This window comes from Streptomyces hiroshimensis, from assembly GCF_014650335.1.
GTDB lineage: Bacteria > Actinomycetota > Actinomycetes > Streptomycetales > Streptomycetaceae > Streptomyces > Streptomyces hiroshimensis.
On the sequence record NZ_BMUT01000011.1, the window covers coordinates 285486 to 332845 of the forward strand.

The window sequence follows — 47360 nt, forward strand, 5'->3', positions numbered from 1 at the left end:
GAGAGCACGGTTATAGATGAGGTCTATAGCAGCCATGGATTTCACATCTTGGACACTATAGGTGCAGGTCATGCACAGTGGATGACGTCGGCCCCCACCGGCATCCACGCAAGGGAGTGACCATGCATGACCTCACCGAGGGCGTCGCGCGTTTCCAGCGGGACGTCTACCCCGCCAAGGCGGAGCTCTTCGCCCGCCTGGCCGCGACCCACCGGCCGACGACGCTGTTCATCGGCTGTTCCGACGCCCGGGTGGTGCCGGAGCTGATCACCCAGAGCGAGCCGGGCGAGCTGTTCGTCATCCGCACCGCGGGCAACCTCGTTCCCGCTTACGCACCCCGCACGGACGGCATCGCGGCCAGCATCGAGTACGCGGTCGCCGCCCTGGGCGTCACCGACATCGTCGTCTGCGGACACTCCGCCTGCGGCGCGATGACCGCCCTGGCCGAAGGCCACGACCTGGGCACCCTGCCGACGACCGCCGACTGGCTGCGCCACGCGGACGCCGCACGGGCCCGCACCACGGTCGCCGGGGTGGACGCTCTCGTGCGCAGCAACGTCCGCGCCCAGCTGGCGAACCTGGTCACCCACCCGTCGGTGGCCCGTGCCCTCGCACAGGGCACCGTCACGCTGCACGGCTGGTGTTACGACATCGGCAGCGGCACCGTCGAGGAACTCGACGTCGCGGGCCGCCTCGGCGCAGTGGCCTGATCCCTCGTCCACCTGTCTCCGCCACGCATGACCCGTCATGCGCGGCTTGTCACCCACGTGTCGTCACCCACGTGTCGTCACCCACCCACGTGTCACCCACGGAAGGAACCCCTCCCATGATCCACGCCCAGTTCGACCCCGCCGCCCGTCAGGCCCTGGCCGCCCAGGCCGTCGAGGCGAAGGTGCGCAAGGACCTCTCCTGGCAGCAGATCGCCGACGCCGCCGGCCTGTCCGTCGCCTTCGTCACCGCCGCCGTGCTCGGCCAGCACCCGCTGCCCGAGGCCTCGGCGAAGGCCGTCGCCGAGCTGCTCGGCCTGGACGCCGACGCCGCGATGCTGCTGCAGACCATACCGACCCGCGGCTCCATCCCCGGCGGCATCCCGACCGACCCGACCGTCTACCGCTTCTACGAGATGCTCCAGGTCTACGGCACCACGCTCAAGGCCCTGGTCCACGAGCAGTTCGGCGACGGCATCATCAGCGCGATCAACTTCAAGCTGGACGTGAAGAAGGTCGCCGACCCCGAGGGCGGCGAGCGCGCCGTCATCACCCTCGACGGCAAGTACCTGCCGACGAAGCCCTTCTGATCGGACCCCTTCTGACGGGCCCACTCCCCGCAATCCCCGCGCCCGGCTCCCCGCCGGGCGCGGGCTCCGCACCCCTTCCAGGAGCCACGACACCCATGGACTTCATCCGGCGCACCATCGACATCGCCCGCAAGAACGTCGAGGAGGGCGGCCGCCCGTTCGCGACCGTCATCGTCAAGGACGGCGAGATCCTCGCCGAGAGCCCCAACCTCGTCGCCCAGACCTCCGACCCGACCGCGCATGCCGAGATCCTCGCCATCCGCGAGGCCTGCACCAGGCTCGGCACCGAGCACCTGACCGGGACCACGATCTACGTGCTCGCCCACCCCTGCCCGATGTGCCTGGGCTCGCTCTACTACTGCAGCCCCGACGAGGTCGTCTTCCTCACTCAGCGCGATGACTACGAGCCCCACTACGTCGACGACCGCAAGTACTTCGAGCTGAACACCTTCTACGCGGAGTTCGCCAAGGACTGGAGCGAGCGGCGGCTGCCGATGCGCCACGAGGCCCGCGACGAGGCCACCGCCGTCTACCGGTTCTGGCAGGAGCGCAACGGCGGCGAACGCCGCGTGGCCGGAGCCCCCACCGCCTGACGGCGGCGGCCGGGACGGCCCGTCAGCGCGCCGCCTTCTCCTCCGCGGCGCGCACCGGCCCGGCGGGCTTCTCCACCGTCACCCGCTCCTCCGCCGCCGCAGGCTCCCGGCGGCGCCCGTTCAGCACCACCGTCGCCAGCACGCCGGCCAGCAGACCCCAGAAGGTCGAGCCGATGCCGGCCAGGGTGATCCCCGACGCGGTGGCCAGGAAGGTGACGACGGCCGCCTCGCGCATGCGCGCGTCCGCGAGGGCGGCCGTCAGGGAGCCGCCGATCGTGCCGAGGAGGCCGAGCCCGGCGATGCCCATGACGAGGGAGCCCGGCATGGCGGTCAGCAGCCAGCCCACGACACCGCCGAAGAGGCCCACCGTGATGTAGAACAGACCCGCCCACACGGAGGCCAGGTAGCGCCTGCGGGGGTCGCGGTGGGCGGCCTCGCCGGTGCAGATCGCCGCGGTGATCGCGGCCAGGTTCAGGCCGAAGCAGCCGAACGGGGCCAGCACGGCGTTGACGATCCCGGTCCAGGTGAGCAGCGGCGAGACCGGCGTACGGTAGCCCGCGCCGCGCAGCACCGCCACGCCCGGCAGGTTCTGCGAGGCCATGGTCACCACGAACAGCGGCAGGCCGACGCCGATCAGCACCTGCCAGGAGAACTCCGGGCGTACGAAGACCGGTTCGGCGAGCGCCACGTGCAGCCCCTGCAGGTGCCACGAGCCGCGGAACAGGCTCACCACGACCCCGACGGCCAGCGCGCCGATGACCGCGTACCGCGGCAGCCACCGCTTGCAGGCCAGGTAGACCGCGAACATCGGGAACACCACGGCGAAGTCCTGCTGCATCTTCGTGAACAGCCCGGTGCCGAACTGCACGAGCACGCCCGCCAGGAGCGCCGACGCCAGCGGCACCGGGATCCTGTCCATGACGCGCTCGAACCAGCCGGTCGCACCGCTGACGATCACCAGGGCCGCCGAGAGGAGGAACGCACCGACGGCCTCGGCCATCGACACCCCGTGCAGGCCGGTCGCCAGCAGGGCCGCACCGGGCGTGGACCATGCCGTGACGACCGGCGCCCGGTAGCGCAGCGACAGCCCGGCGCAGGTGACCCCCATGCCGATGCCCAGGGCGAACATCCAGGACGTCAGCTGCGCCGGGGTGGCCCCGGCCGCCTTCGCCGCCGTGACGACGATGGCCACGGAGCTGGTGATGCCGATGAGCACGGCGAGGAAGCCCGCCGTGACCGCGTCGGCGGGAGCTGCGGAACGTATGCGCTGCGTGAGCCGGATGATTCGGTGGGAGGGCACGCGTGCGAGTCCACTACACATGTTGATCTTCGTCAACCGACTTGTCGGCGCAGGCCGGTGGGGTGCTCGGTGCCCCGTCTACCGGGCCGCCGGCAGGACCACCTCGAAGCGGCAGCCGCCGGGGACGTTGCACACCGCCGCGCGGCCCGCGTGCGCCTCCACGATGCCGCGGACGATGGCCAGGCCCAGCCCCGCGCCGCCCGGGGGCGTACGGGCCTCGGTGCCGCGCCAGCCCGTGTCGAAGACCCGCGGGAGGTCCTCCTCGGGGATGCCGCCGCAGCCGTCCGTCACGGACAGCACGACCGTGTCCGCCTCCCGGCGCGCGGCGACCGCGACCGTGCCGTCGGCGGGCGTGCGGCGGATGGCGTTGACGAGGAGGTTGCCCAGGACGCGCGTCATCTCCTTGCCGTCGACCTCGACCGGCACGGCCTCGACGCCGTCCCCCGTCAGCCGGACGCCGTGCTCGCGGGCCAGCGGCCCCACCCCGGCCAGGGCGTCGTCCACCAGGTCGTCCACCGACATCCGGCTCGGGTGCAGCGGCAGCGCGCCCGCGTGGATGCGGGAGAGCTCGAAGAGGTCGCCGACCATGGTGTCGAGGCGCTCGACCTCCGTGCGCATCCGGCGGAGGTAGCGCGGGGGATCCTCCGCCACGCCGTCCTCCAGGGCCTCGGACATCGCCCGCAGCCCGGCCAGCGGGGTCCGCAGGTCGTGCGAGATCCAGGCCACCAGCTCGCGCCGCGAGGCCTCCAGCGCCTGCTCCCGCTCCCGCGAGCGGGCGAGCTTCCCGCTCGTCGCGGCCAGCTCGCGCCCCAGCGCGGCGAGTTCGGCCGTGGCGCCGCCGCCCGGGGCCGCGAAGCTGCCCTCGTCCCCGAAGGAGCGGGCGGCGCGCGTCAGGGCGTTGCTGTGCGCCACCACCCAGCGCCCCAGCAGCAGGGCGGTGGCGAGGGAGACCACGGCGGCCATCGCGCAGACCGTCGTGACGACCGTCAGGTCGTGCGAGGAGAGGAACATCGCCCGGGCCACGGCGAGCGTCCCGGCCAGCATCGCGAGGACCGAGACGACGGCCACCACCGTGAGGGAGACCGCCACCGAGCGGTGGCGCAGGGCCCGCAGGGCGAGCGCGCCCAGCAGCCCGGCGGCGGCCGCGCCGAGGAACGCGTACAGGGCGATCAGGAGGACGTCACGCACGGTCCGCCCCTTCGCCGCGCACGCCCGGTCCCTGCGGAGGCTGCGCGGGCCCCTGCGGAAGCTGCGCGCCGTCCGCCTCGAAGCGGTAGCCGACGCCCCACACCGTCCGGATCAGCTGCGGCCGGGCCGGGTCGTCCTCGACCTTGCCGCGCAGCCGGCGCACGTGCACGGTCACCGTCGACAGGTCGCCGAACTCCCAGCCCCACACCTCGTGCATCAGCTCCTCCCGCGAACAGGCCCGCCCCGGGTGGCGCAGCAGGAAGGACAGCAGGTCGAACTCGCGCAGGGTGAGGGCGAGCTCGGCGCCGTCCTTGGTGGCGCGCCGGGCGGCCGGATCGAGTACGAGGCCGGCCGCGCGCAGCAGGGGCGCCGGGCGGGGGTCCGAGGAGCGGGCGTGCGCGCGGCGCAGGACGGACGCGACGCGCAGCACCAGCTCGCGGGGGCTGAACGGCTTGGTGACGTAGTCGTCCGCGCCCACCTCCAGACCGAGGATCCGGTCCTCCTCGTCGCCGCGCGCGGTGAGCATGATCACCGGGACGGGGCCGTCCGCGCGGAGGCGGCGGCAGACCTCCAGGCCGTCCATGCCCGGGAGCATCAGGTCGAGGACGACGAGGTCGGGCCGGACCGCCGCGGCCAGTTCCAGTGCGCGGGGGCCGTCCGCGGCCCGGTCGACGGTGAAGCCGGCGCGGTCGAGGTAGCCGGCGACGACCTCGGCGACGGTCGGGTCGTCGTCCACGACCAGGATGCGGGAAGGCGGGGTGTGCTGCATACGGCAAGCCTCGCACCGCCCGGTGCGGAGCGCTTCGCGGGTCCGTGCCCGCCGGTGCCGGCGCCCTCGCCCATCGCGCTTATCACACTTCGAGCGCGGTGTCTGGTGCCTTCGGCCCGGTTGTCCGATGGTGAAGGCAACTACGGCTGGTCCACCGGCATTTGACGCTGCCCGGCATGCGCCGCAGGCAGGAAGGGGGGTCATGAACTGTCCCGAATGTGGCGCGTCGACCATCAACGGTCCTGACGGGAAGTCCTCGTGTTCACAGTGTTCATGGCAGTCTGGGTGACATGGAAGAGCAGGCATGGCGCTCACACGCCGCACCCGGCGAGCCCTACTACACCACCAACACCTGTAGCGGCTGCGGATCCGTCGTCCTGGGGGTACACGGCAGGTGGACGTGTGCCTCGTGCGGGACCTGCAGCCCGTACCAGGAACCTCCCGAGGGCTGGGCCTCGGAGATCGTTCCGGAAGGGAAGGGCGGCAACGGCAACGGCGCCGGCGGCCAGGCCTGCGACGATCCCCAGGGCAGACGGTAAGGCCTGTCCCCGGGGCAGACGGTAAGGCCGTCCCCGGGCCGGACGGCAGGGCGATTCCCGGGGCGGACGGTGAGGCGCGAAGAAGCGGGCCCGGCGGCTTCAGGCCGCCGGGCTTGCCGGTTCTCCGATGCGTGCGGCCGCCGTGCGCCAGGCGCCGGTCACCGCCTCGTGGGCGCGCGCCGTGGCCGCAGCCCGGTCGCCGGCCAGCCGGAGCGGGGCGCCGATGTGGACGTGCAGGGGCGGCCGGCGCACGGGCGCGGTGAGCAGTCCGGCCAGCTGCCGGGTCCGGCTGCCGGAGCAGATGCGGCGCGCTCCCGCCTGGCCGAGGGGCACGACGGGCGCCCCGGTGGCGAGGGCGAGGTGGGCGAGCCCGCCGCGGAAGGGGCGGGGCGCCGCCTCGCCGGAGTCCCTGCGCCGGGGTATGGCGCCTTCGCCGTAGATGAGCACGACGCGGCCGCCGGCCAGCGCGGCCTCGGCCCCGTCGAGGGCCGCGGCCGCCCGCGGGTCGCCGCGGTGGACGGGGACGTACCCCTCCCGGGTGAGCAGCCGCCCGAGCAGCGGGATCCGCCACAGGCCGGCGGCCGCCAGGGCGACGGGGGACACCCCCAGCCGGTGGAGGGCGGCGAGCACGACCGCCGGGTCGGCCAGCGAGGTGTGGTTCGCCGCGACGATGCTGCCGGGCGCGGGCCCGGCTCCGGCGGCGTCGTCGGTCGTCACCGTCAGCCGCCCGGCCGCGGGCAGCACGGCGGAGGCTATGCGGCCGAGCACGGGGTCAGCCGTTCTGCTGGTGCGGCTTGGCCTCGCTCGGCCGGACGATCACGAAGCCCTCTCCCTCCAGCTTGAGCTGGACGGCCTCGCCCGAGCCCCCGCGCAGCATCGAGCCGAGGCTCTGGGAGCGGTGCAGCGAGGTGCGCAGGGAGGCGGACCAGCCGACGACGGCGTCGGTGTCCACGTAGACCGGGGACTGTGCGGAGACGGGGATGACGATGGGGTTGCCCTCGCATATGACGCCGAGCTTCCCGTGGCCGCTGAAGACGGAGTTGAAGAGCCCGCCGCCCGTCATGCCCGCGCCCTTCACGGTCTGGATCTCGTAGGAGAGGGTCGGGTCGAAGCACAGGACGTTGCGGCCGTTGACCGTGAGGCTCTCGCCGGGGGCGATGTCGACGATGAAGCAGTTGGCGGCCTCGTGTGCGAACCACACCTCGCCGCGGCCCCGCACGGCCATCAGCGCCAGGCCCTCGCCGGTCACGGCGCGCTTGAGGAACTTGCCCACGCCCTGGCCGAGCTTCTCGAACTGCAGGTCGCCGCGGAAGGCGACCATGGATCCCTGGCGCGCGTAGCACTCCCCCTCGACGGCGTAGACGATGGACTTGGCGTTGTGGACGGCCATGCCCGGCGCGGCGGCGGGCTTGGCCATGTTCTGCTGGGCGAAGAGGTCACTGTGCATGACGTGCATGATCACCCATATGGCGGATGGGCGGCAACGGCGCGAGCCGGGGCGGCCGCGGCGCGCCGGGCGGCGTGCGGCGTGCGAAGGCAGGGCCGCCCCCGGGAGGGCGGCCCTGCAGGGTGACCGGCCGCGCCGCGTCAGTTCCGGTGGGGGCAGGCGCCGGCCCGGACGGGCCGGCACGGATCGGCGCCCTCCGCGCTGCTGCCGGTGCCGGTGCCGGTGCCGGTGCCGGTCGTGGTCGTCGTCGCCGTGACGGTGACGGTCGTGGTGGTCGTGGTGGCGACGGCGGCTCCGGCGAGGGCGAGCGAGGCCAGGAGCAGAGCGCCGGTGCTGCGGAGGCGGGCGAGGGGGGAGGAGCGGGTGTCCATGGGAGTGTCCCTTCGGGAGGGTGGAGGCGGTGGAGGGCGGGGGCCGGAGAGGGCGCGGGGTCAGAACCGGGAGGCGAAGCCCTGGAAGACCTTGGTCCTGTCCTTCAGCGCCGGCCCGGCGCCGGTCCACTCGTAGCGCTGCCGGGCGATGCTGTCGTTGTGGTAGCCGGTGTTGCCCTCGACGGTCGTGACGCGCGTGCCGGAGACGTCGACCACGACACCGACGTGGCCCGCGTGGTTCCGACCGGCCCACATGAGGACGTCACCGGGCTGCGGCAGCCGCCCGGCCGCGTAGGGATGCCACCGGTGGCCGGTGCCGGTGCGCCAGGCCCGGCTGCTGCCCGGGTCCGCGGGGACACCGCGGCCGTCCCACATCCTGGCGGTGAAGAAACCGCACCACTGGCGGTGGTTCGGGTTCCGGGCGAAGTCGTTGTACTCGTTCATGTTGGCGTTGCTGTTGCCCCGGCCGAGGTAGTTGGTGTCCTGGTCCGGGTGGCCCGGCCGGGACAGGTAGACGGGCCCGCCGCGCTTGAGGCGGAAGCGCTTGGGGGTGGTCAGGGCGGCGAGGGCGCGGTCGACGATCTTCTGGCGTTCGGTCGCCTCGGCGTCGGCGTCGGCGTCGGCCTCGGGGTCGGCCTCGGCCTCGGGGTCGGGGTCGGCGTCCGTGGGCGCCGGTGTGGCCCACGCGGCCGGGGCCATGGTGACGGCGGTGGGTGCGCCGTCGGCGAGGGCGGCCGTGGCGCCGGTGAGGGCGAGGGCCGGGAGTACGACGACGGTGGGGAGGACGAGGCGGCGGTTGCGGAGGCGACGGCTGTTCATGAGGGCTCCTTGTCTCGGCTGAGGCCGTGTCACCGGGGGGTGGATTCATCCCTGTTGTCCCGGTACTTCGAGTCTCGGAGCGGGGCAGCGTTGCGGAATAGGGGTTTCCTGTTGCCTCGGCGGACAAGGCGGCGGGGCAACCGCCTCCCACCGGCCGTGATGCGCATGTGAGTGAAGTGCGTCCGGTGATCAGGCGATCAGGCGATCAGGCGATCAGGCGACAGGCGATCAAGGGCAGCCCGGCGCGTAGGGAACGTCCGGCAGCAGGCGCTGCCAGAGCGGCCGGTCCGTGGCGCTGCCCAGCGCCCTGCAGGTACGGGCGAGGACGGTCGGTACGTCCAGGTCCCACCAGCGCACGGTCCCGTCCTCCGCCACGGACACCACCGGTCCGCCGTCACCGAGGAAGGCCGCGGCCCGGACGCGGTCGGTGTGGCCGGTCAGGGTCAGCAGCAGGCGGCCGTCGTGCGGGTCCCAGATCCGTACGGTGTTGTCGCGGCCGGTGGTCACCAGCCGGGTGCCGGCGGGGTTGAAGGCCGCCGACGTGACCGGGCCGGTGTGTCCGGCCAGGGTCCGCAGGCTCTTGCCGGCGGCGGGGTTCCAGAGCTTGACGGTGTGGTCGCGGCTCGCCGTGGCGAGGATGCCGTCCCGGCTGAAGGCCAGGCCGAAGACGGTGTCCTCGTGTTCCGTCAGGCTGCGCAGCACACGGCCGTCGGAGTAGCGCCAGATGCGGACGGTGTTGTCGAGGCTGCCGGTGGCGAGGGTGTCCCGGCCGAGGAAGAGCACGCGGTAGACGCCGTCGTCGTGGCCGGGCAGCGTGCGCTCCTCCAGGGCCGCGTCCCCTGCGAGCCGCCACAGTTTCGCGTTGTGGTCCTCGGAGGCGGTGGCGAGCGCTCCGGCGTCGCCGGGGCGGAAGGCGAGCGAGGTGAGTGCCCGGCCGTGCGCCCGCCAGCGGTGGAGCGGGCGGCGGAGGTCCGCGGTGCCCCACACGGTGGCGGTGCCGTGCTCGTCGCCCGCGGCGACCAGCGACCCGTCGTGGCTGAACGCCACTGCGCGCACCGGGTCGCGCCCGGCCTGCACCGTACGCAGGCTGCGGTCGGCGGTGCGCAGCAGACGCAGCGTGCCGTCCCGCCCTGCGAGGGCGAGCAGGGAACGGTCGGGGCTGAGGGTCCCGTCCTGCCAGGCCGAGCCCGGCAGCGGGGTGGTGACGGCGGCCTGAGGGGTCCACAGGCGCACCGAGCCGTCCTCCCCGGACGTCGCCAGGGTGCGGCCGTCGGGGGAGTAGGCGATGGCGTAGACGGGGCCGATGTGGCTGGCGAGCTGCGCGATGCGGCGGTGCTCGGCGAGGTCCCAGATGGCGGCGGTGTCGTCCTGGCTGGCTGCGGCCAGTCGGCTGCCGTCGGGGGAGAAGGCCACGCTGAAGACGGAGTCGGAAGGCCCTTCGAGGGCGGCCTCGCGCGTGCCGCTGCGGGTGTCCCACAGGCCGATGCGGTTGAGCCACTCGCCGGTGGCCAGGCGGCGCCCGTCCGGGGAGAAGGCGAGGGCCCGTACGCGGCCGAAGTCCCTGCTGCCGACGACCCTCGACCGCCCGCTGCCCACGTCGAGCAGCCACACCCGCCCGTCGAAGCCCGCGGCCGCGACCTGTGCGCCGTCCCCGCTGACGGCGGCCGCGTACAGCCATCCCAGGCCGACGTCCCGGACCTCTGTGCGGGCCCGCCCGCCGCCCAGGTGCGTCAGGCGCACCGTGCCGTCCTCGCCCGCCGTCACCAGCAGGTCCCCGCGGTCCGACAGGGCCGCTCCCCGGACGGTCCCGCGGTGCCTGCTCTCCGGGGGCAGCGCCACGGTGCGGCCGCCCGTGCCCTCCCGCAGGGTCACGACACCCGCCTCGTCCCCCCAGGCGGCCAGGTTCCGCTGCCGGGCCGAGGCCAGCGCGCGCACCGCCGCCCCGCACCTCGCCACCGCGACCTGCCGGCGCGTGCGCACGTCCCACTCCCGGACCGTGGCGTCCGCACCCGCCGACAGCAGCCGCTTCCCGCCCGGCAGCCACGCCACGGCGTGGGCGCGCTTGCGGTGGCCGGGCAGCCGCCCGGCGTACGGCTGCGCCTGCGTGCTCAGTACGGCGCTGGCCGCGGCCGGGGTGTGGGCGTCCCGCCAGGCTCCGGTCGCCAGCAGCATCGCCACCTCGGGCCGGGGCGCGCCGCCCGAGACGGCGCGGAAGGCCAGCTCCTCCGAGCGGGCCACGTGCCGCTCGGCCTCCGCCCGCAGACCCTGGTGCACCGCCGTCACCCCGCCGGCCAGGGCCAGGGCGAGGAGGACGGCCAAGGACACCAGCAGCCGGTACAGGCGCCGGGCCCGGCGCCGCTCCGCCTCCTGTTCGGCGGCGGCCAGCGCGCCCGCCGCCGCCAGGAACGCCCGCTCGACGCCGCCCACCGCGGCCAGGGGGTGGCAGGCCGTCTCCCGCGCGGCCGCCAGCCTGCTGCCGCGCGGCAGCAGGGCGGGGTCGCGCCCCTCGGCCTCCCACTGCCCGGCCGCGGCGCTCAGCTGCTGCCAGCCGTGCAGGGCCGCCGCGTCGGCCTCGATCCACCCGTGCAGCCGCGGCCAGGCTCGCAGCACGGCCTCGTGGGCCAGCGTGACCCGGTCGGCGTCGACGGTCAGCAGCCGCGCGCGGGTGAAGGCCTCCACCACCTCCGGCGCCGCCCCGGCCTGCTCCCCGAGGTCCTGCGACAGGCGCTCGCGCGACACCCTCAGGCGCGCCGACCGCCCGTCCTGGTCCACCCGGACCAGCTGCAGCAGGACCGCCCGGGCGGCCTCCCGGCAGCCGGGGGACAGACGCCCGTACGCCCGCTCCGCCGTCGCCGCGACCGCCCCCGCGATCCCGCCGGCCTGCTGATAGCCCGCCACGGTCAGGAGCCTGCCGCTGCGCCGCTGCCAGGTCGCCAGCAGCGCGTGGGAGAGCAGCGGCAGCGCACCGGGCTCGTATCCGCCGCCCTCCCGCTCGCCGCCGCCGTCGCCGACGTCGTCCCCGGCCCCCAGGTCACGCAGGATCAGCTCGGCCAGGCCCGGCTCCAGTTCCAGGCCCACCGCGTGGGCGGGCCGCACCACGGCGTCGCGGAGCTCCTGGGCCCGCAGGGGCTCCAGGGGGAGCTGGCCCGCCCGCAGCGCCGCCGCCAGCTCGGGGAACGCCAGACACCTGCCGTAGAAGTCGGCCCGCATGCCCAGCACGACCAGCGCCGCGGAGCCCTCCTGGCCGTCCGCAGGGGCGGGCCCCGTCGCCAGGGCGTGCACCGCGCGGACGAACTCCGCCCGCTGCCGGGCGTCCGGGCACAGCGTGAAGACCTCCTCGAACTGGTCGACGACGAGCACCACCCGGGCCGGCTCCCCGCCCTCCGCCGCCGCACTCCCGGCGCGCCGCGGACGGCGGTTCAGCGCGGCGTGCACGGCACGGGCCAGCGCCCCCGCCCCGCCGCGGCCGAGCGCCCTGCGCAGGTGGTCCGGTTCCGCCGCGACGGCGTCCGCCACCCGGACCAGCAACTCCTCCACGGGGTGTTCCCCGGGGCGCATCGTGACCACCGGCCAGCGGCTCGACCCGGACACCGGCAGGACGCCCCGGCGCAGCTCGGGCACCAGCCCGGCGTGCAGCAGCGACGTCTTGCCGGTGCCCGAGGCGGCGACCACGGCGACCGGCCCGGAGCCGTCCAGACGCTCGGTCAGCTGGCGGACGAGTGCGGCCGTCGCCCGGCTGCGGCCGAAGAACCAGCCCGCGTCCGAGGTGTCGAACGCCGCCAGGCCGCGGTACGGGCACACCTCCAGCAGCCCGTTGCGCCCGGCACGCCGCCCCTCGGCCGGCTCCGGCACCAGCCCGGACAGCACCCCGCCCGCGCCGAGCGCCTCTTCGCACCGCCGTGCCACCTCGGGGGTCATCGGCTTCTCGCCGGTCTCGACCCGGCTCAGATAGCCCTTGGTGTAGTGGACGGCCCGGGAGAGCCCGGCCAGCGACATGCCCCGCTCCTGCCGCAGCCGCCGCAGCTCCTCTCCCGGCGACGCGGCCACGGACGGCGAGCGGCCGCCCCGGTCACGGTCGTCTCCGCGTGACTGCACGCTCCCCACACCCTTCCGTCCGAGCTTGCCGGCAGGTCGTATCCGCCAGGCCTGCATAGCCGCTCCGGGGAAGGCGACTCACCCACGACGGCGACAAAACAGCCCAACGAGTGACCAATCGCCCCAGATTCGGGGAGTGTGTGCGTGCTTGGGGTGTGCCCGGGGGTGTGTCCGGGGGTGTGCCCGGCCGGGGCCGGGACGGCAGGTCAGTCGAGCGGCCCGGCCGAGGCGTTGTAGCGCAGCAGATAGCCGGCGAAGCGGTCCAGGTCGGCCTCGTCCCAGTCGGCGAGGCGCTCCCGGAAGGCCGCCCGGCGGTTGGCGGTGACCTGGGCGAGGGTCCCGGCGCCGCGGGGCGTCAGGTGCAGCACCTGGGCGCGCTGGTCCTCGGGGGCGGGGCGGCGCTCGACGAGGCCGAGCCGCTCCAGGGCCGCGATCTGCCGGCTGACCGTGGACTTGTCCAGCAGGTAGTGCGCGGCCAGGTCCGTGGCGCGGCACCCGCCGCGGTCCTCCAGGTGGGCGAGGAGGGTGAAGGAGACCAGCGAGAGCTCGGGATGCATACGGGCCGCGGCCGCCCGGGCGCGGCGCGCGAAGGCGGTCAGCTCGCGCTGGATGGTCTCCACGGAGGCGTCACGGTCGGGCACGGGGACATCCTTTCGAGGTCTGGTTGTATAGTACAACTTAAAGGGAAAGTTGTAAAAGCCAACCAATTCGGCTCGATCGATTCGGCCCGGCCGATTCCGCCGGGCGATTCCCGGGCCGATCCGCCCGGGAGACCGAGGAAGGACACGATGGGACCCGCCACCCGCGGCGCGCTGCGCCACGTACTGAGCCACTTGCTCACCCCCTTGCTGATGTGCATCGGGATGGGCCTCGCCTACCTGGGCGCGTTCGCGCAGCCCACGCCCCACGAACTGCCCGTCGCCGTCGTGGGGTCCGGCCCGGGCGCGCAGACCCTGGCGCGGGGCATCGCCGAGAAGGCGGGGGACCGGCTCGCCGTCCGCACCGTCGCGGACCGCGACGAGGCCGTCCGCGCGCTCCGCCACCAGGACGTCTTCGGCGCGTACATACCGGACCGCAAGGCCCCCGAGCTGCTGGTCGCCTCCGCCGGGTCCGACACCACCGCCGTGGCCGTGCAGAAGGTCTTCACGCCCGTCGCCGCCCGCACCGGCGCGCCCCTGAAGGTGACCGACGTCGCGCCGCCCGCCGAGGGCGACCCGACCGGGCAGGGCATCTTCTTCCTGCTGGTCGCGGTCAGCATCGGCTCGTACGCCTCCGTCGCGGTGCTGGGCGCCGCGGGCGGCGCGCTGCCCATGCGGCTGCGGGCCGCGCTGGCGGTGGCGACCTCGTTCGTGGTCAGCGTGATCGGCGCCGTTCTGGCCGGGCCCGTCTTCGGCCTCGTCGACCACGGCCTGTGGGGCCTGTGGGGGATGGCCTGGGCCTACTCGGCGGGCATCCTGCTCGTCGGCGTCGGGCTGCACACCTTCCTCAAGCGCTGGACGACGCTGGGCATGATGGTGCTCTTCGTGATGCTCAACTTCACCAGCGCGGGCGGCGTGTACCGGCCCGAGCTGCAGAACGGCTTCTTCGCCGGGCTGCACTCCTTCTGGAACGGCGCCGGCTTCGTCGAGGGCACGCGCAGCCTCGTCTACTTCGACAGCACCGGGCTCGGCCGCCACGTGGCGACGCTGGCGCTGTGGCTGGCCCTGGGCGCGGCCGTGACCGCCGTCGCGTGGGCCGCCGAGGCGAGGAAGGCCCGCACGGCCTCCGCCACCGCCACCGGCTCGGGGCCCGGGGCCGAGGAGGAGATGGAGGAGACGGTCGGGGTCTGACCCCGGCCGGCCGCCGCGTCGGCAGGGCCGCCCGCCTCACACCCTCACAGCGGCCACCCGTACATCGGCGACCTCCTGGGCTCGGGGGCCGCGCCCACCGCGGCGACGTCGTGCTCCGCGGTGTGCAGGAGCTGTTCGCCGAGGTCGCGCAGGGCCCGCCCCGCCGCGAACTCGTCCCCGATCGCCGGGATGTCCTTGTCGCCCGGCGCGCACGTGGCGCTCCCGCGGCCCGTGACGGTCGTCGCCCCGGTGTCGAGGGTGGCGCGGGCGCTCGTCCTGCCGTCCTCCTCGACCAGATCGAGGTGGACGTTCCATTCGGCTGTGTGCGGCATCGTCGGCTCCTCTGCGCTCGGCCCCTCCGCCTGCCTCTCCTCCCGGTGGTCTCTCCTCCCAGTCTCTCCCAGCTTCTCCCCTGCGCCGCCGTCCGGCACGGGGACCGGCGCCCCGCCCCGCTGCCGGTCCCCTCGGCGCCTCCGCCAGCCCTGGCGGCCCGGCGTCGGCTGGCCGAAACTGGACGGGAGACCCCGCCGGCGACGGTCCGGGAGGCGGCATTGGGCGAGCGCACGCGCAACGTCATCGACATCGTCTCGCTGACCAAGCGCTACGGCCGCACGGTCGGCGTCGAGGGGCTCGACATCGGCGTCGGCGAGGGCGAGGTCTTCGGCTTCCTGGGGCCCAACGGGGCGGGCAAGACCACCACGATGCGCTGCCTCGTGGGGCTGCTGCGCCCCACCGCGGGCCGGGTCCGGGTGCTCGGCCGCGACCCCTTCAGCGAGCACCTGCGCCTCGCCCCGTCCCTCGGCTACCTCCCCGGGGAGCTGCGGCTCTACCCCGAGCTCACCGGCCGCGAGACCCTGCGGCTGCTGGCGGCGCTGCAGGGCGCCCCCGCCCGTCTCCAGGACGAGCTCTGCGAGCGCCTGAGCCTGTCCGGCGCGGACCTGGACCGCACCGTCCGCGCGTACTCGCGCGGCATGAAGCAGAAGCTGGGCCTCGTCCAGGCACTGCAGCACGAACCCGAGCTGGTGATCCTCGACGAGCCCACCGAAGGGCTCGACCCCCTCGTCCAGGAGACCTTCTACGCCCTGCTGGCGGAGGTCCGCGCGGCCGGGCGCACCGTCCTGCTCTCCAGCCACGTGCTGCCGGAGGTCCAGCGGACGTGCGAGCGGGTGGCGATCGTCCGGGCCGGGCGGCTGGTGACCGTCGGGTCGGTGGCCGCCCTCCGCGAGGCCCGGGCCCGCAAGGTGCGCCTGACGTTCGCGGACGGCCTCGGGCGGCGGCCGCTCGGCGCCGCCGACCGCTGGTCGCCCGCCTGGCACGGCGACCAGGCCGTGCTGATGATCCCGCCCGACCGGACGGTCGCCGCCCTGCGGGAGCTGCTGGCGCTGCCGGTGCGGGACCTCACGGTGGAGGAGGCCGGGCTGGACGAGGCGTTCCTCGACCTCTACCGGAACGGAATGGTCGTCCGGACCGGCCCGGACGACCAGAACAACCAGAACAATCGGAACAGGGGGACGCCCCCATGACCGGCCGCTTCCCGTTGATGCGGCTGGCCCTGCAGCGCCGCCGCCGGATGATCGTCGCCCTGGCCGTGGGCATCGCCGTCTTCGAGGCCCTCATCGTGGTGATCACGACGACCGTCACGCCGGGACAGATCTTCGGCGCGGGCGGGCGGCAGCCGCCGGGCGTCTTCAGGGCGTTCAGCGGATCGAACGGCGACGTGTCGATCGCCAGCTACCCCGGCCTGCTGGGCGCCGGGCTCACCCACCCGTTCTGGATCGCCCTGCAGCTGACCGCCGTCGGCTCGCTGGCCGCCGCCGCGGTCGCCGCGGACGTGGAGGCGGGCACCATCGAGCTGCTCATGGTCCGCCCCGTCTCGCGGGCGCGGCTGCTGGCCGAGCGGACCGCCGCGCTCGTCCTCGTCTCCCTGCTGCTCAACGTGGCCGCGACGCTCGCCGTGTCCGTAGGCGTGGCGCTGGCGCCCAACCTGCGCGACGCCGTCCCCCAGAGCGGGGTGTACGCGGCCGGGCTGCTGGGCTTCGGCTTCGCGCTGTGCCTGACGGGCCCCGCCCTGGCCGTCTCGGCCGCGGGCCGCAGCAGGGCACGTGTCGTGGGGACGACGATCGCCCTCGGCGCGGCCGGGTTCGCGGTCAACTTCATCGCCATGGCCTGGGCGAAGGCCGCGCCCCTGCGCTTCATCAGCCCCTTCCACTACTACACGCCGGGCGACGCACTGGCCTACGGCGCCGTCCCCTGGGGGCAGTTCGCGGTGCTCGTCGGCGTCGGCGCCGCGGGCGTCCTGCTGGCGTTCGGCCTCGTCGCCCGCCGTGACCTCGCTCCGTGAGGCGGGCGGGCGCTCTCTGGTGCACAGGCCGGTCAGCCAGCAGACTCGGGCCATGGAAACCACGGTGCGGGTCAAGGGCGGCGAAGTCTGGGCGGACGACTCGGGGGAGGGGCCGGCAGGGGGAGGCGTACCGCTCGTGCTGCTGCACTCCGGGGTAGGGGACTCGCGCATCTGGGATCCCGTCCTGCCGCGCCTCGCGGAGCGGCACCGGGTCATCCGCTACGACGTGCGCGGCTACGGGCGCTCCCCGGCGGCCACGGTGAAGTACTCCCTGATGGAGGACCTGGTGGCGGTCCTCGACCACTTCGGCCTGGACCGGGCCGCCCTGGTCGGCTCCAGCATGGGCGGCGCCACGGCGGTGAGCCTCGCCCTCGCCGACCCCGGGCGGGTCGCGGCGCTCGCGCTGCTGGTCCCGGGCGTGACGGGCTACGACGAGCTCGGCTCGCCGCGCGTCATGGCCGAGATCGAAAGGCTGGCCGGGGCGGGGGACATGGACGGCCTCGTGGCCCTGTGCCGGCGGACGTGGGGCGCGGCCGGCTCCGGCGACGACGCCGAGGCGGTGGCCCGGATACGGGCGGCGCTCCCGGCGTGGTTCTCCAACCACCCTTACCACGTGCCGGACGCCCCCGCCTTCGGCCGGCTGGGCGAGCTGGACGTGCCGTGCCTGCTGGCGCTGGGCGAGCAGGACCAGCCCGAAGTGGTCCGGTGCAACGAGGAGATGGCCGCACGCATCCCCGGCTGCCGCCTGGTCAGGCTGCCCGGATCCGACCACCTGCCGACCCTGCGCGAGCCGGAGACGGTGGCGGGGCTGGTGCTGGAGGTGTGCGCGGGGTGACCTGGCGGTCGGCCACGGGGGTTTCCTGGGGAACGCGGTCCGGGACGCGTTCCCTGATCACCCTCCGTGAACCCAAGGGTGAGCTTGAGGGGTAGACTCGCGCCGGTAAAGCGGCGGACGGCGACAGCCAAGAGGAACAGCCGAGAGGAGGCCCGCCATGAGCGAGAAGCGGGCGGAGCGGCAGGTTGCCCTCCGGGTGCTGGTCTACGTCTTCGTCACCCACCTCTTCGCCGGTTTCATCTGGTTGCTGTTCTACATCGGCGGCCACGCCGACAAGTGATGCGCCGGGCGGCCCGTCCCCCTCGCCGGCCTCAGCCGGCGACCGGCACGGCGTGCCCCGTCACCCGCACCCGCGCGTCCGCCGGGTCGATCGCGACGAGCAGATCGCTGGGGCGGCCCATGTCCTCGCCCTGGCGGATGCGGATCGTGGTGGCCTCGCCGATCGCCCGCAGGTAGCCGCCGAACGCGGCCGCGGCCGCCCCGGTGGCCGGGTCCTCCACGACGCCGCCCACGGGGAAGGGGTCGCGCGCATGGAACAGCCGCCCGTCCTCCCGCCACACCAGCTGCACGGTGGTCCAGCCGTACGACCGCATCACGTCGCCGAGCGCGTCGAAGTCGTAGGAGAGGGAGGCCAGCCGGGCGCGGGTGGCGGCGGCGAGCACGAGGTGATGGTTTCCGCCGAAGGCGACGTGCGGCGGCAGCGCCGGGTCCAGCTCCTCGCGGGTCCAGCCCAGGGCGGCCAGCGCGGCGTCCGCCTCGGCGTCCTCGGCGGGGCGGGAGTGCGTGGGCGCGCTGGTGAGGGTCGCCCGCCCCACGCGGTCCGCGCCGGTCTCCGTGGCGACCCCGATCTCGCCCACGGGCGTGTCGAAGAGCAGCTCGCCGGGGCCGATGCGGCCGGCCAGGGCGACCGCGGTCGCGACGGTGGCGTGGCCGCAGAACGCGACCTCCGCGAGCGGGCTGAAGTAGCGCAGCCGGAAACGGCGTGACGCCGCGTCCCCGGCGGTGATGAACGCCGTCTCGGAGTAGCCGACTTCGGCGGCGATCGCGAGCATCTCCTCCTCGCCGAGGCGGGCGGCGTCGAGGACGACTCCCGCGGGGTTCCCGCCGGAGGGGTCGGAGGTGAAGGCCGTGTAGCGCAGGATCTCGGTGGCAGCAGCGGTGCTCTTGGTGGTCATGGGCCTCACTCTCCCGCAGGCCACCCATCATGACCAACGATGGTTTTTGATCTCTGCGATCGGGAAGCCCGATGGCTCACTAGGATCACCCCGTGGACACCCGACTCCTCCGCACCTTCCTCGCCCTCGCCCGCACCGGGAGCTTCACCGCCGCGGCCGCGGAGCTGCACCTCGCCCAGTCCACCGTCACCGTGCAGATCCGGGCGCTGGAGAAGGAGCTGGGCACCCGCCTCTTCGACCGGCTGCCCCGGGGCGCGTCCCTCACCGCGGCGGGCCGCCGCCTGATCGAGGAGGCCGAGGCCGTGCTGGACGCCGAGTCCCGCCTGCGCGCGGCCGTCGCGGCCGAGGGGCCGCCGGCCGGGCGCGTCGTCGTGGGCGCGGGGGAGACCTTGTGCTCGGCCCGCCTGCCCGGCGTCATCGCCGCCCTGCGCCGCTCCCACCCCGGCATCGAGGTCGACCTGGCGCCCGTCGGCACCGCCGCCGCCGTGGAAGGACTCCGCACGGGCCGGCTCGACATCGCGCTGCTGCTGGAGGAGGACGTCTCCTTCCCCGACATCGCCGCCGAACCCCTCGCCCACGAGCCGCTGGTCCTCCTCTGCGCCCCCGGACACCCCTTCGCCCGCCGGCCCGCACCCGTCACCTGGGAGGACCTGGCCGGCGAGACCTTCTTCCTCCACGAGCAGGGCTGCTCCTACAGCGACCGCCTCGCCCACCGCCTCCTCTCCCTCCCCGGCGCGCACCTGCGCCTGACCCGCTTCGGCAGCATCGAGGCCGCCCGGTCCTGCGTGGCGGCGGGGCTCGGCCTGACGCTGCTGCCGCGCGCCACCGCCGAGGACGCCCTGCGCGAAGGCCGCCTGGCCGCGGTGGCCGGGCCCCCGTTCCCCGATGTGCCCGTCCAGGTGGCACGGCACCGCAGGCGCTGGGTCTCCCCGGCCGCGCAGGCGGTCGTCGCCGAACTCGCGCGGCACTTCCCGGCCCGGACGGCCGCCTCCTAGCCGCGCGCGGGCCGCCTCCCGGAGCGCCTGACCCGGGCGGGCAGGACCGATCGAGGCTCAGCGGGGCCGCTCCAGGCCGGCCAGGAGTTTCTCCGGCAGCAGGGGCAGGTCGCGGACCCGTACCCCCGTCGCGTGGTGCACCGCGTTCGCGATCGCCGCCGCGGTGCCGACGATGCCGATCTCCCCGATGCCCTTGCTCCCCATGGGGTTGAGCCACGGGTCGTGCTCGTCGATCCAGTGCGCCTCGATGCCGCGGACGTCCGCGCACGCCGGCACGTGGTACGAGGCGAGGTCCCGTTCGGCGAAGTCGCCGAAGCGGGCGTCCATCGTGCTGCCCTCCATCAGCGCCATGCCCACGCCCATCGTCATGCCCCCGATGAACTGGCTGCGTCCGGTGCGGGCGTTGAGGACGCGACCGGCGGCGAAGACGCCCAGCAGGCGGCGCAGACGCACCTCCCCGGTGTCGGTGTCGACCGCGACCTCCGCGAACTGCGCACCGAAGGACGCCTTCGCGTGCGGCGGGTCGGAGGCGATGTCCTCCCCGGTGTCGGCCGTGGCGGTCAGGCCGTCCGTCGGCAGCGTGCCCCCGCGCTCGTCGATCATCCCGACCAGCGTGCGGCAGGCCTTGTGCACGGCCCATCCCCACGAGCCGGTGCCGGCGGAGCCCCCGGCGAGCGGCGCGGCCGGCAGCGCACTGCTGCCGATCTCGACGGCGACCAGGTCCTGCGCGACGCCGAGCGCCTCGGCCGCGATCTGTGCGAGGACGGTCCGGGCGCCCGTGCCGATGTCGGTGGCGTTGACCCGGATCCGGTAGCGGCCCGCCCCGGTGACCTGTGCCTGTGCCGAGGAGGGCATGAGGTAGACGGGATAGAAGGACGACGCCACCCCCGAGCCGATCAGCAGGCGGCCCTCGGTGCGCGAGCGGGGCCGGGGGTCGCGCGCGTCCCAGCCGAAGCGGCGCGCCCCTTCGCGCAGGCACTCGACCAGGTGCCGGCTGCTGTACGGCTTTCCGCTGTCCGGGTAGGTCGCGGTGTCGTTGCGCACCCTCAGCTCGACCGGGTCCACCCCGGCGGCGCAGGCGAGTTCGTCCATCGCGCACTCCAGCGCGTACATCCCCGAGGCCTCGCCCGGCGCCCGCATCCACGACGGGCTCGGGACGTCGAGCGCGGCGACCCGGTGCGTGGTGCGGCTGTCGAGGGAGACGTACATGGCGCGCGAAGGGGCCGCCGCCTGCTCCACGAACTCGCGGACGGTGGAGGTCTGGGTGGTGACCTCGTGCGCGAGCGCCGTGATCACGCCGTCCTCGCCCGCGCCGAGCCGCATGCGCTGGATGAGCGGCGGCCGGTGCCCGACCACGGCCGCGAGCTGAGCGCGCGGCAGCACGGCCTTGACGGGTCTGCCGGTGTGCCGGGCGGCCATGGCGGCCAGGACGACCTGCGGGCGGGGCGTGCCCTTGCAGCCGAAGCCGCCGCCCACGTGCTCGGCGACGACCGTGATCCGCTCCTTGTCCATCCCGAACAGGGCGGCCAGCGTCTCCTGGACGGCCGTCGCGCCCTGGCAGGAGTCGTGGGCGAACAGCCGGCCGTCCTCCCAGCGGGCGGTCGTCGCGTGCGGTTCCATCGGGTGGTTGTGCAGGCCGGGCAGCGTGTACGTGGCGTCGATGCGGACGGGGGCACGCGCGTAGGCGCCGTCGAAGTCACCGCGCTCGCGGCACGCCGGAATGCCCGAGTTGGCCTCCTCGGGGAAGTACAGGCGCGGGTGCTCCGGGGTCAGCACGGCGTCGTGCTCCTCGGGCGCGTACGCGACGCGCACCGCGGCGGCCATCGCGCGGGCCGCCTCCGGGGTCTCGGCGACCGCCAGCGCCACGTACCAGCCGCGGTGCGGCACCCGGTCGTTCTGCAGCACGAGCAACGTGCGGTCCTCCACGTCCTTCAGACGCGGCGCGTTCTCGTGCGTCAGCACGGCCAGGGCACCGGGCTCGGCCATCGCCGCCCCGGTGTCGACCGACAGGACCCGGCCGAGGGCGACCGTGGCGGGCACCGGCCAGGCGTACGCGGTGCCGGGCGGGGTGTGCTCGGCGGCGTAGCGGGCGGATCCGGTGACCTTCTCGCGGCCTTCGAGCCGGACGGGATCGGTGCTCATGAGCCGGTCTCCTCCTCGCCCGGTGCGGCGAGCCCGGCCAGCACCCGCACGGCCAGGTTGCGGGCGAGCCGCACCTTGAAGGCGTTGTCGCGCAGCGGCTCGGCGGCCGCCAGCTCGGCCTCGGCGGCCTCGGCGAAGGACTCCTCGGTGGCCGGGGCACCCCGCAGCGTGCCCTCCGCGACGCGCGCCCGCCAGGGCTTGTGGGCCAGACCGCCGAAGGCCAGGCGCACGTCCGCGACCCGGCCCGCGCGGACGTCGAGCGCCGCGGCGACGGAGGCGAGCGCGAAGGCGTACGAGGAGCGGTCGCGCGCCTTCCGGTACGCGGACCGGCCCGCGGGAGGGGCCGGCAGCCGGACGGCCAGGACGAGCTCGGCCGGCTCGACGACCGTGTCGCGCTCGGGCTCGTCCCCGGGAAGGCGGTGGAAGTCGCAGAGCGGGACGGTGCGTTCGCCGCCGGGCCCGCGCAGCTCGACGACCGCGTCGAGCGCCGCCAGGGCCACGGCCATGTCGGAGGGGTGCGTGGCGACGCACTGCGCCGAGTGGCCCAGCACCGCGAGATCGCGGTGCACTCCTTCGCGGGCCGGGCAGCCGCTCCCGGGAACCCGCTTGTTGCACGGCTTGCCCACGTCCTGGAAGTACAGGCAGCGGGTGCGCTGGAGGAGGTTGCCGCCCGTGGTGGCCGTATTGCGGATCTGCCCGGAGGCGCCCGCCAGCACGGCCTGGGACAGGGCGGGGTAGCGCGCCCGCACGGCCGGGTGGGCGGCGAGGTCGCTGTTGCGGACGCCGGCCCCGATGCGCAGCCCGCCGTCCGGCGTCTCCTCGATCTCCGTGAGCGGCAGGCGGCTGACGTCCACCAGCAGCCCGGGGGAGGCGACGCCCAGCTTCATCAGGTCGACCAGGTTGGTGCCGCCGCCGAGGAACATGCCGCCGGGAGAGGCCGCGAGGGCCGCGATCGCCCCGTCCACGTCGTCGGCGCGCGTGTAGGCGAAGGCCTTCACCGCGTCACGTCCCCGATCGCGGCGACGATGTTCACGTAGGCCCCGCAGCGGCACAGATTGCCGCTCATCCGCTCGCGGATCTCGTCGGGGGAGAGGGGGACGGGCACCCCGGGCGGCCCCGCCGCGAGCGGTGTCACGTGGGAAGGCGCGCCCTCGCCCGCCTCGGCGATCATCCCCACCGCGGAGCAGATCTGCCCCGGTGTGCAGTAGCCGCACTGGAAGCCGTCGTGTTCGAGGAACGCCGCCTGGAGAGGGTGCAGATCGTCCCCGTCGGCCAGCCCCTCCACCGTGGTGATCTCCGCGCCGTCGTGGGCGACGGCCAGCAGCAGGCAACTGTTCGCCCGCCGCCCGTCGACGAGCACCGTGCACGCCCCGCACTGCGCGTGGTCGCACCCCTTCTTGGCCCCGGTGAGCCCCAGGTGCTCGCGCAGGGCGTCGAGCACGGTCGTGCGGTGGTCGAGTTCCCTGCGGTGGGCGACGCCGTTGACGTGCAGGGTCACGGGGGAGGTGGTCTGCGGTGCGGCCACGGTGCCTCGCCTTCAACTGATGTCCCTCCGGCACCGTCACGAGGTCCCCGCTGCGCCCCCGCGCAAACGCACCGGACCCGCACTGCACCCGTTCGGTGCAGCCCGGCTGCCTCGCGCGGCGCGGGAGTGAGCGGGAATGAAACGATCACGGGCGGCGGTTCGGACCAGGAGAGTCCGCGACCACCGGAAGGCGCCCGCATGACCAGCTCACCATCCCCCGCCCCGACCCCGACCCCGGCCCCGGCCCCCGCCGCCCCGCTCGCCGGCCGTGACGTCGTCATCGTCGGCGGCGGCTCGGGCATCGGCCTGGAGGTCGCGCGGCGCGCCGTCGCGGCCGGCGCGCGCGTCGTGCTCGGCGGGCGGAACGAGGAGAAGCTCGCCGCGGCCGCGCAGTCGCTCGGGGACCGGGCGGGCTGGGCAGCGGTGGACACCACCGACAAGGAGTCGCTGGCCCGCTTCTTCGACGGCATCGACCGGATCGACCACCTCTTCACCCCGGCCGCCTCCTACCGGGTCGGCCCCATGCGCGAGTTGAGCGACAGCGACGCCGAGAGCCCCTTCGTGTCCAAGTTCTGGGGCCAGTACCACGCCGTCAAGTACGCGGCCCCGAAGCTGACCGCGGACGCCTCCGTCGTCCTGATGTCCGGCGCCGCGAGCGTACGCCCCCCGGCAGCCGCCCCCGCCTACGTCGCCTGCAACGCCGCGATCGAGGGGCTGGGGCGCGGGCTCGCCGTGGAGCTCGCGCCCGTGCGCGTCAACGTCGTCTCGCCCGGCACGGTCGACGGCAACCTGTGGGCGCAGCGCCCGGCCGAGGTGCGCGAGGCGAGCTTCGCGCAGTACGGCAGGGACAGCCTGCTGCACAGGCCCGGGACGGAGGGCGAGATAGCCGACGCGGTGCTCTTCCTCTTCACGAACACTTTCATGACGGGATCGACGCTCTACCCGGACGGCGGGTACGCCCTGCGCTGACCGCGAGGGGGCCCCGGGCCGTATTTCCGGCCCGGGGCCCCGGCGCTCACGCGGTCCTCGGATCCGCTACGGCCCGCTACGACCCGCTGCCGTACGGGCGGGTGAGCACCTCGAGGTAGTGGCCGGACGGGTCGGGGAAGTAGACGCCCCGTCCGCCGTCGTTGTGGTTGATCTCGTTCGGCCGGGTGCGGTACGGGTCGGCCCAGTACGGCACTCCGGCTTCCTTGATCCGCGCGAAGATGCCGTCGAAGGACTCCTCCGGCACCAGGAACGCGTAGTGCTGCGGGACGATGTTCTCGGGCTGGTCGCTGGTGGCGAAGTCCAGCGCGACGCCGTTGCCGGTGACGACGGGGACGAACGGCCCCATCTCCGGCGCGACCTCCAGGCCCAGGACGTGCGCCAGGAACTTGGCGGACTCCTGCTTGTCCCGGGAATGAACGATGGTGTGATTCAGCTCGACTGACACGATGCAATGCCTCCACAGGCATCTCCCGGACACCGGCCCCGCTCTCACCCGGATGGTGACAGCGACCGGTGCCCGTCAACGACCATAAACGGCCGTCCCGCGAGATGTCATGAGACTTCGGACCTACTCCGTAGGCCTACTCCGAAGGCCTAGGCCGGAGGCCCGGGTCAGTGCCCGCGCGCGATCCACTCCGGCAGGTCCGGGGCCTCGCCGCCGACCGTCGTGCCGTCCCCGTGGCCCGTGCGCACCACGGTGTCCGGCGGCAGCGACAGCAGCCGCTTGCGGATCGAGTCGATGATGGTGGGGAAGTCCGAGAAGGACCGGCCCGTCGCGCCCGGCCCGCCGTGGAAGAGGGTGTCGCCGGTGAAGACCGTACCCAGCGCCGGCGCGTACAGGCAGACGCCGCCGGGGCTGTGGCCGGGGGTGTGCAGCACCGTCAGCTCGACGCCCGCCACGGACAGCACCCGGCCGTCCGTCAGGTCCCCGTCGGGCGCGGTGTCCGGGTGCGTCTGATCCCACAGCACCCGGTCGTCCGGGTGGAGCAGGACCGGGGCGCCCGTGCGCGCCGCTAGCTCCGGAGCCGCGTCGATGTGGTCGTTGTGCGCGTGCGTGCACAGGATCGCGACGAGCCGGCGGTCGCCCACGGCCTCTGCGATCGCCTCCGCGTCGTGGGCCGCGTCGATGACGACGGCCTCCTGGTCGTCGCCCACGATCCAGACGTTGTTGTCGACCTCCCAGACGCCGCCGTCCAGGGCGAACACGCCGGTGGTCACCAGGTGCTCGACGCGGGCCTTCCCGCCGTCCGGCGTCGTCTCCGCCGCGCTCACAGCAGCACCACCGAGCGCAGCACCTCGCCCTTCTCCATGCGGTGGAACGCCTCCTCCACCTCGTCCAGCGCGATCGTCTCGCTGACGAACGCGTCGAGGTCGAGGCGGCCCTGCAGATAGAGGTCGATCAGCATGGGGAAGTCCCGGGAGGGCAGGCAGTCGCCGTACCAGGACGACTTCAGCGCGCCGCCGCGCCCGAAGACGTCCAGCAGCGGCAGCTCCAGCTTCATCTCCGGCGTGGGCACGCCCACCAGCACCACGGTCCCGGCCAGGTCGCGCGCGTAGAAGGCCTGGCGGTACGTCTCCGGGCGGCCGACCGCGTCGATGACGACGTCGGCGCCGAAGCCCGCCGTCAGCGACCGGATCGCCTCGACGGCGTCCGTGGAGGAGGAGTTGACGGTGTGCGTGGCGCCCAGGGCCTTGGCCTGCTCCAGCTTGGCGTCGGAGAGGTCCACCGCGATGATCTTCGCGGCGCCGGCCAGCCGGGCCCCGGCGACCGCCGCGTTGCCCACGCCGCCGCAGCCGATGACCGCGACCGAGTCGCCCCGGCCCACCTGGCCGGTGTTGATCGCCGCGCCCAGGCCGGCCATCACGCCGCAGCCCAGCAGGCCGGCGGCCGCGGGCGCCGCGGCGGGGTCGACCTTGGTGCACTGCCCGGCGGCCACCAGCGTCTTCTCCGCGAAGGCTCCGATGCCCAGCGCGGGCGAGAGCTCCGTGCCGTCCGTCAGCGTCATCTTCTGCTTCGCGTTGTGCGTGTTGAAGCAGTACCAGGGGCGGCCGCGCAGACACGCCCGGCACTGACCGCAGACCGCACGCCAGTTGAGGATCACGAAGTCGCCCGGAGCCACTTCGGTCACTCCGTCACCGACCGACTCGACCACACCGGCAGCCTCGTGGCCGAGGAGGAACGGGAATTCGTCGTTGATTCCGCCTTCCCGGTAGTGCAGGTCGGTGTGGCACACCCCGCACGCCTGGATCTTCACCACGGCCTCGCCCGGGCCGGGGTCCGGGACGAGGATCGTCTCGACCCGCACGGGATCGCCCTTGCCTCGTGCGATGACACCGCGTACTTCTTGCGCCATGGGGGTGCTGCCTTTCTCGGTGGTCGGATCTTGTGTCGGACCGTCCCCCACTCTGCGCGGGAAACCGGATCGTGTCCAACATCCCTGACCGATCACATTCAGCAGTTCTGCTGATCAGTCATGCCTGACGGCCGGTCATGTCCCCTGATCGGTCATCGCCAGCAGCGCACGCGCGGCCGCGGTCGGCTTGCCCGCCGCCGGCACGGCCACGGCCACCTTCCACAGCGTCGGCCCCTCCAGCGGCACCGCACTGAGCCCGCGCGCCTGCTCCTTGAGCGTCACCGGGCGCGGCACGACCGCCGCGCCCAGGCCGCGCGAGACGAGGTCGAGCAGCGTGTAGACGTCGTTGACCTGCAGTGCGACCTTGCGGGCCACGCCCGCGTCGGCGAAGGCGAGATCCGCGGCCCGGCGGGCGCCCCAGTCCGGGTGGAGGTCCACGAACACCTCCCCGGCCAGCCGCGCCAGCGGCACCGGCCCGCTGAGCCCGGCCAGCGGGTGGTCCGCACGGCACAGCAGCATCAGCGGCTCCTCCGCCACCCGCCGCAGCCGCACCCCCTCGTGGAAGCCGTCGTGCACGACGAACGCCACGTCGAGCTCGCCGCGGCGCACCTGCTCCAGCAGCCGCCCCGAGCCCGCCTGCTCCATGTGCACCTCCACCTGCGGATGGAGCGCGTGGAAGGAGGCCAGCAGCGCGGCGGCGTCGACCGTGCCCATGCACTGCTCGGTCCCCACCGAGAGCGTGCCGCCCATCAGCCCCTGCACCGCCGCGACGGCCTCCCGGGCCGCCGCCGCGCACGCCAGCGTCCGCCGCGCCTCCACCAGCAGCGCCCGCCCGGCGTCCGTGAGCCCCACCCGCCGCGTCGTACGGAGGAACAGCTCGGCGCCCAGCTCCCGTTCCAGGGCCCGCACCGAGGCCGACACCCCCGACTGCGCCACCCGCAGCCGCTCGGCCGCGTGCGTGAAGTGCTGCTCCTCGGCGACGGCGACGAAGTGCTCTAGGTGTCTGAGTTCCATGATTCAGCATCGTAAGTGCTGGATCACGGCCTCCCCGCGGGGCCTTGCGGTCCGTGCCCGTGGCGCGTGCCCCCGGCACGGCCGCTCTGGCCGATAGGGGGTCCTCCGGTACCGCCCGTCGGCCATTCGAACGCCCCGTCACACCCGTCCCGGCAGCGCTTCCCGGCCAACTCCTGCACCTGCGGAACCACTGCCTCACAGCCCACACCTGCTCCGGAGGCCTCGGCGGCCTTCTCGCGCGTGGCCGGTCCTCACCCTGCGGTGCAGTCAGGAAGCGAAGTGCCTGTCTACTCTCCCGGGCCATGCGCAGATCACTGTTCGGACGCCTCGGGCTGTCCGCCACCCTCGCCTCTGTCGTCGCCCTCATGGGCCTGGCCCAGCCGGCCTCCGCCGCCGACACCCCTCCGATGACCGTCACCGTCGACAAGGCGTCCGCGACGCCCGGTTCCACGGTGAGCATCACGCTGAAGTTCACCAACGACCAGACCACGAACACCCAGTTCGTGTACCAGTCCATACAGCCGACGTGGAGCACCTCGCAGGACCCCGCGCTGAAGTACGCGTTCGCCTCCTGCACCGGCGACGTGACCAGCTGCAACGTCACGGGCAAGCAGAGCGGCTCGATGAACTACGCCGTGCCGATCCTCCCCGGCGCCAGCCGCACCGTGACCCTGACCTACAACGTCGCCGCGGACTCGGCCTGCGGCCCGAGCCGCCGCATCGAGTTCTACACCTACCTGTACTACGAGTACCAGGGCGGTCAGGCCAAGAAGGACGGCGTCCACTCGGTCGGCACCGACATCGCCTGCAAGACGCCCGCGGCCCTCGGAAAGACGGTCCGCGCCGGGCGCTGAGCCACGCTGGACCCTCGCTGCACGAAGCCGTAGGTCCGGCCCGGCCAGGAGCGCGCCCTGGCCGGGCCCGGGCGCGCACCCCGGGGGTCAGTCCGCGGCCAGGTGCTCCGCGAAGAACGCCTCGATGCGCCGCCAGGCGTCCGCGGCCGACGCCGGCTCCGGGCCGATGCCCATGACGGCGCGCATCACCGGCCGCAGCAAGGGCGGCACGTTGTCGGCGTGGTTGAGGAACGAGTGCCCGGCGCCGGGATGGACCGTGACCTCGTGCGGGACGCCCGCACGCTCCAGGGCCTCCCTGAGCGGGCCCGCGTAGCCACGGAACGCCCGGTCCTCGGCGCCGTATTGGGCGATCACCGGGCACGCGCCCTGCATCGCCGCATCCACATCGGAGGGCGGCCTCCCGTAGTTGGCCGCGGCCGCGGCGTAACGGCCCTGCCCCGCGAGGACGAGGGCGAAGCCGCCGCCCATGCAGAACCCGATGACACCGACCTTCCCCGTACAGCCGGGATCGGCCAGCAGCCGCTGCCGGGCGGCCTCGATGTCCCCGTACACCGGCCCCCGGCCGGAGAACAGCGACCGCATCGCCGGCACCAGGCAGCGGTAGGGGGAGCGGCCGCGGTAGAGGTCGGGCATGAGGGCCAGGTAACCCGCCTCGGCCATCCGCTCGTTGAGCCGCCGGTTGACGGCGTCGGCGCCCACCGCCTCGAAGAGGACGACCACGCCCGGCCGGGGTTCCTCCCCCGGTGGCCGCGCGAGATGGCCGCGGAGCCCCGGGGCCCCGCCGTGCCGGACGGCGAGCTCCGACAGATCAACGAGTTCGGCCATCCCGCGACGTTACGTCAGGAACGACTTCCTCCGCCATCGAACACCGGCCGGATCCGCGGCGCGGCCGTGTCACCCCGCCCACGACGGCCGGGCCCACGCGGACGGCGAGCCCGGCGCGGGGCCGTCCCCCTCGGGCGTGGGATCCGGCAGGTCCACGGCCCGCGCGGCGAGCCCCTCCCGTGCCCGGTCGCGCGCCCGGCCGCCGGCGGTGACGGCCACCGTCCACAGCGGCTCCAGCCGCGCGCCGCGCCGCGACTTGGCCCGGGACGTGCCGATGCCGAGGTGCACGGCGCGGGCCCCCAGCTCGTGGGCGAGCCGGAGCGGCTCGTAGAACATCAGGCCGAAGTAGCAGCCGCGCGTCCCGGGGCGGGACTCGTCGACGCCGATCAGGCGCACCCACAGCACGTCGCGGTAGTGGAAGACCAGGTGGCAGCCGACCGTGCGGCCCGCGAGCCGGGCCCGCACGACATAGGCGCCGGGGAGCTCGGCGCAGCGGGCCAGATAGCGGGAGAAGCGCGAGCCCGGCCGGTCGTAGACGGAGCCGTACATGCGCTCGTGCAGCGCGAGCAGGTCGCCGGTGTCGTCGTCGGGGCCGGTCAGCGGGCGGGTGGAGAAGGCCAGGCCCGCCATGGTGTACCGGCGCAGGTCGTCCTTCACCTGATGGCGGTGGGTCTTCTCCAGCCCGGCGAGATAGCCGTCGAAGCCGGTGCCGGGGACGTCGAGCCAGGCGTCCCAGGCGATCAGGCCCGCCGGGTGGCCCGCCGTTTCGAAGGCGGCCGCGGGCCCGCTCGGCAGATACGGCAGGAGGGCGGCCTCGGGCGCGGGCTCCCGCTCCCCGGGGGCCAGGAGGCCCTCGGCGACCTCGTCGGCCGGCAGCCTCTCCGGCCCGTAGCGCAGTTCGTTGAGATAGCCCGTGCGGGGGCCTGCGACGACGCAGCGTTCGGCCGGGAGCCGCCCGTGGAGGAGGAAGCCCGGGTGGTAGCGCGCGGTCTGCACGGCCGGGCCGTCGGTGAGGGGGGTCAGGGCCGCGGCGCGCTCCCGCGCGCACATCAGCAGCCAGCGGTACCGGTGGCCGTGCCCGTGCAGCAGCTCCAGCCAGGAGTCGCTGCTGTACAGGCCGCGCGCCGGGGCCAGGGGATGGTGTGCGGTCGCTTCCGGCAGTGATGCGTACGCGTACGAGCCGATCACTTGGTCCTTTCCGCCGCTGCGGTCACGGACACCCGGAGCGCCGGCCGTCGCCGCCCGTCGCTCCCGGTCGTCGAATATAGCGGGACCGCGCCGCCAAATGGGGCAAACGAGGACGGGAGACGGGAAGCGGCGGCATTCCCTCCGAAGGGGTGAAGAGAGGGAAACGGAGGGCATCTCCGCCCGTCGGGAGGGGAAAGGTGAGGGACCGGGCCGGCCGTGACCGGCCGCGGTCGGCGCGTCGAGCCCGTCGCGCCGTGCAAGAAGGACGAAGGACTGGAATCACATGGCAACAGGCAAGGTGAAGTGGTTCAACGCGGACAAGGGCTTCGGCTTCATCGCGCAGGACGACGGCGGCCCCGACGTGTTCGTCCACTTCTCGGCCATCCAGACGCAGGGCTTCAAGGAACTGCACGAGGATGACCGCGTCTCCTACGACGTCACCCAGGGCCCCAAGGGGCCCCAGGCGGAAAACGTCGTCCGTGAGTGAGGGGCCCCTGCCCCCGCCCTACCGGCCGTTTTCGGAGACGGTCAGCAGGACGCGCCCGAACGGTCGTTCCTCGATGAGGTGACGCTGCGCCCGGGCGGCCTCCTCCAGGGGGAACTCCCGGGCGACGACGGGGTCGAAGCGGCCCTCGGCCAGCCAGCCGGTCACCGTGCGCCGCGCGGCGGCCGCCGTCGCGGGCGCGAACATGTTGAACATGTAGCCGTGGACCCGTGCGGTCCGCCAGATCAGGTCCGTCACGTCGACGGTGCCGCGCGTGCCGCCGGCGTAGCCCACGCAGACGTAGTCCCCGCCCCGGGCCAGGCAGGCGAGGGCGTCGCCCAGCAGGGGGCCGCCGACGCCGTCGACGACCACGTCCACGCCCTTGCCGCCGGTCAGGCGCGCGACACCCTCGCGCAGGGTCTCCCGGGAGAGATCGACGACGTGGGCGAAGCCGGCCGCGCGGGCCTGTTCGGCCTTGGCGGTGCTGCCGGCCGTGGAGATCACCTGGGACGCCCCCAGCTGGGCGGCCACCTGGGCGGTCCCCATGCCCACCGCCCCGCCGATGCCCGGCGCGAGCACGCTCTGCCCCGGGCGTATCCGGGCCAGTTCGGTCAGGGCGAGGTAGGCGGTGACGTGCCCGGCACCCGCCTGCAGCGCCGCCATCTGCCGGTCCGTCACCCCGTCGGGGACGGGGGACAGGGCGCTCGGGTGCTCCGCGACGTACTCGCGCCAGGTGCCGTCCACGCTCAGGCCCCGGCCCATCCCGGTGACGGCCACCCGGGCGCCTGCGGCCAGCCCCGACGTGCCCGGATCGGCCACCACGCCGACGGCCGCCCCGCCGGGCACGATCGGCAGCGGCTTGTGCAGGTCCGGTGACATCCGCCCCGCCCGGACGGTGTTGTCCAGCGGGCTGACCGTGCCGTAGGTGATGCGGACCAGGGCCTGCCCGGGCTCCGGCTCGGGGACCGGCAGATCGACCAGCCGCAGTTCGTCGTAGCCGCCGTGCTTGCCGTACTGGATCGCGCGCATGACTCTCCCTGGTTCGTTCGTGTGCGGCCGGTGCTCCGGCCGTCAGCCGGCCCGGCCGGCCAGCGTGCCCCGCAGGACGTCGGCGATCGAGGTGCCGCCGAGGGTGCTGCGCACGGCCGCCTCGGCCCCGTCGTAGACCTCTTCCAGGGCCGGCCGGATGCCCGCGCCGATGGGGCACTTCTGATTGGGCTCCGCCCGGTGGAGGGCGAACAGCGGCTCGGTCTCCACGGCCCGGTAGACGTCCAGCAGGGTGATGGCGTCCGCCTCGTGCAGCAGCCGCCAGCCCGCGCCGGCCCCGTGCAGGGCCTCGACCAGGCCCGCCTTGCGCAGCTCGCCCAGGCTCCGCCGGATGACCACCGGGTTGGTGTTGACGCTGTCGGCGATCTGATCCGAGGTCACCACGTCCCGGCCGCGGCCTTTCACGAGCGCCATCCAGGTGAGTACGTGGACGGCGACGGTGAGCCGGCTGTTCGCGGCCATGACATCCTCCTCGATCCGTCGGGCGGTTCACCGGCCCGGCGATGTAACTATTTCAGTTACGACACCGGGCTTGTCAAGATCCTCTTCCGCCGGCCCCGGCTGCGCGCCCGCCCCGGAGCCCGCGCCTCACCGCCCCACGGCCGCCGCCATCCGGCGCACCGCCTCGGTGAGCACCTCGGGCGAGGCGGCGAAGTTCAGCCGCACATGGCCCGCCCCGCCGGTGCCGAAGGGGATGCCGCTGCTCAGCGCGACCCGGCCGCGCTCCAGGAAGACGGCCGCCGGGTCGTCGCCCAGCCCGAGCGCCCGGCAGTCCAGCCACGCCAGGTAGGTGCCTTCCGGACGCATGTACCGGATCTCCGGCAGGTGCTGCTCCAGCAGTTCGCCGAGCAGTCTCCGGTTCTCGTCCAGCGCCGTCAGGACGGCGTCGAGCCAGTCGCCGCCGTCCCGCAGCGCCGCGGTGTGCGCCACGACCCCGAAGTGGCTGGGGCCGTGGCCGACGATCTCGGGCAGCCGGGCCAGCTCGTTTGCCGCGGCCGGGCCCGCCACGGCGACGGCCGCCTTGACGCCCGCCAGGTTCCAGGCCTTGGAGGCGGAGAGCAGACAGAAGGCGTTCTCCGCGCCGGGCACCGACAGATACGGCACGTACTGCGCGCCGGGCAGCACCAGCGGCGCGTGGATCTCGTCGGAGACGACGCGTATCCCGTAGGCGTTCGCGAGCTCCGCCACCGCCGTCAGCTCGGCGCGGGTGTGCACCGCGCCGGTCGGATTGTGCGGATTGCACAGCAGGTACGCGGCCCGCCGCCCGCCCGCCGCCGCCCGCCGGAACGCATCCTCCAGGGCGCTCGGGCACAGCCGTCCGTCCGCGTCCAGCGGGGCCTCGACCACGCGCCGGTCCTCGTGCTCCACGAACCCGAAGAACGGCGGGTACACGGGCGGGCTGACGACGACCGCGTCACCCGGACCGGTCACCAGCTTCAGCATCTCGACCGAGCCGCGCATCACGTCCGCGACGGCCGCCGTCCGCTCGACCGCCAGGCCGTCCCAGCCCCAGCGCTTCCTGGCGAAGGAGTCCAGGGCCTCGGCGTACGCCGTCCCGGAGGAGGGATAGCCGGTGTCGCCCAGGGCGAGCGCGCCGGTCAGGGCCCGCGTCACCGCGCCGGCCGGCATCGCATCCATCTCGGCCACCCACAGCGGCAGGACGTCCGCCGGATAGGTGCGCCACTTCGCGCTCGTACGGCGCCGCAGTTCGCCGAGGGAGAGCCGGCGCAGGGGATTGCCCCCGTCGCCGGACGCGGGGAAACCGGACACGCGGGCATCGGATGTGCGGGCATCGGACACGCAGTCATCGGACATGCAGATCATTGTCCGAACGCCGGGGCGGCGCCGGTAGTGGGGCATTCGAGCCGGGCCCGGGACCGGGCCCGGCGCCGCGCGGCCCTCACGTCTCCGCCGCCCCGCCCTCCTGCCGCCCCGGCGCCCAGCCGCGGTGCGCCGGCTGCCGGCCCGCCGGCTGCGGCGGCGCGGGGGTGTCGGGTACGTGCGGCACCTTCCGGCTCACCACCGCGCCCTGCTTGAGCGTCATCGGCTCCCCGTAGTGCTCGACCTCCAGGGCGTCGCCGTCCACCAGCTCGTACGTCGCCGTCTGCCCGGTGATCTCGACGCGCAGCCGGCGCTGCAGCACCTGCACCGTGAACGCCAGCCGGCCCAGCTGCTCGGGGAGCTTCGGCGCGAAGCCGACCGAGCCGTTGCAGTGGCGCAGCCCGCCGAAGCCGGCGACCAGCGCGATCCAGGTGCCCGCGAGCGAGGCGATGTGCACGCCGTCGCGCGTGTTGCTCTCCAGGTCGGACAGGTCCATCATCGCGGCCTCGCCCAGGTAGTCGTACGCCAGCCGCAGCTGGCCCACCTCGGCGGCCATGACGGCCTGGACGCAGGAGGACAGCGAGGAGTCGCGCACCGTCAGCGGCTCGTAGTAGGCGAAGTTCCGGGCCTTCTGCTCCTCCGTGAAGGCGTCCCCGCGCAGGTACATGGCCATGACCAGGTCCGCCTGCTTGATCACCTGCTTGCGGTAGATGTCGAAGTACGGGAAGTGCAGCATCAGCGGGTACTGGTCGGGAGCGGTACCGGCGAAGTCCCACTGCTGGTGGCCGGTGAAGCCGTTGGACTGCTCGTGCACGCCGAGCGCCTCGTTGAACGGGAGCGCCATCCGCGCCGCCGCGTCCCGCCACTCCGCCGTCTCCTCGTCGTCCACCCCGAAGCCCGCGGCGAGGTCCGGGTGGCGCTCGGCGGCGTCCGCCGCGGCCCGCAGGTTCTGCTGCGCCATCAGGTTCGTGTAGACGTTGTCGTCGGCGATGGCGCTGTACTCGTCCGGGCCCGTCACCCCGTCGATGTGGAACTTCCCCTGGTGGTCGTGGTGGCCCAGGGAGCGCCACAGCCGTGCCGTGTGGACCAGCAGCTCCAGGCCGACCTCCCGCTCGAAGGTGGTGTCGCCCGTGGCCAGCAGATAGCGCACCACGGCGTCCGCGATGTCCGCGTTGACGTGGAACGCCGCCGTACCGGCCGGCCAGTACGCCGAGCACTCGTCGCCGTTGAGGGTCCGCCAGGGGAAGGCCGCGCCCTTCAGGCCCAGCTGCTGGGCGCGGTTGAGCGCGGCGGGCAGGGTGGCGTGGCGCCACCGCAGTGGCTGCGCGGCCGCCAGCGGCGCGGTGCACGTGAGCACGGGCAGGACGAAGGTCTCGGTGTCCCAGAAGCTGTGGCCGTCGTAGCCCGGGCCGGTCAGGCCCTTCGCGGCGATGGCCCGGCACTCCGCGCGGGCACCCGCCTGCAGCACGTGGAACAGCGCGAACCGCACGGCCTGCTGGATCTCGGCGTCGCCGTCGACCTCGACGTCCGCGCGGTCCCAGAACTCCTGCAGGTACTGCTTCTGCTCGGCGCACAGCCCCTTCCAGCCCGTGCTCGTCGCGCCCGCCAGCGCCGCGTCCACCTGGTCGTGCATCGCCGGCAGCGAGCGGGTGCCCGACCAGCCGTAGGCGACGGTCTTCTCCAGCCGCAGCCGCCGGCCCGGCTGCAGCACCGAGGTGACGGTGTACCGGCTGAGATCGGCGCTGCTCCTGGAGTACGACCGCGTCTCCGCCGGGCCGTCCACGGCGTGGACGGCGGCGGTCGCGACCCTCAGCCCGCTGCGCTGGGTCCGGTGCACCAGGCGCAGCACGCCCTCCTCGGCCGAGTGCTCCTCCGCCACCAGCGGGGACTCCAGCACGGCCGCCACCCGGGGGTCCCCGCCGGCGCGGGGCAGCTGCTCGTTGGCCACCAGCTCCGACTGCAGGACGATGCGCGCCTCGCCGTCGACCGGCTCGACCTCGTAGGCGACGGCCGCGACCGCCCGCTGGGTGAAGGACACCAGCCGCGTCGAGCGCACCCGCACCGTGCGGCCCGAGGGCGACGTCCACTCCACCGTGCGGGACAGCAGGCCGGTGCGGAAGTCGAGCACCCGCTCGTGATGGAGGAGCCTGCCGTAGCGCAGGTCGAACGGCTCGTCGTCGACGAGCAGCCGGATCACCTTGCCGTTGGTGACGTCGATGACCGTCTGCCCGGACTCCGGATAGCCGTACCCGGCCTCGGCGTACGGCAGCGGGCGCAGCTCGTAGACCCCGTTCAGGTACGAGCCCGGAAGGCCGTGCGGCTCGCCCTCGTCCAGATTGCCGCGCCAGCCGATGTGGCCGTTGGCCAGGGCGAAGACGGACTCGCTCTGCGGCAGCACCTCCAGGTTGAGCTCCGTCTCGCGCAGGCACCACGGCTCGACGGCGTAGGCCGGATGGGTGATCACGTGTGCTCGCCCGCCTCTCCCAGCAGTTGCTCCAGGTCCTGGACGACCACGTCCGCGCCGTGGCTGCGCAGGGCCTCGGCCTGGCCGACGCGGTCGACGCCGACGACGTAGCCGAAGCCGCCCGCCCGGCCCGCCTCCATGCCCGCCAGAGCGTCCTCGTAGACGGCCGCCCGGGCCGGGGTCACCCCGAGCTCGCGGGCCGCCTCCAGGAAGGTGTCCGGGTGCGGCTTGCCCGGCAGCTTCCGCTCGGCGGCGACCACGCCGTCGATCCGCACCTCGAAAAGGCCGTCGATGCCCGCCGCGACGAGCACGTCGTGGCAGTTGGCGCTGGAGGAGACGACGGCCCGGCGCAGGCCGGCGGCGCGGGCGGCGTGCACGTAGCGCACCGAGCCCTCGAAGGCCTCCACGCCCATCTCCTTGATCTTCTCGAGGACGATCGCGTTCTTCCTGGTGCCCAGACCCTGGACGGTGTCCCGCTCCGGCGGGTCGTCCGGATCTCCCTCGGGCAGCCGGATACCCCGCGAGGCGAGGAACGAACGCACGCCGTCCGCGCGGGGCATGCCGTCCACGTACCGGTCGTAGTCCTCGACCGCGTCGAAGGGGCGGAAGCCCTCCCCGTCCCGCGCTCTGAGGAACGCGTCGAACATCTCCTTCCAGGCGGCCGCGTGCACGGTCGCCGTCCGGGTGAGCACCCCGTCGAGGTCGAACAGGCAGGCGCGGATGGACTCGGGAAGGCCGAGGCTCGTCATGCGGCCATGATGCCCCGTGGGGCGGGCGCGCGCCCGGCGCATACACTCGCTTGCGCCCGTCGCCCAGCAGCCGTTCCCGTCCACCCGAAGGCCGTGTACGCCCGGGCGGACGTGTGCGGAGTGCTCCGTTCAGACCCGTAAAGTGATCAAATGACCCATCCTGTTGATGCTGTCGATGCCGCCGCGGTCGCCCTGGGCGAGCGCGTCTGGATCCCCCACGACGAAGAGCTGGCCCTCGGCCGGACGTTCCTCGCCCACCGCGATGCGGTGGAGCCGCGCCTGCTGCCGGACATGCCCCGCAGCGCCGACCCTCAGGGGTGGCTCACCCAGCACGTGCTGTGGCTGGAGGACGTGGCGGCTCTCGCCGAGAACGTCCGCAACCAGTGGTACGCCCATCTGCCGACCAGTCATATGACGGCGCTGATCTCCGCCTATGCGGAGCACGCGCGCGCCGTGGCCCCGCTCGCCGCCCACCTGCGGGAGGCCTGGGCCGCGGAGTCGCCTGCGCCGCGCACCCAGGAACAGGTCACGTGGTGGGAGGAGTGGCACCTGCCCCCGGCCCAGCGCCAGCAGCTGGACGCGCTGACCCACCGTCTGATCGTGATCGGCTCGGTGGTCGTGGCGGCCGTCACGGGCGCGTGGAACGAAGCCCCGGCGGGGGGCGCCTGACCGCCGGCGCGGGGCCGGTTCGGCGCGCGGCGCCTGATCCGGCTCGGCGCCGCGCCATCAGGGTCGCCGCCCCGCGGCGGAGGTCCGGTGCGCGGCACCCCGGTTCTTCCAGGTGCCGCGGCACCTGGATCCGCCGCGGGGGAACGCACCCGGTGCGTTGCCGGGTAAGAACCCTCCGCCGCGACGGCGAGTCGTCCCGCGGTGGTGTCCGGCGGTGCCGGGCCGGCCTCGGCCGGGGGGTTCCGGAGTGGGCCCGTGTCTGTCCTGATGCCCTGGCATCTGGATCCGCCGCCGTGGCGAGTAACCCCCGCGGTGGTGTCCGGCGGTGCCGGGCCGTCCTCAGCCATGGCTGATCACGGCTCGGCACCGCCGGTCCGCTTCGCGGGGGTTGCTCGCCGTCGCGGCGGGGATTCGCGTGCTGGGCGCCAATTCCGTCCTGCGGACGTGCCGCCGGGCCGGGGCGGGCGGCGCCGCCCGCCCCGGCGCTTCAGCGGGCGGTTCAGTGCGTGGCCACGCCGGGGTGGGCCGGCAGGGCGTTCAGCCCTGCCGGGAGCGTGCCGGTGTGCACGATTCCGAGGCGTTGCGTCGCGCGCGTGAGGGCCACGTACAGGTCGCTCAGGCCGAATTCCGCCGGTTCCGTCACGATGACCGCGTCGAACTCCAGACCCTTGGCCTGCCGCGGGTCCAGCAGGACCACCGGACGCGTCAGGTCCGGTGCCGGGCCGTGGGCGGCGTCCGGGAGCGCCTCGGACAGGGCCGCGTGGTGGGCCCGCGGGGCGATCACCGCCAGCCGGCCCTCCTCCGGAAGTTCCCGCGCCACGGCTCCGGCGACCGCACGCGGCAGGTCGCCGGTGTGCAGCGCCCAGGGGCGTACGTCCGTGGAGCGGATCGAGCGCGGCGGCTCGAAGGACGGGTCGGCGGACCGCAGCACGCCCGCAGCGACCTCCATGACCTCCGCCGGCGTCCGGTAGTTGACGCCGAGCCGCACGTGCTCCCAGCGGTCCCCGACGTACGGTTCGAGGACCGTCCGCCACGCGCCGCAGCCGCCCGGCTCGGAGGTCTGCGCCGGGTCGCCCACCAGCGTCATGGAGCGCGTCGGGCACCGGCGCATCAGCAGCCGCCACGCCATCGGGGACAGCTCCTGCGCCTCGTCCACGATGATGTGGCCGAAGGCCCAGGTGCGGTCGGCGGCGGCGCGCTCGGCGGCGCTGCGGTGGTCCTCCTCCTCGTGGCGCTCGGCGAGCCGTTCGGCGTCGACGAGGTCGTGCGCGGCCAGCACCTCCGAGTCCTCGTCCTCCCGGTCCTCGAACTCCTGGGTGCGGGACCCGTAGGACATGTCGAGCACGCCCTGGGCGTAGGCGACCTGCCGCTGCCGCTCGGCCTCGGCGGCGGCGCGCGCGGCCGAGTCGTCCTCGCCGAGCAGCTCGGCGGCCTCGTCCAGCAGCGGGACGTCGGCGGGGGTCCAGGCGCCGCCCTCGCGCCGGACGGCCTCGGCGTCGGCCTCGGAGAGGTGGACGGGGTCGGCGAGGAAGTCCGCGATCAGCCGCTGGGGCGTGAGGGCGGGCCACAGCTCCTCGATCGCCGCGTGCACCGCGCTGCTGGCCGCGATCGCCTTCCCGAGCTGGGCGATGTCGTCGGGGCCCAGGAAGTTCGGCCCGCCGTAGGGGTCCGCGCCTATGCGGTCGGCGAGCTGCGTGGTGAGCGCGTCGATGACGTGGAAGGCGAAGTACGGCCGGGCGAGGTTGTGCGGCAGCTTCGTGGCGCGCGCGTGGTGCCGCGCACCTGCGGCGATGTCCGCGTCCAGCAGCAGCTCGCCGTCCTCGTGGTCGATGACGATCACGGGGTCGGGGAGGGTCTGCCGGTCGCGGACGTACGCCGCGAGGGCGTCCGCCATCGTGGCGGCGCCCTTGACCTCGGCGGCCCGCGGCGTGTCGGTCCCGGTCGCGGTCACGCCGGGGAAGAGCTCGCCGGGCGTGGCGAGCAGCACGCCCGTCTCGCCGAGCGAGGGCAGCACCTCGCCGATGTAGCCCAGGAACGCGGGGTTGGGGCCCACGATCAGCACCGCGCGCCGGGACAGCTGCTCGCGGTGGGCGTACAGCAGATAGGCGGCGCGGTGCAGGGCCACGACCGTCTTGCCCGTGCCGGGCCCGCCCTCGACGACGAGGACGCCGCGGTGCGGGGCGCGGATGATGCGGTCCTGCTCGGCCTGGATGGTCTGCACGATGTCGTGCATCCGGCCGGTGCGCGCCGCGTCGAGGGCGGAGAGCAGCACGGCGTCGGCGTCGGAGCCCTCGTGCCCGGTGCGCTCGGCGTCGGTGAGGTCGAGGATCTCGTCGTGCAGGGCGGTGACGCGGCGGCCCTCGGTGGTGATGTGCCGCCTGCGGCGCAGCCCCATCGGGGTGTGCCCGGTGGCGAGGTAGAACGGCCGGGCGACCTCGGCGCGCCAGTCGATGACGAGCGGGGTGCGCTCGGCGTCGTCGCGCCGGATGCCGATGCGGCCGATGTGGTGGTCGCGGCCGTCCCGGAAGGCGAGCCGGCCGAAGCACAGGCCCCGCTCGCCGGCGTTGAAGGCGGAGAGCAGCCCGGACTGCTCGGCCACCATGACATCGCGCTCCAGGCGCGCCTGGAAGGTGCTGCCGCCCTGCGCCAGGGCCTGCGCCACCGACGCCTCGGCTCCGGCACGCAGCTCGGCCAGGCGTTCGTGGAGCAGATCGATGAATTCTTGCTCGTTGCGCATGTCCGCGATTGACAATTCAGCTCCCGCCGGGATACGATGGCCTCATCAAGCTTCCCCCTGCCCTGTTTTGCGCAAGGCAGGGAAACATCCAATATACGCAGAGAAATCCCTCGCCCGTCAATACGGCCGAGGGATTTCCTGCTTTCCGGGGGGTCTTTCCCGGGTGCTCACCCGGTGAACAATTGCCGAAGCCTTGAGGCGAGTTCATACGCTCCGTAGGCGAAAGGCGCCCCCACCCACAGCCAGCTCAGCACGAGCACCGCCTTGCGCACGGGTGTCACAGCCCCGCTCCCTTCTCCGGTACGGCCTCCGCCGGCGGCCGGCCCCCGTCGCCGGCCGGCTCGTGGTGGCGCGGGTCCACGGGGCGGACGAGCTCGTTGGCCGCGAAGCCCACGGCCAGCAGCCCGATCATGACCAGGAAGGACGTCGTGTAGAGGCCGGGACCCGTCCGGCCTGCGGACTTCCCGGCGTCGGCGACGGAGTTGACGATGAGCGGCCCGAGGATCCCGGCCGTGGACCACGCCGTCAGCAGCCGGCCGTGGATCGCACCGACCTGGTACGTCCCGAAGAGGTCCTTGAGATAGGCGGGCACGGTGGCGAACCCGCCGCCGTAGAACGACAGCACCACGCCGGCGCAGGCGATGAACACCGGCTTGGACGAACTGCCGACGACGGCGATGACGAGATACATGAGCGCACCCGCGCCGAGATAGAGCCGGTAGGCGTTCTTGCGGCCGGTGAGGTCGGACGCGGAGGACCAGACGATCCGGCCGAGCATATTGGCGAGCGAGAGCACGCCGACGAATCCCGCGGCGGCGGCCGGACCCACGGGGGAGGAGGAGTCCGCGAAGAAGTCCGTGATCATCGGGGCGGCCTTTTCCAGAATGCCGATGCCCGCTGTCACATTCGCGCAGAGAACGACCCACAGGCACCAGAACTGCGGTGTGCGCAGGGCGTTGCGGGCCGACACACGGGCGCTCGTGACGAGCGCCCGGGACGGCGCGGCGGCCGCCGCCTGCCCGGCCTCTGCCGCCCGGTCGGCTCCCGTCGCCCGGTCGGCTCCGGGCGGCCGCCAGTCATCGGGCGGTACCCGTACGAGCAGCACGCCGAGCGTCATGAACACGGCGTACGCCGCCCCCATCACCAGGAACGTCCGCGCGATGCCGGACGGGTCCGTGCCGAAGTGCGACAGCATCGCGGACGACCACGGCGAGGCGATCAGGGCACCGCCGCCGAAGCCCATGATGGCGATGCCGGTGGCCATGCCCGGGCGATCGGGGAACCACTTGATGAGCGTGGAGACCGGCGAGATGTAGCCGATGCCCAGGCCGATCCCGCCGATGAGGCCGTAACCGGCCACGACGAGCCAGTACTGGCGCGTGGCCGCCCCCAGGGCGGCCACCAGGAAGCCGGACGAGAAGCACACGGCCGACACGGACATCGCCCAGCGCGGGCCGTTGCGCTCCACGAGCGTGCCGCCGAAGGCGGCCGACAGGCCGAGCATCACGATCGCCACCTGGAACGGCAGCGCCGAGGCCGTGCCGGACAGGCCCAGCGAGGACTCCAGCGGCGGTTTGAACACGCTCCAGGCGTAGGCCTGGCCGATGGCCAGGTGAATGGACAGCGCAGCGGGCGGGACCAGCCAGCGGCTCCACCCCGGCGGTGCGACGACACCGGATCGGGCAGGCATGGACGGACGCTACAGCGCCTTCGGGGCCTGCGCCCAGACCGCGGGAGAACCGGCCGCCGGGGGGTGAGCCCTTCACCGGCAGCCGGGTGCTTCACCTGCAGGCGCACCGTAGCCGGTCGCGCAGTTCCCCGCGCCCCTTCGGGCGCGGCCGAACCGCACCGGACGGCGTCGAGCCGCTCAGCCGGCGGTGACCCCCACTGCGGCCAGCCAGCCGGTGAGCCGGGCACCGGAGACGACACCGCTGAAGCGGAAGCTCTCCCTGCCCTCGCGCAGCAGGATGACGGTGGGCACGCCCATCGCGTCGAACCGCTCCTGCGCCCAGCCGGCCCGGTCCACATCGATCTTCACGCCGGTCAGGGCGTCGCCGCAGGCCTCGACCACGTCCTCCAGGACGGGGGTGAGCAGGGAGCACGGGCCGCACCACGGGGCGGTCAGGTCGACCAGGACGGGCACGGGCCCGGCGAGCAGCCGGTCCAGCTCGGCTTCGTCGACGACCTCGCGCAGCACGCCACGCTCCTGCGGCTGCTCCTCTTCCTCCCCCTCTTCTTCTCCCGCCTCCTCGAAGTCCTCCTCCTCGAATTCCCCGGCGTCCGCGGCCTCGGCCGCGGCGCGGGCGAAGAGGACGGCGTTCTCCGGCGGGGCGGAGATCCCGTTGACGCTGAGCCCGGCGGCCAGCAGCCGCTCCAGTACGTCGAGGGCGAGGTCGTGACCGGGGCGCTCGGCCACCGACACCTCGGCGAGCCGCGGCGTGAGCGCGATGAGGGCGTCGGCCAGGGCGTGGTCGACGCGGACGCCCTCGAAGGCGAGGGAGGCCAGGTGCGGCGCCTCTGCCAGGACGGCGAGCGACGCGGGCTCGAACGCCGTGGTGCCGCTGAGGACGAGGGTGTCGAGGGAACCGGCCGTCGCCGACCCCGCGAGTGCGGCCAGTCCCGCCCCGGTGAACCGGGCCGACTCCAGCACCAGGTCGGTCAGCTCCGGCATGTCCCGCAGCGCCGCGACTCCCTCGTCGGTGAACTCGCCCGACAGCACGAGCGTCTTGAGCGCCCGCTGCCCCGCGACGGCCCGGAGCATGTCGTCCGTGGCGCCGCCCAGGTCGGCGACGACGAACGCGTCGGACGGCAGCCCGGCGAGGCCGTCCGCGAGGGCCTCCCTGTCGGTCGCCTCGGCATCGGCCGCGTCCATCACGTAGACGAGCCGGGAGCCGGAGGACAGGGCCACCTGGCCGCGCGCCTCCACCTCCACGGGCTCGCCCCCGCCCTCCGTGTAGCGGACGACGGTGCCTGGAAGGCCTTGTTCCGGAAACGGGATCAGACGCGCATGCATGCGCCCCATGCTATGCGTCGGGGCCGAGTCACCCGGGCCTGGCGCGTCATCACAGCCCGTACGTCAGCAGCCCCGAGGCGAGGAACTCGTCCACCCACCCGTTCAGTTCGTCGCGGATCCCGTCCTCGTCGCCGCCCCAGAGCGGGGCGAGCTCCGCCGCCGCCCGCGCGGGATCCCAGCCGTTCTGCCGCAGGGCGATCCACATCGACGTGCCCAGCGGCCCGCACCGGTGCCGGAGGCCCGCGCGCGGCGAGAACAGCTCCAGGCGGCCGTCGGGCAGGACCCGGGCCGTCAGATCCGGCTCGGCCTGCAAACACCCCGCCGCCTGTGCCCGGGGCGGCTGTTCTCCGCCGAGGCGGCCGGCCGTGCGGCGAATCGAATGCAGCACCATGGATCCTCCCGGCTGGGACGCGACCTTGACGGGCGCCCTCGTGGGTCCGCACCGCCCGTGCAGCGGCCCGCATCACTGCCGACGCTACCGACGGTCGCTCCCCGGCGGAACCAAGCTGGCTGAGCCCGGAAGGGAGAGGAAACGGGTGCCGGGAGGTGGAGAAACCTCTACTCCCATCCCGACCGGACCCGTCTCCCCGGGACCCGTCTCCAACAGGCCTCTCACGCAGGCGCATTGTGGACATCGATCGGCTGTACATAGCATGCGGATACGGAGATCACCCATCCTGATGAGGACGGCCGGGACCTTGACCGACGCTCTCGGCGCGTGGCGCGCCCGGGTCCGCCGCGCGGGCGGCGACACGGCGGTCGGAGCGGCGATCGCCGCCGGGGCGATGGCGGCCCTGGCTCTCTTCCTCGTCACCGCCTACTTCGTGACCCTCTTCGTCATCGGCATCGGCGCCGTCGCGCTGCCCGTCGTCACCAAGGGGGTGCGCCGGCTGTGCAACCTCAACCGCCGCGCCGCCGGCCGGGTGGGCGTCCCGGTCGCCGTCCCCTACCGGCCGCAGCCACGGGAGTTCGAGAAGGACATCGTCGGCTGGATGCGCCGCCGCCAGTGGATCCTCACCGACCCCGCCACCTGGCGCGACCTGCTGTGGCTGCTGCTCGACACCGCGGTCGGGACGGTCGGCCTCCTGCCGGCCGCCGTGCTCTGCTACGCCCTGGAGGGGTTCGTGGTGGGCGCCGGCCTCTGGCGGCCCCTGCTCGATGCGAACGGCACCGGCTGGTGGTACTGCTTCATCACCGTCGACAGCCGGCCGAGCGCCCTCCTCGCCCTGGCGGCCGCGAGCGGCCTGCTGCTGGCCTGGCCGTGGACCGGCCGGCCGGCCCTCAAGGCGCACGCCTACTTCACCCGCTTCCTCCTCGGCCCGACCGAGAACACCGTGCTCGCCTCCCGCGTACGGCACCTGGCCGAGACCCGGACCACCGCGCTGGACACCCAGGCGGCCGAGCTCCGCCGTATCGAACGGGACCTCCACGACGGCGCCCAGGCCCGGCTCGTGAGCCTCGGCTTCACCCTCGGTGCGGTCGAGCGGAACATGGACCGCAAGCCGGAGGAGGCGCGGCGGCTGCTGCGCGAAGCGCGCGAGTCCTCCGTCCTCGCGCTCCGGGAACTGCGCGACCTCGTCCGTGGCATCCACCCGCCCGTGCTCGCCGAGCGCGGCCTCGCCGACGCCGTGCGCGCCCTGGGCATCGACAGCCCGCTCCAGGTCGCGGTGGAGACGGACGTCCCGGGCGGGCTGCCCGCGCCGGTCGAATCCGCCATGTACTTCTCCGTGTCGGAGCTCCTGACCAACGCCCTGAAGCACTCCGGGGCGGACCGCGTCGAGATCGAGCTCCGGCACGGGCAGGACGTGCTGTACGCCCGCGTCGCCGACGACGGCCGCGGCGGTGCCGACGCCGGCCGCGGCACCGGGCTGCACGGCATCCGCCGCCGCCTGGCGGCTTTTGACGGAACCCTGGACATCAGCAGCCCCGTGGGCGGCCCGACCGTGACGAAAATGGAGATACCGTGCGCGTTGTCCTCGCCGAAGACCTCTTCCTCCTGAGGCAGGGGCTCATCCAGCTCCTGGAGGCCTACGACTTCGAGGTCGTCGCCGCCGTGGACAACGGACGGGATCTGTCCGCGGCCCTCGCCGAGCACCGGCCCGACATCGCGATCGTGGACGTGCGGTTGCCTCCGACGTTCACCACCGAGGGCCTCCAGGCCGCGCTGCAGGCCCGCCGTGACATGCCGGGCCTGCCGATCCTCGTGCTCTCCCAGAACGTCGAGCAGATGTACGCCAGGGAGCTGCTGGCCGACGGCACCGGCGGCATCGGGTACCTGCTCAAGGACAGCGTCTTCGACAACGACCAGTTCATCGACGCCGTCAGCCGGGTGGCGGCCGGCGGCACCGCCATGGACCCCGCGGTGGTCGCCCGGCTGATGGTCAGCCACGCGCGCGACGAGCCCCTCGGCGCCCTCACGGCACGCGAGCGGCACGTCCTGGAGCTCATGGCCGAAGGCTGCTCCAACATGGCCATCGCGCAGCGCCTGAGCGTCAGCGAGGGCGCGGCGGCCAAGCACATCTCCAACATCTTCGCCAAGCTCATGCTGCCGCAGGACAGCGACAGCAACCGCCGCGTCCTCGCCGTCCTGGCCTACCTCAATGCCTGACGGCCGCGCCCCGGCTGCCGGGGCGCGGCTTCCGGCCGAGTCGGTGAATACCGAGTCGGTGAATGCCGGGTCAGTGAATGCGGACCATCCGGACCGGTGAGCTGCGCACCACGTCCGGATGCGGGTCCCCCGGAGCGTCGAGGCCGTAGAGGACGCCCCGCAGCTGCAGGGCGCCCCGGCGCCGTGCCCGCACATTCGTCTCGACCGTCGCGCCGGCGCCGGAGGACACCGTCCGGCCGCAGCCGACCGTGCGCCACGAGGCCGTTCCGAGCACACGTTCCTGGACGCAGGCGCGCAGGTACGGCGCCCCGTCGTCGTCGCCGTCCCCGCTGATGCGCAGGGCCTGCCCGGTGCGGACGGGGCGACCGGGGGCGGTGATCTCCATCGCACCCTTGGCGGCCGCCGGGGCCGTGAGGAGGGAGAGCACGGCGGCGCCGAGCAGCGCGGCCGCGGCGGCGCGGGGGAGGTGGCGCTTGGGGTCGAGTGTCATGGCCCACCCTTCTGCGATCCGGTCGTTCTTCTGCGGTCCGGTCGTTCACATGGAATTTTTCCGGGGAATTCATATTTTCCGCGCCAACTCCCCTTCGAACCACTGTTATTGGTACGGTCCCGGCGAATGAGACGATACGTTCCCGGGAGGCGCCGGCCGTGGACACTTCGCCTTCCGCGGGCCGCGCGCCCGGCACCCGTGCGGCAGTCCGGAAATAACACTTGCTATATTGCGCAACTGTGAAAGTTGCGAGGTCGTCGCGGGTGCGGCGGCCGGACCGATGGGGAGCACGTATGGGCCGTAGGCGGAGCGAGACGCCAGGGAAGCGGACGCGGCGGGCCGGAACGGCCCTGCTCGCCCCGGGAGCGCTGCTCCTGGCCGGTGCCGCGGTGGACGAAGCGGCCGGGGCGGGCCTCGGCTGGGTCTTCGCGCTCTCCGCCGCGGCCGCCACCGCTCTCGCCGCGGTCCTGTGCGCCCGTGCGCACGCGTGGTGGGTGCTCGCCGCACCGCCTCTGGTGATCGCCGCGGTGGCCGTCGGCGCCCAGCTGGTCGCGGCCCCTCCGGGAACGGGCGCCGGCGGTGGCGGGGACACCCTCGCCGCGGCCGCCCACTGGGCCCTCGACACGTTCCCCGCCATGGTGGCGGCCGAGGCCGTGGCGGCTCTCGTCCTGGCCGTGCGCACCTTCCGCCCCGGCCGGGGGAGGCGGGCCTGCCATGCGTGAGCCCTACCGCCGCGAGCCCTACCGCCCCGACGGCCGGACCCGCTCCCCCGGCGCGGGCCGCGGCCGCCCGA

General features: G+C 74.1%; 47 protein-coding genes. 16 read left to right on the forward strand and 31 right to left on the reverse strand.

The genetic code is table 11. The features are described from left to right. The first annotated feature begins 122 nt into the window (after positions 1-122). The 3 genes from IE241_RS24875 (at position 123) to IE241_RS24885 (ending at position 1890) form a co-directional block, all read left to right on the forward strand. Positions 123-710, forward strand: coding sequence for a carbonic anhydrase (locus IE241_RS24875; protein ID WP_190024051.1), 588 nt, complete (start codon positions 123-125; stop codon positions 708-710). 116 nt (positions 711-826) lie between these two features. Further along, positions 827-1297, forward strand: a complete 471-nt coding sequence (cynS, locus tag IE241_RS24880; protein WP_190024052.1) for a cyanase — start codon at positions 827-829, stop codon at positions 1295-1297. Between the two features lie 95 nt (positions 1298-1392). Beyond that, positions 1393-1890: a nucleoside deaminase gene (locus IE241_RS24885; protein WP_190024053.1), complete on the forward strand. Its 498-nt coding sequence runs from the start codon at positions 1393-1395 to the stop codon at positions 1888-1890. Between the two features lie 22 nt (positions 1891-1912). Here IE241_RS24885 and IE241_RS24890 read toward each other — a convergent pair whose 3' ends face one another. The 9 genes from IE241_RS24890 to IE241_RS24930 all read right to left on the reverse strand — a co-directional run bounded on the left by IE241_RS24890 (position 1913) and on the right by IE241_RS24930 (position 13059). Next, positions 1913-3190 (reverse strand): benzoate/H(+) symporter BenE family transporter, encoded by a 1278-nt coding sequence (locus IE241_RS24890; protein WP_308433739.1) that lies wholly within the window; start codon positions 3188-3190, stop codon positions 1913-1915. Between the two features lie 78 nt (positions 3191-3268). After that, positions 3269-4378: a sensor histidine kinase gene (locus IE241_RS24895; protein ID WP_190024055.1), complete on the reverse strand. Its 1110-nt coding sequence runs from the start codon at positions 4376-4378 to the stop codon at positions 3269-3271. Beyond that, positions 4371-5147, reverse strand: a complete 777-nt coding sequence (locus tag IE241_RS24900; protein ID WP_190024056.1) for a response regulator transcription factor — start codon at positions 5145-5147, stop codon at positions 4371-4373. Before IE241_RS24900 ends, IE241_RS24895 begins: the two co-directional genes overlap by 8 nt. A gap of 638 nt (positions 5148-5785) precedes the next feature. Continuing rightward, the gene (locus IE241_RS24905) at positions 5786-6454 is read right to left on the reverse strand and encodes a lysophospholipid acyltransferase family protein (RefSeq protein ID WP_190024057.1); all 669 of its coding nucleotides are present in this window, start codon (positions 6452-6454) and stop codon (positions 5786-5788) included. Positions 6455-6458: 4 nt separating this feature from the next. After that, the gene (locus IE241_RS24910; RefSeq protein ID WP_190024058.1) at positions 6459-7133 is read right to left on the reverse strand and encodes an AIM24 family protein; all 675 of its coding nucleotides are present in this window, start codon (positions 7131-7133) and stop codon (positions 6459-6461) included. Between the two features lie 140 nt (positions 7134-7273). Next, on the reverse strand, positions 7274-7504 hold the full coding sequence (locus tag IE241_RS24915) for a hypothetical protein (RefSeq protein WP_190024059.1): 231 nt from the start codon (positions 7502-7504) through the stop codon (positions 7274-7276). Positions 7505-7564: 60 nt separating this feature from the next. Further along, positions 7565-8323: a CHAP domain-containing protein gene (locus tag IE241_RS24920; RefSeq protein ID WP_190024060.1), complete on the reverse strand. Its 759-nt coding sequence runs from the start codon at positions 8321-8323 to the stop codon at positions 7565-7567. A gap of 228 nt (positions 8324-8551) precedes the next feature. After that, positions 8552-12418, reverse strand: a complete 3867-nt coding sequence (locus IE241_RS24925; protein ID WP_190024061.1) for an nSTAND1 domain-containing NTPase — start codon at positions 12416-12418, stop codon at positions 8552-8554. Between the two features lie 206 nt (positions 12419-12624). Beyond that, positions 12625-13059: a MarR family winged helix-turn-helix transcriptional regulator gene (locus tag IE241_RS24930; protein ID WP_190024062.1), complete on the reverse strand. Its 435-nt coding sequence runs from the start codon at positions 13057-13059 to the stop codon at positions 12625-12627. Between the two features lie 147 nt (positions 13060-13206). Between IE241_RS24930 and IE241_RS24935 the strand changes: the two genes are divergently transcribed. Beyond that, complete coding sequence (locus tag IE241_RS24935; protein ID WP_190024063.1) at positions 13207-14247, forward strand: hypothetical protein; 1041 nt, start codon at positions 13207-13209, stop codon at positions 14245-14247. Positions 14248-14291: 44 nt separating this feature from the next. On the opposite strand, the gene IE241_RS24940 is transcribed toward IE241_RS24935, so the two are convergent. After that, the gene (locus tag IE241_RS24940; protein ID WP_190024064.1) at positions 14292-14579 is read right to left on the reverse strand and encodes a DUF1876 domain-containing protein; all 288 of its coding nucleotides are present in this window, start codon (positions 14577-14579) and stop codon (positions 14292-14294) included. 219 nt (positions 14580-14798) lie between these two features. Here IE241_RS24940 and IE241_RS24945 point away from each other — a divergent pair, with 219 nt between their 5' ends. The 4 genes from IE241_RS24945 (at position 14799) to IE241_RS34320 (ending at position 17703) form a co-directional block, all read left to right on the forward strand. Next, positions 14799-15770: an ABC transporter ATP-binding protein gene (locus IE241_RS24945; protein ID WP_190024065.1), complete on the forward strand. Its 972-nt coding sequence runs from the start codon at positions 14799-14801 to the stop codon at positions 15768-15770. Continuing rightward, positions 15767-16588: an ABC transporter permease subunit gene (locus IE241_RS24950; RefSeq protein WP_190024066.1), complete on the forward strand. Its 822-nt coding sequence runs from the start codon at positions 15767-15769 to the stop codon at positions 16586-16588. Before IE241_RS24945 ends, IE241_RS24950 begins: the two co-directional genes overlap by 4 nt. 52 nt (positions 16589-16640) lie before the next feature. Further along, positions 16641-17423 carry an alpha/beta fold hydrolase gene (locus IE241_RS24955; RefSeq protein WP_190024067.1) on the forward strand — a complete coding sequence of 261 codons (783 nt, stop codon included), beginning with the start codon at positions 16641-16643 and terminating at the stop codon, positions 17421-17423. 157 nt (positions 17424-17580) lie between these two features. After that, positions 17581-17703, forward strand: a complete 123-nt coding sequence (locus IE241_RS34320) for a DUF6126 family protein (protein WP_229899763.1) — start codon at positions 17581-17583, stop codon at positions 17701-17703. 31 nt (positions 17704-17734) lie between these two features. On the opposite strand, the gene IE241_RS24960 is transcribed toward IE241_RS34320, so the two are convergent. Next, on the reverse strand, positions 17735-18598 hold the full coding sequence (locus IE241_RS24960) for a PhzF family phenazine biosynthesis isomerase (RefSeq protein ID WP_190024068.1): 864 nt from the start codon (positions 18596-18598) through the stop codon (positions 17735-17737). 92 nt (positions 18599-18690) lie between these two features. Between IE241_RS24960 and IE241_RS24965 the strand changes: the two genes are divergently transcribed. Continuing rightward, positions 18691-19593, forward strand: coding sequence for a LysR family transcriptional regulator (locus IE241_RS24965; protein WP_190024069.1), 903 nt, complete (start codon positions 18691-18693; stop codon positions 19591-19593). 57 nt (positions 19594-19650) lie between these two features. Here IE241_RS24965 and IE241_RS24970 read toward each other — a convergent pair whose 3' ends face one another. Genes IE241_RS24970 through IE241_RS24980 form a run of 3 tightly spaced genes read right to left on the reverse strand, consistent with a single transcriptional unit; the run spans position 19651 to position 23260 of the window. Beyond that, positions 19651-21735: a xanthine dehydrogenase family protein molybdopterin-binding subunit gene (locus IE241_RS24970; protein ID WP_190024070.1), complete on the reverse strand. Its 2085-nt coding sequence runs from the start codon at positions 21733-21735 to the stop codon at positions 19651-19653. After that, positions 21732-22733, reverse strand: a complete 1002-nt coding sequence (locus IE241_RS24975) for an FAD binding domain-containing protein (RefSeq protein ID WP_190024071.1) — start codon at positions 22731-22733, stop codon at positions 21732-21734. Before IE241_RS24975 ends, IE241_RS24970 begins: the two co-directional genes overlap by 4 nt. Then, positions 22730-23260 carry a 2Fe-2S iron-sulfur cluster-binding protein gene (locus tag IE241_RS24980; RefSeq protein WP_190024072.1) on the reverse strand — a complete coding sequence of 177 codons (531 nt, stop codon included), beginning with the start codon at positions 23258-23260 and terminating at the stop codon, positions 22730-22732. Before IE241_RS24980 ends, IE241_RS24975 begins: the two co-directional genes overlap by 4 nt. 198 nt (positions 23261-23458) lie before the next feature. Here IE241_RS24980 and IE241_RS24985 point away from each other — a divergent pair, with 198 nt between their 5' ends. Then, on the forward strand, positions 23459-24229 hold the full coding sequence (locus IE241_RS24985; protein WP_190024073.1) for an SDR family oxidoreductase: 771 nt from the start codon (positions 23459-23461) through the stop codon (positions 24227-24229). Between the two features lie 76 nt (positions 24230-24305). On the opposite strand, the gene IE241_RS24990 is transcribed toward IE241_RS24985, so the two are convergent. The 4 genes from IE241_RS24990 to IE241_RS25005 form a co-directional block, all read right to left on the reverse strand. Beyond that, positions 24306-24695, reverse strand: a complete 390-nt coding sequence (locus tag IE241_RS24990) for a VOC family protein (RefSeq protein WP_190024074.1) — start codon at positions 24693-24695, stop codon at positions 24306-24308. 167 nt (positions 24696-24862) lie between these two features. Next, positions 24863-25522, reverse strand: coding sequence for an MBL fold metallo-hydrolase (locus IE241_RS24995; RefSeq protein ID WP_190024075.1), 660 nt, complete (start codon positions 25520-25522; stop codon positions 24863-24865). Then, positions 25519-26604 carry an S-(hydroxymethyl)mycothiol dehydrogenase gene (locus tag IE241_RS25000; protein ID WP_190024076.1) on the reverse strand — a complete coding sequence of 362 codons (1086 nt, stop codon included), beginning with the start codon at positions 26602-26604 and terminating at the stop codon, positions 25519-25521. Before IE241_RS25000 ends, IE241_RS24995 begins: the two co-directional genes overlap by 4 nt. Positions 26605-26739: 135 nt before the next feature. Beyond that, a complete protein-coding gene (locus tag IE241_RS25005; RefSeq protein WP_190024077.1) occupies positions 26740-27618 on the reverse strand; it encodes a LysR family transcriptional regulator in 879 nt (292 codons plus the stop codon). A gap of 302 nt (positions 27619-27920) precedes the next feature. On the opposite strand from IE241_RS25005, the gene IE241_RS25010 reads away from it, so the two are divergent. After that, a complete protein-coding gene (locus IE241_RS25010) occupies positions 27921-28472 on the forward strand; it encodes a hypothetical protein (RefSeq protein ID WP_190024078.1) in 552 nt (183 codons plus the stop codon). 87 nt (positions 28473-28559) lie between these two features. Here IE241_RS25010 and IE241_RS25015 read toward each other — a convergent pair whose 3' ends face one another. Together IE241_RS25015 and IE241_RS25020 are read right to left on the reverse strand one after the other, a co-directional pair. After that, positions 28560-29297 (reverse strand): dienelactone hydrolase family protein, encoded by a 738-nt coding sequence (locus IE241_RS25015; protein WP_190024079.1) that lies wholly within the window; start codon positions 29295-29297, stop codon positions 28560-28562. A 69-nt stretch (positions 29298-29366) separates the two neighbouring features. Beyond that, positions 29367-30485 carry a GNAT family N-acetyltransferase gene (locus IE241_RS25020; protein WP_190024080.1) on the reverse strand — a complete coding sequence of 373 codons (1119 nt, stop codon included), beginning with the start codon at positions 30483-30485 and terminating at the stop codon, positions 29367-29369. Positions 30486-30768: 283 nt separating this feature from the next. On the opposite strand from IE241_RS25020, the gene IE241_RS25025 reads away from it, so the two are divergent. Then, positions 30769-30972, forward strand: a complete 204-nt coding sequence (locus IE241_RS25025; RefSeq protein ID WP_190024081.1) for a cold-shock protein — start codon at positions 30769-30771, stop codon at positions 30970-30972. A gap of 18 nt (positions 30973-30990) precedes the next feature. On the opposite strand, the gene IE241_RS25030 is transcribed toward IE241_RS25025, so the two are convergent. From IE241_RS25030 to IE241_RS25050, 5 genes are all read right to left on the reverse strand, one after another. Continuing rightward, on the reverse strand, positions 30991-31998 hold the full coding sequence (locus IE241_RS25030) for a quinone oxidoreductase family protein (RefSeq protein ID WP_190024082.1): 1008 nt from the start codon (positions 31996-31998) through the stop codon (positions 30991-30993). A gap of 42 nt (positions 31999-32040) precedes the next feature. Next, entirely contained in the window at positions 32041-32478 is a 438-nt protein-coding gene (locus IE241_RS25035; protein ID WP_190024083.1) for an Rrf2 family transcriptional regulator, read from the reverse strand. A 126-nt stretch (positions 32479-32604) separates the two neighbouring features. Further along, positions 32605-33786 (reverse strand): MalY/PatB family protein, encoded by a 1182-nt coding sequence (locus tag IE241_RS25040; RefSeq protein ID WP_229899766.1) that lies wholly within the window; start codon positions 33784-33786, stop codon positions 32605-32607. 130 nt (positions 33787-33916) lie between these two features. Further along, a complete protein-coding gene (locus IE241_RS25045) occupies positions 33917-36301 on the reverse strand; it encodes a glycoside hydrolase family 65 protein (RefSeq protein WP_190024085.1) in 2385 nt (794 codons plus the stop codon). Next, positions 36298-37050 (reverse strand): HAD family hydrolase, encoded by a 753-nt coding sequence (locus tag IE241_RS25050; RefSeq protein ID WP_190024086.1) that lies wholly within the window; start codon positions 37048-37050, stop codon positions 36298-36300. The genes IE241_RS25045 and IE241_RS25050 overlap by 4 nt, the downstream gene beginning before the upstream one ends. Positions 37051-37200: 150 nt before the next feature. Between IE241_RS25050 and IE241_RS25055 the strand changes: the two genes are divergently transcribed. Continuing rightward, positions 37201-37719: a hypothetical protein gene (locus IE241_RS25055; protein WP_190024087.1), complete on the forward strand. Its 519-nt coding sequence runs from the start codon at positions 37201-37203 to the stop codon at positions 37717-37719. Between the two features lie 499 nt (positions 37720-38218). Here the strand turns inward: IE241_RS25055 and IE241_RS25060 are convergent, their stop codons facing one another. The 5 genes from IE241_RS25060 to IE241_RS25075 all read right to left on the reverse strand — a co-directional run bounded on the left by IE241_RS25060 (position 38219) and on the right by IE241_RS25075 (position 43860). Further along, positions 38219-40456: a HelD family protein gene (locus tag IE241_RS25060; RefSeq protein ID WP_190024088.1), complete on the reverse strand. Its 2238-nt coding sequence runs from the start codon at positions 40454-40456 to the stop codon at positions 38219-38221. A gap of 167 nt (positions 40457-40623) precedes the next feature. Continuing rightward, positions 40624-40737 (reverse strand): MFS transporter small subunit, encoded by a 114-nt coding sequence (locus IE241_RS35095; RefSeq protein ID WP_444545154.1) that lies wholly within the window; start codon positions 40735-40737, stop codon positions 40624-40626. Next, on the reverse strand, positions 40734-42146 hold the full coding sequence (locus tag IE241_RS25065) for an OFA family MFS transporter (protein WP_190024089.1): 1413 nt from the start codon (positions 42144-42146) through the stop codon (positions 40734-40736). The genes IE241_RS35095 and IE241_RS25065 overlap by 4 nt, the downstream gene beginning before the upstream one ends. A 177-nt stretch (positions 42147-42323) precedes the next feature. After that, the gene (locus IE241_RS25070) at positions 42324-43469 is read right to left on the reverse strand and encodes a thioredoxin family protein (RefSeq protein ID WP_190024090.1); all 1146 of its coding nucleotides are present in this window, start codon (positions 43467-43469) and stop codon (positions 42324-42326) included. A 49-nt stretch (positions 43470-43518) separates the two neighbouring features. Then, positions 43519-43860, reverse strand: coding sequence for a hypothetical protein (locus IE241_RS25075; RefSeq protein ID WP_229899768.1), 342 nt, complete (start codon positions 43858-43860; stop codon positions 43519-43521). A 289-nt stretch (positions 43861-44149) separates the two neighbouring features. Between IE241_RS25075 and IE241_RS25080 the strand changes: the two genes are divergently transcribed. Together IE241_RS25080 and IE241_RS25085 are read left to right on the forward strand one after the other, a co-directional pair. Continuing rightward, the gene (locus tag IE241_RS25080) at positions 44150-45469 is read left to right on the forward strand and encodes a sensor histidine kinase (protein ID WP_190024091.1); all 1320 of its coding nucleotides are present in this window, start codon (positions 44150-44152) and stop codon (positions 45467-45469) included. Beyond that, complete coding sequence (locus IE241_RS25085) at positions 45433-46077, forward strand: response regulator (protein WP_190024092.1); 645 nt, start codon at positions 45433-45435, stop codon at positions 46075-46077. Before IE241_RS25080 ends, IE241_RS25085 begins: the two co-directional genes overlap by 37 nt. A gap of 70 nt (positions 46078-46147) precedes the next feature. Here the strand turns inward: IE241_RS25085 and IE241_RS25090 are convergent, their stop codons facing one another. Further along, positions 46148-46567 (reverse strand): hypothetical protein, encoded by a 420-nt coding sequence (locus IE241_RS25090; RefSeq protein ID WP_190024093.1) that lies wholly within the window; start codon positions 46565-46567, stop codon positions 46148-46150. A 293-nt stretch (positions 46568-46860) separates the two neighbouring features. Here IE241_RS25090 and IE241_RS25095 point away from each other — a divergent pair, with 293 nt between their 5' ends. Next, the gene (locus tag IE241_RS25095; protein WP_190024094.1) at positions 46861-47289 is read left to right on the forward strand and encodes a DUF6542 domain-containing protein; all 429 of its coding nucleotides are present in this window, start codon (positions 46861-46863) and stop codon (positions 47287-47289) included. Positions 47290-47360: the final 71 nt, after the last annotated feature.

What these genes read in the sequence shown, in the direction of transcription:
- IE241_RS25005 (WP_190024077.1), bottom strand. Translation starts at nt 27,618, where the DNA reads ATGGAACTCAGACACCTAGAGCACTTCGTCGCCGTCGCCGAGGAGCAG.
- IE241_RS24920 (WP_190024060.1), bottom strand. Translation starts at nt 8,323, where the DNA reads ATGAACAGCCGTCGCCTCCGCAACCGCCGCCTCGTCCTCCCCACCGTC.
- IE241_RS25050 (WP_190024086.1), bottom strand. Translation starts at nt 37,050, where the DNA reads ATGACGAGCCTCGGCCTTCCCGAGTCCATCCGCGCCTGCCTGTTCGAC.
- IE241_RS25000 (WP_190024076.1), bottom strand. Translation starts at nt 26,604, where the DNA reads ATGGCGCAAGAAGTACGCGGTGTCATCGCACGAGGCAAGGGCGATCCC.
- IE241_RS24955 (WP_190024067.1), top strand. Translation starts at nt 16,641, where the DNA reads ATGGAAACCACGGTGCGGGTCAAGGGCGGCGAAGTCTGGGCGGACGAC.
- IE241_RS25025 (WP_190024081.1), top strand. Translation starts at nt 30,769, where the DNA reads ATGGCAACAGGCAAGGTGAAGTGGTTCAACGCGGACAAGGGCTTCGGC.
- IE241_RS25080 (WP_190024091.1), top strand. Translation starts at nt 44,150, where the DNA reads ATGAGGACGGCCGGGACCTTGACCGACGCTCTCGGCGCGTGGCGCGCC.
- IE241_RS25075 (WP_229899768.1), bottom strand. Translation starts at nt 43,860, where the DNA reads ATGGTGCTGCATTCGATTCGCCGCACGGCCGGCCGCCTCGGCGGAGAA.
- IE241_RS24900 (WP_190024056.1), bottom strand. Translation starts at nt 5,147, where the DNA reads ATGCAGCACACCCCGCCTTCCCGCATCCTGGTCGTGGACGACGACCCG.
- IE241_RS25060 (WP_190024088.1), bottom strand. Translation starts at nt 40,456, where the DNA reads ATGCGCAACGAGCAAGAATTCATCGATCTGCTCCACGAACGCCTGGCC.
- IE241_RS24875 (WP_190024051.1), top strand. Translation starts at nt 123, where the DNA reads ATGCATGACCTCACCGAGGGCGTCGCGCGTTTCCAGCGGGACGTCTAC.
- IE241_RS25030 (WP_190024082.1), bottom strand. Translation starts at nt 31,998, where the DNA reads ATGCGCGCGATCCAGTACGGCAAGCACGGCGGCTACGACGAACTGCGG.
- IE241_RS24935 (WP_190024063.1), top strand. Translation starts at nt 13,207, where the DNA reads ATGGGACCCGCCACCCGCGGCGCGCTGCGCCACGTACTGAGCCACTTG.
- IE241_RS24885 (WP_190024053.1), top strand. Translation starts at nt 1,393, where the DNA reads ATGGACTTCATCCGGCGCACCATCGACATCGCCCGCAAGAACGTCGAG.
- IE241_RS25065 (WP_190024089.1), bottom strand. Translation starts at nt 42,146, where the DNA reads ATGCCTGCCCGATCCGGTGTCGTCGCACCGCCGGGGTGGAGCCGCTGG.
- IE241_RS24940 (WP_190024064.1), bottom strand. Translation starts at nt 14,579, where the DNA reads ATGCCGCACACAGCCGAATGGAACGTCCACCTCGATCTGGTCGAGGAG.
- IE241_RS24960 (WP_190024068.1), bottom strand. Translation starts at nt 18,598, where the DNA reads ATGACCACCAAGAGCACCGCTGCTGCCACCGAGATCCTGCGCTACACG.
- IE241_RS25035 (WP_190024083.1), bottom strand. Translation starts at nt 32,478, where the DNA reads ATGGCCGCGAACAGCCGGCTCACCGTCGCCGTCCACGTACTCACCTGG.
- IE241_RS34320 (WP_229899763.1), top strand. Translation starts at nt 17,581, where the DNA reads ATGAGCGAGAAGCGGGCGGAGCGGCAGGTTGCCCTCCGGGTGCTGGTC.
- IE241_RS25010 (WP_190024078.1), top strand. Translation starts at nt 27,921, where the DNA reads ATGCGCAGATCACTGTTCGGACGCCTCGGGCTGTCCGCCACCCTCGCC.
- IE241_RS25070 (WP_190024090.1), bottom strand. Translation starts at nt 43,469, where the DNA reads ATGCATGCGCGTCTGATCCCGTTTCCGGAACAAGGCCTTCCAGGCACC.
- IE241_RS24950 (WP_190024066.1), top strand. Translation starts at nt 15,767, where the DNA reads ATGACCGGCCGCTTCCCGTTGATGCGGCTGGCCCTGCAGCGCCGCCGC.
- IE241_RS24915 (WP_190024059.1), bottom strand. Translation starts at nt 7,504, where the DNA reads ATGGACACCCGCTCCTCCCCCCTCGCCCGCCTCCGCAGCACCGGCGCT.
- IE241_RS25015 (WP_190024079.1), bottom strand. Translation starts at nt 29,297, where the DNA reads ATGGCCGAACTCGTTGATCTGTCGGAGCTCGCCGTCCGGCACGGCGGG.
- IE241_RS25055 (WP_190024087.1), top strand. Translation starts at nt 37,201, where the DNA reads ATGACCCATCCTGTTGATGCTGTCGATGCCGCCGCGGTCGCCCTGGGC.
- IE241_RS25090 (WP_190024093.1), bottom strand. Translation starts at nt 46,567, where the DNA reads ATGACACTCGACCCCAAGCGCCACCTCCCCCGCGCCGCCGCGGCCGCG.
- IE241_RS24985 (WP_190024073.1), top strand. Translation starts at nt 23,459, where the DNA reads ATGACCAGCTCACCATCCCCCGCCCCGACCCCGACCCCGGCCCCGGCC.
- IE241_RS24910 (WP_190024058.1), bottom strand. Translation starts at nt 7,133, where the DNA reads ATGCACAGTGACCTCTTCGCCCAGCAGAACATGGCCAAGCCCGCCGCC.
- IE241_RS24970 (WP_190024070.1), bottom strand. Translation starts at nt 21,735, where the DNA reads ATGAGCACCGATCCCGTCCGGCTCGAAGGCCGCGAGAAGGTCACCGGA.
- IE241_RS25095 (WP_190024094.1), top strand. Translation starts at nt 46,861, where the DNA reads ATGGGCCGTAGGCGGAGCGAGACGCCAGGGAAGCGGACGCGGCGGGCC.
- cynS (WP_190024052.1), top strand. Translation starts at nt 827, where the DNA reads ATGATCCACGCCCAGTTCGACCCCGCCGCCCGTCAGGCCCTGGCCGCC.